This window comes from Enterococcus mundtii, from assembly GCF_002947535.1.
GTDB classification, from domain to species: Bacteria; Bacillota; Bacilli; order Lactobacillales; family Enterococcaceae; genus Enterococcus_B; species Enterococcus_B mundtii_B.
Map to the genome: position 1 here is coordinate 1 of NZ_PUAP01000027.1, position 57,671 is coordinate 57,671.

Consider the following 57,671-nt stretch of genomic DNA (forward strand, 5'->3'; position numbering starts at 1 on the left):
ATTGTGATATAAGCTGGTTTGGTTTTTACTAGCTCTGACACAATTTTATTCACTCTGTCCCTACGGATATCTGTCAACCGTTTATGAAGTTTTTGTACTTTCAAGACTTGTTTTTCAATATTTTTGCGAGTAGCTTCTCCTCTCTTTGATTGTTTTTCGTTGACACGCTTTTTTTCGCTTTCGTATTTCCTCGACAGCTTGCGTTGTTGTCGTTTTAATTGTTTTTCGATTTTACGAATTTTTCCTGATTTATTGATATTTTTATAGGTTTTCCCCGTGGAAAGAATCGCAAAATCTTTTAATCCTAAGTCGATACCCACGCCTTCGGTAGGAGTATCGTTCAGTACTTGAGCGGTACAGTCCTGTTCCACGATGACCGACAGGTAGTACCGGTTTGCTTGTTGGCTGATTGTGCCACTCTTTATGCTATGTTTGTCATCGTGTTTAGGAATATAGCCTTTTTCTTTCAGTTTTACCCAATTCAAAGAGGGAACTTTTATCCGATGACGCTCACAACGGATGATTGTCTTTTTATCGTTCTTCACGAAATACATCGATACATCTTGGTGCTTCTTCTTTTTAAATTTAGGAAAATTAGCTTTTCCTTGAAAAAAATTTCTAAAGGCTTTTTCTGTCTCCATAATCGCGTGTTTCGTTGACTTCGCATAAACAGCTTTGATCCACAGCTTGTCTGGATGGTTGGGAATGTAGTCGTTATTCAACCACTTTGAAAAATCTATACCTGAGACAAATTTCCCACCTGATTTATAGACTTCTTGGTTGTGGTAAATATAAAAGTTCTTTACAAAACGAGCAACACCAATGGTTCGATTAATGATTTTTTTTTGTTCTTCTGTTGGAAGAATTTCTGTTTTGTACGCCACTAACATCTTTATCACCTTCAATCTCTTTATTATACTTATCTATCTTTAAATGTGACATAGATGGCGTCTACATTCTTCGCCATTACTTCGTCTAACAACAGATTCCATGTTTTACACTTGTAATTAAGACCACTGCCAATATCCACGATTACATAATCTAATAATTATGCCTTTTACATTTGCATATTTTCTCAAAAACTCAACTTGATTTTTCAAGTCATCTGTTTGTCCGACATTAGACACTCGAGCGTAAGCAATGTGCTTTTTGCCACTTGTATTATCGCCTTTGATGTAAGTTAAATAGTGATCTTCCGTATAATATTTTCGATTTTTTGGTGTCCGATGTGCGTTTAACGTGCAATCGTTCGTTCTTCGCTTATAAACTATACTACAGCTATATGGAGATTTCAAACTGGACTTGGATAGAAGGAAGATGTTTCTACGACAAGGATAATAACGATTACAAGTTATTTATGTTTTTAGCATAAAACGCTTGCAATTTGTTGAGAAAAACATTATAGTGTGAGTACAAAGTAACTTGTATAAACAAGTCAAATGAAAGGGGTTTATGTTATGGGGAAATATCAAGCAGATGCCGAGAAGCTGTTAAAAGGAGTCGGCGGGAAAGAAAATATCTCTGCGGTTAGCCATTGTGCGACACGAATGCGCTTTGTTTTAAATGACCCTGCAAAAGCAAATGAAGCTGAGATCGAAGAGATTGACAGTGTAAAAGGAATGTTTACCAATGCTGGTCAATTCCAAGTGATCATCGGAAATGATGTCTCAACATTTTATAACGACTTTGTTGCGGTATCAGGAGTTGAAGGCGTTTCAAAAGAACAAAGTAAAGCGGCTGCAAAACAGAATCTTAATCCGTTGCAACGAGCAATTGCAGTTCTAGCTGAAATCTTCACACCATTGATTCCAGCGATCATTGTTGGGGGATTGATTTTAGGATTCCGTAACGTATTGGAAGGAATCCAGTTCGAGAGTTTGGGTGGAACGATTGCAGAAAGTTCGACATTCTGGAATGGTGTTAATTCATTCTTATGGCTACCTGGGGAAGCGATTTTCCATTTCCTACCTGTAGGGATCACTTGGAGTATTGCAAAGAAAATGGGAACGACACAGATTTTAGGAATTGTTTTAGGGATTACCTTGGTTTCACCGCAATTATTAAATGCCTATAGTGTCGCATCAACTGCTGCTGCAGATATCCCATTTTGGGACTTTGGCTTTGCACAAGTACAAATGATTGGTTACCAAGCGCAAGTCATTCCAGCGATGCTTGCCGGGTTCTTGCTTGCTTATTTGGAGATTTTCTTCCGTAAGTATATCCCACAATCGATCTCAATGATTTTTGTCCCACTGTTCTCACTATTACCAACAGTTATCGCTGCTAACGTAGTGTTAGGTCCAGTCGGTTGGGCAATTGGTAACTGGATTTCATCAATCGTGAACACTGGATTGACTTCATCGATCAGTTGGTTATTCAGTGCGTTATTTGGTTTCTTGTATGCGCCACTGGTTATTACGGGATTACACCATATGACAAATGCAATCGATATGCAGTTGATCGCTGACTTTGGTTCAACTAATTTGTGGCCAATGATCGCATTGTCAAATATTGCGCAAGGCTCTGCCGTACTAGCAATCATCTTCTTGCATCGTGGCAATAAAAAAGAAGAACAAGTTTCTATCCCAGCGATGATTTCTTGTTATCTAGGGGTAACGGAACCAGCAATGTTTGGGATCAACTTGAAATATGTTTATCCATTTGTAGCTGCAATGATCGGTTCTGGTGTTGCAGGAATGTTTGCAAACTTGATGGATGTTCGAGCAAATGCGATCGGTGTCGGTGGTTTGCCAGGAATCTTAGCGATCCAAGCACAAACGTGGTTACCATTCACGATCGCAATGATCATCGCCATCATCGTACCATTTGGTCTAACAGTAGTGTTTAGACGTAAAGGGATCTTGAACAAATTAGATCCAGTCAATCCAGAAGAAGTAAGTGTATTACAAACTGCAGAGGGCGTATCTATTCCTACACAAAACTTTGAAGCCGCAGGAACAGCTACTGTAGCCACTGCTAATGAAGAGTTATTCGCCGTTGCAGACGGACAAATCAAAGCAATTACAGAAGTGAATGATCCAGTTTTCTCACAAAAAATGATGGGTGAAGGCTATGCGATCGTTCCTGACAATCAAAAAATCTATTCACCAGTAAATGGTAAAGTAACTAGTGTATTTGAAACAAAACATGCAATCGGCATTTTGAGTGAAACCGGTGTGGAAGTTCTTGTTCACATGGGACTTGATACTGTCGAATTAAAGGGTGCACCGTTCAATGTTCTTGTGAAAGAAGGCGAGCAGGTCTCACCAACTACGCTATTAGCAGAGATGGATCTCGGTGCCGTTGAACAAGCTGGTAAGCAAACAGATGTCTTAGTTGTTCTAACGAATATGGACAAAGTAGCTGATTTCTCATTAAGTAAATCAGGCCAAGTACAACATGAAGAAATGATTGGACAAGCAACTATCAATCGCTAATATACAGAGAAAATATGCTACGAGTTTGGGTCTTTATCAAAGATCTAAGCTCGTAGTTCTGTTTTCGGGAACACTTTTTTTAAATCGCAAAGTATGCTACAATGGATAGAAATATGGGAACGTATGTGTGCGAAAGAAAGAGGAAATTTCAATGTATGAATATCTAAGAGGCATCGTGACTTTTATCAGTCCGTATTATATCGTTGTAGAAACGCAAGGAGTGGGCTATCAAATTGCGTTGGGCAACCCTTATCGCTACAGTAGTAAGTTAGATAAAGAAGTAAAAATCTATGTTCATCAAGTCATTCGTGAAGATGCACATTTACTATACGGGTTTGATTCGCTTGAAGAAAAGCAGTTATTTTTACGATTAGTCAGCGTTTCAGGGATCGGACCTAAAAGTGCATTAGCGATCATGGCGAGTGATGATCATTCTGGCTTGATCCAAGCGGTGGAAACTGGCGATGTCACTTACTTGACGAAGTTTCCTGGTGTAGGTAAAAAAACAGCACAACAAATGATCTTGGATCTAAAAGGCAAATTTGGCGAATTGAGTATCGACACCCCATTTTCTTTATTTGATGAAGCAACGGTACAAGATGCAAGTGCCTTGTCAGAGGCAATGGAAGCTCTATCTGCTCTTGGTTACAGTGAGCGTGAAATCAAACGTGTAGAAAAACAACTCAAAGAAATCGACAATCAAACAACCGATGAGTATTTAAGGCAAGCATTGAAATTGATGATGAAAAAGTAAGGAGGACGCTCGATGACAGATGAACATCTTCTTTCACCAGAACCCGGTGAAAATGAATTAAGTTTAGAAAAATCTTTGCGCCCTCAATTGCTTGCGCAATACATCGGTCAGCACAAAGTAAAACAAGAATTGAGTATCTATATCGAAGCGGCGCGTAATCGTGAAGAACCGTTAGACCACGTCTTGTTATACGGTCCTCCGGGATTGGGGAAAACAACGATGGCTATGGTCATCGCAAACGAGATGCAAGTCAATATCCGTACGACGAGTGGGCCAGCCATCGAGCGACCCGGAGATCTGGTGGCAATTTTGAATGAACTAGAAGCAGGAGATGTTTTATTTATCGATGAGATCCATCGTTTACCTCGTGTGGCAGAAGAGATGCTTTATTCGGCGATGGAAGATTTTTATGTAGATATCATGGTAGGTCAAGGACCGACCGCTCATCCCGTTCATTTTCCATTACCACCTTTTACTTTGATCGGTGCAACGACTCGAGCAGGAATGCTCTCTGCACCTTTACGTGACCGTTTTGGGATCATTTCTCATATGGAATACTATGAAGAAGAAGACTTAAGAGAAATCGTTTTACGATCTGCCGATATTTTTCAAACGGAGATCATCACCGAAGGGGCTTTAGAAATCGCGAGACGTTCTCGTGGTACTCCGCGGATCGCCAATCGTCTATTAAAACGAGTGCGTGACTTTGCTCAAGTACAAGGGGATGGCAAGATCGATCAGTTGATTGCTGATCGCGCATTGACGCTCTTACAAGTCGATCAAGCGGGATTAGATTATGTCGATCAAAAACTGTTACGTACAATGATCGAATTATATGGCGGTGGGCCAGTAGGGTTAAGTACATTATCCGTTAATATCGGAGAAGAACGAGAAACGGTCGAAGATATGTATGAACCTTTTTTGATCCAAAAAGGCTTTTTGAAACGGACGCCTCGTGGTCGGATCGCTACCGCCTATGCTTATGAACACTTTGGCTATGACTACCAAGTGTGATCACTCTTTTCTATTAAAAGAGCAAATAGTAGAATATTGATTGAAGAGATGGGAGGGATCATTGTGGGAGAGGCGTCACATACGAAACAAATGATCAAAAAAGTCTTGGTGTCGCTTTGCGAAACACAGCCTTTTCGTAAAATCAGTGTGCAACAGATCGCACAAGAAGCAGGCATCAACCGACAAACATTTTATTATCATTTCACCGACAAGTATGACTTATTGCGTTGGGTGTACTATGAAGATTCATTGCATTACCTAAAAACAGAATCACTTTCTCTCGACAATTGGGAAGAGCAAGCCTTGCTGATGTTGAAAGCCATTGCCGAAAATAAACAGTTTTACTCAAGTACCGTTAGTTCAGAACAGGAGATTCTGCAAAAGCAATTTTCTGCGTTGATCCAACCCTCATTTATTAAAATATTTGAGCAAATGGATGAAGAAAAACAACTAACTTCCAAAGATAAATTATTTTATGCTCGTTTTTTCTCTTATGGCTGTAGTGGAGTCTTAGTCAATTGGATCACACAAGGTTATACGGAAACACCCTTAGAAGTTGCAATGCAGTTCTTTCGTTTAGCTAAAGATACTGAATTGTATTCGTATCGGCTGTACGCATTGGAAGAAGAACAAGAAACAAAAGACGAGTGACCTTTTTCATTGATTCCAACAATAGGAATAAAAAAGGAGAGAATGCTATGACGAAAGTATTATTTGTTTGTTTGGGAAATATTTGTCGTTCACCTATGGCAGAAGGGTTATTAAAAAAGAAAGTGGCAGAAAAGGATATGACGGATTCCTTCGTCATTGATTCGGCTGCAACGAGCACCTATGAGGTAGGTAGTGCTCCTCATCCAGGGACACAAGCGATCTTGGCAAAAGAGCACGTTGATACGCGAGAAATGATTGCTCGCCAAATACGTCGAGAAGACTTCCAAAAATTTGATTGGATCATCGGTATGGATCAGTCAAATGTGGCGGATTTAAAGCAACTTGCGCCTATTGAAGCGCAAGAGAAAATCCAACTATTTCTGAGTCCAGTCATTGGCAAAAAAGCACAAAATGTACCTGATCCATATTACACGAATAACTTTGAAGAAACCTATCGATTGGTCAATGAAGGCTTAGAAAAATGGCTGGAATTATGGGTAGAGAATAGCTTAAAATAACACACGTATTGTTTGGTTGTTTTAGCTGGAAGTTGGTATAAAATAAACTATATTCTTGTTTTTTTAAGAAAAATTAGATAAAATAGGAGTAATTAAGTAACATATTCTTAGCTAGGGGAGGGGTACATTCAATGGATGAAGAAACAGTATCACCAATGAAGAAACTGACAAAGTTAGTGACTAATACTTCGTTTCAACTTTTTGATTCATTTGTGAATGACACAGAAGAAAAAGCTGAGAATGTACGGTTACAAGGGGAGTTCATTCTCGAACTCCAGAAAGCTGCAGCTCAGAATAGTTTAGTGATTCTACAAGTACGTGAGAATCCGTTAAGCAATAAGTACGAAACCTTTTCCGGTTGGGTAGCGACGAAAACAGTTGAACATGACCGAGTGATGATTCGCTTGCAAAACCAAGAGCAACAAATCCGAATCGTTCCAATTGAACAAATCGAAAAAATCACTAGTCTTTCACCTACGGGAGACCAAGAGCGATTGTCTAAATAAGAATAAAAGCTATGAAAAAGTAGATTTCTTTTTCATAGCTTTTTTTATGGTTTTATTATTAGACAGATAGGATCTAAAGATTCTCAAAGAACTTAATTTGATGGATATGTCTGAATAAAAAAAGGACCTGCTAGCCGGGGAGCTAGCAGGAAAGGAGTTAAAAATGAAAAAGTGTTGTTAGGGTTGTTTGTTGGTATACTTATATATTAAAGGTGAGTTGTGAATATTTTGTGACGAAAGTTTACCAAAGTTGTTAATTTTTTTATACAAAAAGTTAAACATCTCTTTTTTTTGTTAGCTAACAGTCAAGTCAGACTTTTTTTCATTTTTAAAGAAACTCCAGAGTAATCCGATGATAAAGCCGATCAATGCTGGTGTGATCCAACCCATTCCTAATGAGAAGAATGGGAGATAGGAATCAGCGAATGTTAAAATTTCTTTGACGAAACTTGTTTGCTTGATTGAATCAGGACAAGCATTCAGTCCATCCACGATGGAAGCTAGTAATGTGAAATATGTGGTCATTCGATAAACAGAAGTACGTTGTTTAAATAATGGCCCAATCAATACAAGTAAAATCAAGGTCATTGCCAATGGATAAATAAACATCAAAACAGGTAAAGAAATCTGGATAATATTCGTCAAGCCCACGTTCGCAACTAAACATGCCAATAAGCTTGTTCCAGTTACAAAGAATAGATAGCTTCTTTTAGGAAACAATTCAGTAAACGTTTCTGCGAATGCAGTAATCAGTCCGATACCTGTTTTCAAACAAGCAAGAATCACGATAAAGGCTAATAGGATACTTCCGTAAGTTCCTAAATAGTGATCAGCGATTTGTGCCAAGGCGATACCGCCATTCGCACTCATCGGAAATGTTCCTAAACTCATCGTTCCTGCATAAGAAAGTAGGGTATAGATGATCCCCATCAACACGATGCTGATCGCGCCTGATTTGATCGTATCTCTTGCAATATCAGAAGGCTTTGTGACACCCATACCACGAATCGTCGTGACGATGATGATCCCAAAAGCTAAGGCAGCTAACGCATCCAACGTATTGTATCCTTGTGTAAAACCAGTAAAGAATGCTTGGTTTTGATAATGAGGTTGTACAGGAGCATCTGCCACTGAGCCAAGTGGGTTGATAAAAGCAAGTAATAGCAAGATCCCTAGTAAGATTAAGAATGCTGGATTCAAAAATTTACCAACGTAATCTAAGATTTTAGTTGGGCGTTTGGATAACCACCAAGCAGTTAAAAAGAATAAGAAACTAAAAATAGCTAAAAATAATGTTTGATTTTCTGCTGGAATAAAAGGTGCTAAGCCAATTTCAAAAGAAGTAGTTGCCAAACGTGGTAAGGCAAAAAATGGACCAATGACTAAATAAAGTAAGACAGTAAAAATAAGTGCATAAGTTTTATTGATTCGTTGTGCTAATTCATAGACACCAGAGGTTTTGGAAACACCGATCGCAATGACTCCTAAGAATGGTAAACCGATCCCTGTAACTAAAAAACCAAGATTTGCCCAGAAGATATCCGCACCAGCTTCTTGTCCCATATGAACAGGGAATATAAGATTACCGGCTCCAAAAAATAGACCAAATAGCATGGAACCGATGAATAGATTTTCTTTGAATGATAATTTTTTTGACATAGAAAACTCCTTTTCTTTTTGTATTTTGTTAAAAGTAACAAATTATGCGATGAATTGCAACAATTTTCTGAAAATTATCGAATTCTTCAAAATATTGCTAGGCACTGACGAAAGTACTCTTGACCTTGTGAGAAGAATGAATGGCACGTTTTCTTTCACATGAATAAATGTTAACCAGAAGCTAATCTCAACAAGTTGATACGTGGATTTTCATGGCTTTCTCACAACCACATGTTACGTGAGGTTGCGCAAAAGTTCAACCGATAAAGCGATCGTAACAAAAACAATGAATAAAAAAGAACCGCAACTTTTTGAGTAGGATGACCTTGCTCAATCAAGTTGCGGTAGTTTGAATACTAAGGGTGATTTGCTACTTTATTAGTTATTCAAAATGCGTGACAAGAACTCTTTCGTACGTGTTTCTTTTGGATGAACGAAGATATCTTCAGGACTTCCTTCTTCCGCGATCACACCTTTATCCATGAAGATCACTCGGTCAGAAACCTCTTTCGCAAATTCCATTTCATGGGTCACGATGATCATTGTCAGTCCGGTATGGGCTAGATCTTTGATCGTATTCAATACTTCACCGACCATTTCAGGATCAAGGGCAGAAGTTGGCTCATCGAAGAGCATCACATCAGGGTCCATTGATAAAGCACGAGCGATAGCGACCCGTTGTTTTTGTCCACCAGATAGTTGAGAAGGGCGAGCTTCGACGTATTGTCTCATACCGACTTTTTCTAAGTTTTCGATTGCCACTTTACGGGCATGCTCTTTTTCTCTTTTTAAGACAGTCGTTTGACCAGACATACAATTTTCTAAAACGTTCATATTATTGAAAAGATTGAAGGACTGGAAAACCATCCCGACATTTGTCCGATACTTTGGTAAATTATATTTTGGTGCTAAGACGTTTTCGTTGTTGTAGATGATCTCGCCGCCTGATGGTTTTTCTAGTAAATTGATACAACGTAAGAATGTTGATTTACCTGAACCAGAGGAACCGATGATAGTTACGACTTCTCCTTTATTGACGGTCATGCTAATATCTTTCAGCACTTCATTTTCGCCAAATTTTTTACTTAAATGATTGATTTCGATGATATTCTCACTCATAGGACTGCCTCCTTATTCCTGTAGGTTCGCGTTGTTGACTTCTTCAATTTTTGTGTACGCAGTAGGTCCGTCGATTTTCTTCTCAATCACACGTAGGATTCTTGTGATCGTGAAGGTCATGATCAAGTAGATGATCCCAACGATCGTGAATGTTTGGAAGAATTGGAAGTTTGCACCAGAGGCAGAGTTACCTTGGAAGAATAGATCTGCCACACCGATGACACTTAAAACGGCGGTGTCTTTGATATTGATAACAAACTCATTTCCGGTAGCCGGCAAAATATTTCTCAATACTTGCGGAATCACTACTTTACGCATCGTTTGGCTATGGGTCATACCAATCGCTTGGGCTGCTTCAAATTGGCCGCCATCTACTGCGAAAATCCCGCCACGTACGATTTCAGTCATATACGCACCAGTGTTGATCGAAACGATGAATAACGCAGCGATCGTACGATCCAGAGAAATACCAAAGGCTAAAGCCAATCCATAGAAGATGACCATGGCTTGAACCATCATTGGTGTACCACGGAAGACTTCGATATACACTGATAGTAAGAAATTAGCAACTTTTTGGAAGAAGCGTGTCACTTTATTATCAGATTCTGGAATTGAGCGAAAGACGCCAATCAGTAAACCTAATGTTGTTCCTACAACTGTACCGATCAATGCGATAAATAGTGTCAAACCAGCTCCGCGTAAGAACATGTTGCCATATTGATCCCAAATCGTCTTGAAATCATGGATCAAACCAGTTTCTTCTGCATCTCCATCTGTTGACGCAGGTTGGTCTTCAATCGCTTGGTCCATAATGGCAATGCGATCATCATGAGAAATGCCGCTTAATATTTGGTTGACTTGTTGGAGATCAGGATCACCTTTGCGCATCCCTACAGCGATTTGGACGTCTTCAGGATTTGTTTGAAAGCCATTTGCTTCATCTAGTTCGAGCATTTTCAAGTCTGGGTTGACACTTGTGGCTGTTACTCCTTCAGGACGTTCGCTGACATAACCGTCGATCATGCCAGAAGCTAGTGCTGTTCGCATGGCTGAAAAGTTATCCATTGCTTGTTGCTTGTTCACTCCTGGAATCTGGTCGATCACGTTGTAGTGGAATGTATTCAATTGTGCAGTGATTTTTGCGCCAGAAAGATCTTCTAAGCTTGTTGCATTCGCAAATTTACCATCTTTTTGTACGACGATCACAAGTTCTGATTCATAGTATGGATCAGTAAAGTCGATTTCTTTTTGGCGTTCTGCTGTCGGACTCATGCCGGCAATGATGGCGTCGATCTTTCCAGATTGAAGGGCAGGAGGTAAACCGTCCCATTTTGTTTGGACAATGACTAGTTCTTTACCTAAACCTTCGGCTACTTTTTTTGCAATTTGTACATCATACCCGCCAGCAAAGCTGTTTTGTCCTTGGATTGGATAGGCGTTATTTGCATCTGTTTGTTGCGACCAGTTAAAGGGCGCATAACCAGCTTCCATTCCGACACGAAACTGATCGCTCGGTGTTTTATCATCTGCATTAACCAAAGTGGTCAAGCTAAAGATCGATAGAATAAACGTAAAAATTAGAGTGAGTGTAACTGAATTTTTTTTCATCTGTCTTCTCCTTTTTGTTTGTTCACGTACGTCGTCCTTCAGGCATATACTGATAAGACCAACGTTCGTTCAGCTTCTTTGGCTGATAACCAAAGCGCCTTGACACGAGTGGTCGAATACATGCATTGCAGTTGCTTATCAAGGAGAAATAAAAAACGACCACTTTGTAGGTACAAAAGGGCCGCTAAATTTCACAGAGTGATAAACCTCTCACAAAACATAGCGCAACTTAGCATCACTGCTAAGACAGTCCGTAAGCTGTTAACTTACGTCCCAACATACTTTTTAAGCAAAAAAAAGCACATTTCGGCGATCCTCCCTAGCCCTGCTTCCACATGTTTGCTTCACTCCACAGGTTTAATGATTCTCGCGACCTCTACCTCATTGATTGAGGCATCTCGTATTCAGTTATTTATACAAAAAATAGTCTACGATAGACTAGCCACTTTGTCAATGAGAAACTACATTTTTACAGAAAAAAGTTGATAAATAAAGAAATATACTGTTTATTTAATTTCTTTCATGAAAAAAGGAAAATAGAATGTTTTCAAAAAAAGAATAATTATACATTTTATACAAAAACTAAATGATAGTAAAATAACGAAAAACAGACCGCAAAATCATGCAGTCTGTTTCCTTTTTTATTTAAAAGTATTTTAAGCTGTAGCTTTCTTAGGTTCACGACCAAGAATGGCTTGTAAAATAACTGTTACCCCATAAATAGCTAAAACGAGATAGATCAAACTAGAGTATTGTGTGATCCCCCAGCCCCATGTGCGATAAACAACTAATGTAATTGCTAGAACAATTGCTGCCAATACATTGAAAAAGGCAAACGCCCATAGATTTCCATTTTCTTTACGTGCTAAATAGAAGATAGAGAAATAAATACTTAATGCTAACCAAGCGATACATGCTAAAATAACGCCCCAATAAATTAAGAATGCAACCATATTGATTCACCTCATTTCATACTCAAAATATACAGATCATTGGTATTGTAGCACGTTTTCATTGTTTTGTCAGTGATGTTTGTGAGTATTTTCTCAAAAAAAATCTTTGGATTTTCATTCGATTAGGGGTCTGTTTCATTATATTTCGATTATAATAGAAGAGAGGTGAGGTACAAATGTTGGAACAAACAATTGAAGAAGCAGCGGCAGCGATGATTGAAAGTCAAAAACTGACATTTCTAACAGGGGCAGGTGTGTCGACACCTTCTGGAATACCCGATTACCGTTCACTAACAGGTGTTTACCAAGGAATGGATCGTCCAGAATATTTATTGAGTCATCAAGCCATGGACGAAGAACCACAGAAATTTTATTCGTTTCTCAAACATCTTTATCATCCCGAAGCACGTCCGAATATTATCCATCGAGAAATCGTTGAGTTGGCTAAAGAAAAAGAAGTATGGGTCGTTTCGCAAAATATCGATGGTTTACATGAAAAAGCAGGAAGTAAAAAACTAGTTAATTTTCATGGGAATCTGTATCATTGTTATTGTCGAAACTGCCATCAAGCTGTTGACTGGCAAGAATATCTCAGCAGTGACAAGCACCAACTATGCGGTGGCCAGATTCGCCCAGATATTGTGTTATATGGGGAAGGATTCCAAGATGAAGTATTAGAACAAGCAGCTTTTGCCGTCAGTCAGGCCGACTTGATTGTGATCGTAGGAACAAGTTTTCAAGTCCATCCTTTTTGTGATTTGATCCAGTTTCGCTCGCCACAAGCGAAACTGTTAGTCATCAACCAGACCCCTGTCTACCTATCAGAGGCGTATCGATTTGTCCAAACAGATGGAACGAAGGTATTCAAAAAAATACAGGAGAGTGTAAAATGACAGCTAAAACAGAAAAAGAAAAAATGATTGCAGGCGAACTTTATTTTGCTGGTGATCCAGAACTATCAGCCGATAGAAAATTTGCTCGAAGCCAAAGCCAGATCATCAACCAAGCGGAGACAAGTGAACTTCGCAGTCAGTTGCTTAAAGAAACGTTTGGCGCTACGGGTGAGAAGATCTATATGGAACCGACGATCAATTTTGATTATGGTTATAATATTTATGTAGGGGAGAATTTTTACGCGAACTTCAATTGTACATTCTTAGATGTCAGTACGATCAAAATTGGCGATAACTGCATGTTTGCTCCTAATGTCCAACTATATACTGCCACACATCCACTACATCCAGTAAAACGAAACAGTGGGTTAGAATTTGCTAAACCAATCGAGATCGGCAATAATGTGTGGCTAGGTGGCGGAGTGATCATCACCCCTGGTGTGACTTTAGGGGATAATGTCGTTGTTGGGGCGGGAGCAGTCGTAACTAAATCGTTCCCAGATAATGTAGTGATCGCAGGGAATCCGGCACGGATCATCAAACGAATCGATGAACCAATGCCTGAAGAGTCATTGGAAGACTTGAGACAATCGATTGATCAAATCGACCACCAATTAGTAGAACTACTTGAAAAAAGAATGGATACAGTCACGAAGATCGGTGAAGTGAAACGTGCAACAAATCAAGCGGTTTACGATGGAAAAAGAGAACAACAAGTACTGGATAAAGTCGCAAAACGTGTGAAAAATCCAGCGTATACTGAAACGATTCAAGAAACATTTTTAGAGATCATGAAACATTCTCGAGAATATCAAAAGAAGATGAAGGAAGGAATCACCCATGATTGACGGAGAAACTCGCCGAAAAGAAATCATTGAAACGCTAGTTGATGCAGAAAAACCGGTCAGTGCCAGTAAATTTGCCAAGCGTTTTGGTGTCAGTCGCCAAATCATCGTAGGAGACATTGCGTTGCTACGGGCAGCGGGAGAAGCAATCGTGGCAACAGCCAGAGGATATCTTTTGGAAAATGAACAAGACAAAAATGGATTTATCAGTAAAATCGCGGTACAACATCAAAGGGAGCAAACAGAGGAAGAGCTACAGCTGATTGTTGCCCACGGTGGTGAGATATTAGATGTCATTGTTGAGCATCCCTTGTATGGCGAACTAACAGGAATGCTTCATATCCAGACAGCTGAAGATATTCGCTCATTCATGAAACGTTATCGGAAAAGTCAGGCTTCGTTATTGTCTGAATTAACGGACGGGATCCATCTGCATACGATCCGCTACTCAAATAAAGAGGTATTGCAACAAATCAAACAAGGGTTAGCAGAAGCAGGCATCTTGTTCGAAGGGAATCAATAATTTAGTTTATGAGATTGAGATAGGAGTGTTTTTACTTCTATTCTCAATCTCATTTTTTCTTAATTTATAAAATAATTGATTTAGGCTGTGGCAAATCTTTAACTATACTGAACAGAAATGCTATAAATATTTTTATGGAAAGAGGGGAAAATATGGTTCAAGGAGAAAAACAAAAAACAATTCTTTGCTTTGGAGCAGATGAAGGTAACTTGGAACAACGGTTGAGTGATAGAGAACTCAGAGAAAAAACAAATCCGTATGATCCATTAGTTTATACGGTAGAGTTGGCCGACCATCTGCTCCAACAACCTTTTGAGAATTTCTCTCTTCAACCCAAAGAGTTGATTGACCAAATAAAAGAAGTGAGTAAATATCCACTCTGGGAAGATATTCAAACCATCATGATCGATAATCCAAGGTTTCAGTTACATAGGATCTACTCGGAACAGTTTCTTGAGGAGTATCAACAATATAAAGAAACAAAACAATTTGCCAATCACGTAATGAAAGATACTTTGGCTTATGGGATACGAATCCAATTGTTGAAAAACACAGAATTATTAATGATTGAAGTTGCGAAAAATCGAAATGATCTTGTCATCTGGATATCTTTGGATTCTTATAATGGGGATTTTGTAGCGACGATCCAAGGAAAACAAAACAGGTATGCAGATTTTACTTTACGTAGTTTATATCATGAAAAAGACAAGCTCAAAGCTTCAATTGTCTTTTGGGAGAATGGTCAAATCGTCGCAGCTCCTTGGGAAAAAAATGCTAGATCATGGAGAAGGTGTGTAGAAAATGATTTGAGAAAATCACCGAATATTTACCCTTTAGAGAGGAGTCTGCTAATCTACGGATTACGATTAGCACGTATCCATTTTAACTATGAAGATCAGGTTTTGTTGAAGCAATTCCACTGTAAGGACATAAATGATTTCAATATCGATAAGTATAACGATATTTTATTGGAAAGTATTATTGAACATATAAAAAATTGTCCTACAGAAAAAAGTAGAGAAGAATTTTTTAGTCATTGGATTGATTACCTACCCGAAAAGGAACGCTATTTACCCTTGTGGGAAGCATATTATCGTGTCACACAAACGATTGAGAAATTTCAATTGAAAAATATCTTTAAAGAGGTTATTTCAGAAGACGATACCCAATTTGATCGTTCAGAAATCAAGCAACACTTCATAAAAAAAGGTTGCAAAATAGGGTTAGAACTTACTTTGTTGTCTCAACACGTAACAGTTATCTTTCTATTAGATGAACTTTGTGACTTAAGAGTAGTAAAAAAGGTCCCCAGTATTACTGGGAGTGAACTACGATATACGTATCGAAACTGGGAGCGATTCAAACATCGAATCGTTTTTATTGAGAAGAAGAAATTTGTTTCTCCACCTTGGGAATCTTATCCTGAGTTTTGGGCAACCTATCAGCCTAAGTCAAAGAGCATGGTACAACCAGAAGTGTGTGTGCTTAGTGATAAAAAAGAATTTAAACAGTTGAAAACCTACGCCCAGACCAATCGCCAATCGCAAAGTAAACAACGAATCAGTAGAAAGGAACATTGTCGCTGACTGAATCAAAAAATACATACTGACACACCAGTGAAACGAATAGATAAAAAATAAAACTATTTGGAGGTCAACTATGATGGATCAAACAACGAATGAATTCAGAAAAAAATTAGACATGTTAGCTTTATCTTTGTCACTACAAGGAAATGACAATCATTTTGGTTTAAATAAAGACTATCAATTATTATTCTCAACGTATATTCAAATGATTCATGATGATCCAGACGAATTTTTTATTGAAAAAGGCCAAAAAGAAAATATCATTGAATCGCTAAAACGGACCAAAGATTTTTATGATTTTGAGAAAAAAGAACAAGTTCAAATGATCTTTGAAAAATTGAGAAATAATGATCCAACAGATTTCATGTTGATTCCTTCTGCTTTTTATCCAGGAGAGTTTGGAGAAGTTTCACCTCATACATGTGGATTGACCGTTTATAAAAAAAATAATTCTTTTGTAGTGATGAAGGTGGATAAAGAGAGGGGCTTTGATGATCAAACGGTTTCTTATTTTGAAATTCCTCCAACAAATATTGCGGAACTAAGTGAAGTGTTTCTTAAAGAGCGATTTCATGAAGTTCGAAAACCATATTTTGTATTGAAAAGGTTAGCAGCTCTTTCAACCCAAAACGAATCGATCGGTATACCAGCCATCGTCATGAAAGAACAAAAGACTGGAAATTGTTCAGTTAACGAGGTTGATGCTGCTCTAAAAACAATTTTATTTCATTGTAGGAAAGATATCTTTTCTTTAGATACGAGTCAGCAAGTGACACCTAAATGGCATTCAGAACATGGTGAATCGATTTTAGAAATGCACAATAGATTTCTTAGTACTTTGAAAGGAGAGAATCCAGAGTGGAATCAGCAGCTTGATTATATCTTTATTTATTATTTATATAAAAAAGGTCAGCTTAAAAGTGAGTTTTTGAAAAACATTGATACTAAAAAGCGTCGCTGGCATCTCCAAATCCAGTTTCTTTTTAAAGAAGATCCTTATATTTCGGCATTATTCAGTAACCCTGGACAACTTCCAATCATAGATGAGCGCTTGATCCAAGAAAAAGCCAGCAAGATCATTAAGTCACTGGGCATCCATTCTACGAGTAAGCTTGCAGAGATTTCATCTGATGATTTAATAGAATATCTTGATCAACAAAAGTATATAACCGATATAATTAATGGCCGTTTACGATTTATCCAGGTTCCAATAGCTAAGGAAATGACCCAACGAATGATAGCTAGATTAGAAAAGAAAGAACAGGAAGTACAAGAAGAATTACACCAACGAAAAGTATCAAAAGAAACAAAGATGGAGCAGAAAGTGAGCGAACCTGCCTTGATTCATGCCCCACAGAAAATGAGCTCTCCAATAGAAAAAAATGTCGACAAGTTAAAACACGTATTGATTTTTGGTGACGAACAGGATAGAAAAGTCTTAATGGAAAAATTGGATCATTTAGATCCTAGACAAAAAAAGATACCCCATGATTCAAATGTTTACATAGAAATGATTTTTAACGCCTTAAGAAAACGTTCATTTAATTCCAAGGATTTAGAAAGAGCGATCCAGAAAAATCCTCTACTTAAAGAAATCATTCAAGTAATAAGAGATAGCATAGATTTGAACACAAACGCTGTTTATCCAATGCAATCACTGGGGGAGAGGCAAGAGTATACACAAACAATAGAATATAATAATCAAGTCTTTGAAGAGATTGCAGATTCGGGGAGCCAAAACCCCTTGATCCACCGTTCTGAATTGATCCTGATTGAAGCTGTTAAAAAAAGAGAAGATGTTGAGCTATGGGTACCATTAGACTCGCATCGCGATCAAATTGATCGAACGATTACAGGTTTTAAAAACGGTGTGCTTGATTATGTTTTGCGAGATTTATATCTGCAAAGAAACCAATTGAAAGGTAAACTTATTTTCTGGGAAAATGAGCGAAGAGTAGCTGCACCTTGGGAGCGTGATCCAGAACTATGGGCAAATTGTGTGCCAAAATCAGTTATCAAAAATGAACCTTTTCCTATAAAGGATTCACATATAGCAGTAACTAAAAAAGCAACTATAGAGATGCTTCCACCGTTAAATGAAGAAGCAAAGAAATTTGACCGGACATTCACTTTGCTAGATAAGATCGAACCACAAAAAGCTAAGGTAGTAGTCAATGATCACCTCAAGGATTTCAAAAGGGTCGTTACTCAATTAAGCACGGTAGTAAAAGAAGACCAAGTTGTAGTCACCTTGATGAGTTCAAATAAAAAGATAAATGAAAGGGATAGCGTCAAAAGATGTCTATCTGGAAAAGAAACCTCAAAACACAAGAAAAATTCTATAAATAAATCAATGGATGACCTTAAACGATACAAAAATGTAAGTACGCTATTTAGAAGGACGACACCTAATACCAGAGTCGAAATGAAGCTAGATCCACTACACAAACCGATAAAACGATTGATTGATCAAGCTACCAACCAGTCAATTCAAAGAAAAAGTCAATCGAATCAAATAAGAATGGCAGGAATGAATGGTCGCAGCACGAACACTAATGAGAACGCTAGAAGTAATAACAATCGCTTTAGTAATGTGGTTACTAGGTTCAATCATCTATTTGAAAAAGGGGAAAGTAATCCTGAACAAAATAGTGCGAACAAGCAAACCAATACAAAAAAAGTTAGCTTGGCTACATTGTTAACTTGTTTCCGTCCAACTAAATTTGGAAAGAAGCTTGTGGTGCACCAAACAACGAAATACCAGCATAAAACAATGTCGGAACGTTGATTAACCAAGTCTTTTATCTGTATCTAATCAAAAAATCAGAATAAATGAATGGCATCAATCAAAATTGGGAGGACAAGATGACTGAAAACAGTAATGATTTTAACGAACGAGTAGAGATGCTTGCTTTGGCTTTATCCTTGAAAGAAGATGGTAGAGTATTTGATATAAGGAGCAATCGGCTGGTGTTATCAACTTATATAAAAATGATTGAAAGGGATCAAGATAGTTTTTTTATAGAAAAAGAACAAAAACATAAGATCATTCAATCGTTAGAAAACTCGCTTGCCGTTTATGATTTCCATGAAAGTGAAAGTATCCAAAAGATGCTTGAAAAGCTAAACAATAATGATCCGACCGATTTTGTGCTACTACCGATCTTTTTCTTACCTGGAGATTATCGTAAAATGATCGGTCATGTTTGTGGGGTTACAGTATATAAAAAAAATGAAGAATTTATCGTTTTAAAAGTGGATAAACAGCGTTTATTCGATGGCTATACTGCTTCATATTTCGAAATTCCTGAAAAAAGTAGTAAGGAGTTAAGCAATCTGATGTTTCTTGAACGTGATAGTTGGCAAAAGGAACCCTATTACATATTTAACGAACTAACTAAACTTTCAAGTAGTTCTAAATCGATACCAATACCAGCCATAAAAATGAAGAAACAAACGACTAAAAATTGTGGTGTCACTGAAATTGAAGCCTCGTTAAGAACGATATTATTTAATTGTCGAAAGGATATCTTTTCTTTAGATAAAGACATCAAAGTAACCCCCAAATGGCACTCAAAACACCCAGCACCAACGCTAGAAATGCGTAAAAGATTTGTTGACGCTATGGAAGGTGAGAATATAGAACAAAATGAAAATTTGAAATATATCCTTCATCATTATCGATACCGTAAAGGTGAATTAGTTGAAAATCCTGCGTTTGGTGCTATTTTAACGAGTCATGGTTGGTATCGGACAATACGCAAACATTATTCTGAAGATCCATATATTTCAATAATGCTCGATAACAATGGCCATATACCAGATACATATGATAAATCTCAGGTAAAAGAAAAAAGTAAACTCATTGAACCGCCAGGAGTATTGTATAACATGAGTATTCAAATGGTAGATACATTTGATTTGAGATGGACCCAGTCCCAAATCACCTATGATATAAAACTATATAAAGATCGCTTACCTCACATAAATATCAAGGTAGCGAAAGAAGTAACTGAGTATCTTGTCACTCAACTGGAAGAAAAACATCAAGAAATAGAAGTAGAACTACAAAAACGTTTAGAAATCAACCGAATGAGCGATAAAGAGGAGATGAAACAGAAACTGAATGTGAAGGAAGAAGGAGGAGAAATTCATGCAGAAAAAAATATTGATACGATGACAAGTGAGAAGCAGAAAGACACGACTGATGAAAAGGGGAGTTGTTTTCAGTCACTTAAGGAGCATGCAGTGATTCAGGCAACAATGAAAAGGAAAACTTCGCCATATGAAGATATTCGCGCAGTGGAAAAAATAGACGAAATATCAAGTGGAAGATGTAGGGTCAACAAAACTGGTTGTTTCTCTTTCTTACGTGCATGGAATCCTTTGTTGCAAAAAGCGAAACGTCCTTCCTTAAAACTCGGTATGCCAGAGCAAGAAAGTGCCAAAAAAGTAAAATTTACAGCCTTGTTCCAACGTTTACGGCTAAATGAAAAGAGACCCGTATCAACAGGTCATACTACATCCAGACAGCAACCGCTAAGTGTCTCTCGTTAGTGACATGATTGAGTCAAAGGCTGTATTAGATGATAAAATTTACAAAAATATCAACGAGACAAGTGAAGCAAGAAAGATAGAGCAAGGATTGTGTCTGTTTCAGTGCAAAGTTGTACCTGTGTTTATTGCGCAGCACTTTCTTCTTCCACATAGCCCAAAGTAAAAATAGAATGGATTCAGCAAGAGAAATAACTGCTTCAAGTACAAGAAGAATTCACTTTGTAGAGAGTAGGGAATAGAAAATGTTAGATGAACAAAAGCAGCATGAGTTTGAAAAAAGAGTGGATATGCTCGCATTGTCGTTAGCTTTAAAACCAAATGATAAAAATTTTGACCAGAATGATGACTATAAATTATTGATATCCACGTACATAAAAATGCTAGAACAAGACCAAGATGATTTTTTTATTGATAGAAATTCGAAGCAAAATATCATTCGATCACTGGAGCGAACGAAGGAGTACTTTGATTTTGCTGAAGAGAACCAATTGCGAGCAAGTTTAGAGAAGCTAGTAAATGATGATCCAACCGATTTTATGCTTTTCCCCATGGTTGTTCCGCTTAGTGAGGATATCAATGTATACCAACATCTGATTGGGTTCGTCGTGTATAAAAAAGAACATGATTTCATAGTGATGACTGTCGATAAAATGACCAATTACTATGACGACAATGTTGTCTATCAAATTATCCCTAAACAGAGGATCAAAGAGCTTAGTACTTTGTTTTTTGAAGAACGATATGATTTTAAATTAGAGAAATTTTATCTTTTGGAATGTTTGACTAAGCTTTCAACTCATACGGAACCTATTGAGGAAATAATGATGAATGACCAAACTGTAGGGAATTGTGTCATTGCGTCACTTGATGCTTCGTTAAAAGTCATTTTATCCAATTGTAGAGAAAACATCTTTTCAGTAGATAGAGAAGATCTGTCAATCAGTTGGAATCCGTACCATAATAGGTCTACCTTAGAAATGAGAAAAAGATTTCTCACAGCAGTAAAGGGAGAGAATCCTGAGTGGAATCAATTATTCGATTATATTTTCGATTTTTATCTTTATCGGGTTGGCAAATTGCCGGAAAATAGAGAAGATTCTCCGATAAAATCAAAAACGTGGTATAAGGTTATTCGGAACATGTTCGCGATGGATTATTATATACAAGAGATCATAGCCAATGGTGGGAAGATCCAACCGAATCATGGGCCACACCCGAACTCAGTTTATTTGATTGAACCGAAAGGCGTGCTTTTGAAAAAAGAGATTCAGAACGTTCCATCTTCTAGACTAGATAGTCAATTCGGATGGATAGAAAAACAGATTCAACGATTCAAAGAACGTTTACTGTTCATAAAAATCGATCGCGCAAAGGCAATCACCCAACATATTATTTGCAGTCTGGAAGAAAAGAAAGAAGAAATAAATCAAGAGAATGAAAGAAGAAGAGTCATCACGGAGCCGGTGATCGATGAAGGAAAGATAAAACCATCATTGAATCAGCTCATCCAACAAACCATTCCAGTTAGTTCGAATCACTCAACAGAGCAATCAAAAAAACAAGTGAAGAATGAGTTGGAAAAGTAATTGATGATAAAAAAAGACCAGAGAAAAGCAGGTAAAGCTGCCACTCTCTGGTCTTTTTTGTGATTATCCATTACTACTCGATCACCAAGACGCCTTCTTTTAAGGCAAAAGGATTTTGATCATTGATATGGTCATAGAACATTACGCCATTGATATGGTCGATTTCATGTTGTACTACGATAGATTCATAATTTTTCAAACGGATTTTTTGTTTCTCACCGTTCTTGTCATAATATGAAAGCGTGATTTTTGCATGACGCACAACATACCCAGGGACTTCACGATCGACTGATAAACAGCCTTCACCTTCGCCTAAGCAAGCATTCTGGACGGAATGGCTCAAGATTTTTGGATTATACATGACCGTACTCAACGTCGGTTCTGTGATTTCTGGATCTGGATTTGGTACATGGACCGCAATGATCCGTTTTGAAATATCAAGCTGAGGCGCAGCTAGGCCGACACCACCACGTAAATTTAATTCTTCTGCTTTGATTGGATCTTGGCTATTTTTAAGAAATTCCAACATTTCTTCTCCTAATAAAAGATCTTCCTCACTGAGTGGAAGAGCGACTTCTTGCGCTACTTCACGTAATGTTGGATTGCCTTCTCGAATAATATCATCCATTGTGATCATGGAATATGTACCCCTTTCTTATCAAACACTCTCTTTTCGGTTAATAGTTTACCATAAATTTGAAAAAGTAGTAGCCTGATTGTTTAATCAACTAGATTTTCTTAAGGATTCTACACTTGATTTATTAGAAAGATTCAGGTAAAGTATAGCTGTATGTTTAAAGCATATGTCCTGTTACTTGGTTAAACGAATCACCAACGTTTTACTCAGTCACAGGGGAATAATTAAACGAGGTGAAAGAAATGGCAATTTCAAAAGAACGCAAAAACGAAATCATCAAAGATTACGCACGTCATGAAGGAGATACTGGTTCTCCAGAAGTACAAATCGCTGTATTAACTGAAGAAATCAACCACTTGAACGAACATGCACGTGTTCACAAAAAAGATCATCATTCATACCGTGGTTTGATGAAAAAAGTTGGTCATCGTCGTAACTTGTTAGCTTACTTACGTAAAACTGACGTTCAACGTTACCGTGAATTGATCCAACGTCTAGGCTTACGCCGTTAATTTTTAACAGAAAGTGGGGTTCGCGTGAATCTCACTTTTTTACTTTAAACTATCAAACATTTCTGTGAATCAGCTCGATGGACTCCTACTAACCAAATGAAAGGTGCAAAAGTACGCTTTCGCGGTTTTCATTTGTTTAGTAGCGTCTAGCGTTCACGAGAAGGAAAAGGAGTATTTATGTCAGAAAAACAAGTTTTTAAAACGACATGGGGCGGACGTCCCTTAGAGATCGAAGTTGGCCAATTAGCCAAACAAGCAAACGGAGCAGTATTAGTTCGTTATGGTGATACGGTCGTATTAAGTGCGGCAGTCGCTTCAAAAGAAGCAAAAGATACAGATTTCTTCCCATTGACGATCAATTATGAAGAAAAAATGTATGCAGCTGGTAAGATCCCAGGAGGATTTATCAAACGTGAAGGTCGTCCAAGTACGGAAGCAACCTTAACTGCTCGTTTGATCGATCGCCCGATTCGTCCAATGTTTGCGGAAGGTTTCCGTAATGAAGTCCAAGTCACAAATATCGTGATGAGTGTGGAAACAGATTGTTCTCCAGCAATGGCAGCAATGTTAGGTTCTTCATTAGCTTTATCGATTTCAGATATCCCATTTGATGGACCGATCGCAGGTGTTGAAGTGGGTCGTGTGAATGGCGAATACGTCTTGAATCCAACAGTTGAACAAGCAGAGACTACCGATATCGAATTAAGCGTTGCTGGTACAAAACAAGCAATCAACATGGTTGAAAGTGGCGCAAAAGAAGTTTCTGAAGAAGATATGTTGGGCGCATTGTTATTTGGATTTGACGCAATCAAAGAATTAGTCGCATTCCAAGAAGAAATCGTTCAAGCTGTCGGCAAAGAAAAAATGGAAGTTTCTTTATTACAAGTCGATGCTGACTTGAAAAAAGAAATTTTTGATGCATCGTATGGCACGATGAAAGAAGCGGTCATGACAGAAGAAAAATTAGCTCGTGAAGATAATATCGACCAAGTGAAAATCGATATTCGCGAAGCTTATGCAGAGAAATTTGCCGGTCATGAAGACGAAGCGCAATTACTAAAAGAAGTGAAACAAATTACGGAAGATCTTGAAAAAGATGTCGTTCGTGAATTGATCACGATTGACAAAATCCGTCCTGATGGTCGTAAATTAGATGAGATCCGTCCTTTAGCATCAGAAGTTGGCTTGTTGCCACGTGTTCATGGTTCTGGATTATTTACTCGTGGACAAACACAAGCACTATCATCATGTACATTGGCACCTTTAGGAGAACACCAAATCATTGATGGCTTAGGTGTAGAAGTCAGCAAACGATTCATCCACCATTACAATTTCCCACAATTTTCTGTGGGTTCAACTGGTCGCGCCGGATCACCAGGTCGTCGTGAAATCGGTCATGGTGCATTAGGTGAACGTGCATTAGCACAAGTGATCCCTTCAGAAGAAGAGTTTCCTTACACGATCCGTCTAGTGGCAGAAGTACTTGAATCAAATGGTTCATCTTCTCAAGCAAGTATTTGTGCAGGGACATTAGCATTGATGGATGCAGGTGTGCCAATCAAAGCCCCTGTTGCTGGTATTGCTATGGGATTAGTATCTGATGGTGAAAACTACACGATTTTAACAGACATCCAAGGTCTAGAAGACCATTTAGGCGACATGGACTTCAAAGTTGCCGGAACAAAAGATGGAATCACAGCGCTACAAATGGATATCAAGATCCAAGGTATCACAGAACAAATCTTAAAAGAAGCATTGGCACAAGCAAAACAAGCACGTATGGAAATCCTAGAAGAATTGACTTCAACGATTGCGACACCACGTGAAGAGCTTAGCCAATATGCACCGAAAATCGAAATGATCCAAATCGATCCTGCGAAAATCAAAGATGTCATCGGTAAAGGTGGCGATACGATCAATGGAATCATTGATGAAACAGGCGTGAAGATCGACATCGATCAAGACGGTAAAGTAAGTATTGCTTCTTCTGACAAAGAAATGATCCAAAAAGCGATCAAGATCATTGAAGACTTGACAAAAGAAGTCAAAGTTGGCGAAGTCTACCTTGGTAAAGTTGTACGTATCGAAAAATTCGGTGCATTTATCAACTTGATCAAAGGAAAAGACGGTTTAGTCCACATTTCTCAATTAGCGAATGAACGTGTGAACAATGTAGAAGACGTTGTGAAGTTAGGCGATGAAGTGTTGGTGAAAGTGACAGAGATCGACAAACAAGGTCGTGTGAATCTTTCAAGAAAAGCAATGTTGAACGAAGAGGAAAAGAAGTAATTCCACTGTTTTAAGATAAAAGTTTTTTAATAAGCGTACTACTACGAAAATAATTTTATATTTTCAAAAGTAGTACGCTTATTTTTTAAAATCGTTAAAGTAAAAGGCATAAAGGGTCAATTTATATTTTCTTAAAAAACACTTAGTTATTTAAAGTGCAAAAGGAGGAATGGAAATGATCCATTTTTTATTCTCACTGATTGTAGGTGGCGTATTAGGATTCGTTGCTGGAGCTGTTCTTAATGAAGATGTTCCAGGGGGCGTAACTGGAAATATTATCATTGGTTTCTTTGGTAGTTGGCTAGGTGAATTTGTGTTAGGTGATCTAGGTCCGTCGATCAGTGGCTTTTATCTTATCCCATCATTGATCGGGGCACTCGTTTGTTTGGCTCTTTACTCCTTTACAGCCGATTATTTAAGAAGACGTCGATGAATCGGTTATTTTTAGCTGATTTATTGACACCGACGTTGAATACTTGGATAATTAGGTGGAATTTAGGTCAATCATAGGATTGGAGAAATGAGGGGGAACAGTGACAACAAAGCATAACACAAAAAAAATCTCGATGGCTGGGTTATTAGTCGCCATGGGGGTTGTTTATGGAGATATCGGTACCAGTCCGCTTTATGTAATGAAAGCTATTGTAGAGGATAATGGCGGCTTGCGGGGGATCAACCCAGATTTTGTTATCGGAGCAGTCTCCTTGATTTTTTGGACTTTGACATTATTAACGACGATCAAATATGTCGTGATTGCATTAAATGCAGATAACCATGGAGAAGGTGGGATCTTTTCTTTATATACTTTGGTTAGAAAAGGCGGTAAATATTTGATCATACCTGCAATGATCGGTGGCGCAGCATTATTAGCAGATGGGGTACTTACTCCAGCAGTAACGGTTACGACTGCTATTGAAGGATTACGTGGGATTCCACAATTCTTTGACCGTTTCGGCAATGACCAGAATATCATTGTCATCATTACTTTAGTTATTATTTTTGTTTTGTTCATGGTCCAACGGTTCGGTACAGAAGTCGTCGGTAAAGCATTTGGACCGATTATGTTTTTATGGTTCACCTTTTTAGGTGGCATGGGCTTGTTTAATTTCAGTCAAGACTGGACAGTGATCCGTGCCTTGAATCCTTATTATGCGATCCAGTTGCTATTTAGTCCTGATAATAAGCTAGGGCTATTTATTCTAGGGAATATCTTTTTAGCTACTACTGGGGCAGAGGCGCTTTATTCTGACTTAGGACATGTCGGAAAACGAAATATCCGTTTAAGTTGGCCATATGTCAAAGTATGTTTGGTATTGAATTATTTTGGGCAGGCAGCATGGTTGTTGAATGTCTATCAAAATCCAGAAACACAAGCGATTGAAAACTTGAATCCATTTTTCAAAATGATGCCGGCTAGTTTTACCGTTATTGGGGTCATATTTGCAACGATTGCGGCCGTTATCGCTTCGCAAGCGCTAATTACTGGATCATTTACTCTAGTTTCAGAAGCAATCAAATTGAAATTATTGCCTCGGTTGAAAATCATGTATCCTGGAAGCAGTATCGGACAGATGTATATTCCGGCAGTGAATTTGATTCTATGGATTGCTTGTTCACTGGTTGTCGTTACCTTTAGAACCTCACACCATATGGAAGCTGCGTATGGGCTGTCCATTACCGTAACGATGTTGATGACGACTGCTTTACTTTATTTCTATTTGCTTCAAACTGGCTATCCGAAGTGGCTGGCTCATACAATTACCTTTTTCTTTGGGGCAATCGAAGTCGTCTTCTTTATTTCAAGTATCGTGAAGTTCTTCCATGGCGGTTTTGTCGCTGTGTTGATTGCTTTAGTTATTTTAGCGGTCATGTTTGTTTGGGAACAAGGAAATATCATTCGTGAATCGGTCGCAGAAGAAGTGGCGTTAAAAGAATATATTCCACAACTTCAAGCATTGAAAGAGGACAAGACCTTACCAATGTATCAAACGAATGTGGTTTTCTTAGTGCCGGATATGGCAGATGGGAAGGTCGGTCGTCAGTTCGTGTATTCCATTTTAGATAAACGACCAAAGCGGGCGAAGGCCTATTGGTTTGTACACGTAGAAGTAACCGATGAACCCTATACGAAAGAATATCAAGTGGATATGATGGGAACCGATTTCGTTGTTCAAGTGAACCTGTTCTTAGGATTCCGCGTACAACAAGAAATCAATGTCTACGTTCGACAAATCATCCATGATTTAATGAAACAAGGACGTCTACCAAAACAACCACAAACGTATTCATTGACTCCAGGAAGAGAAGTCGGCGATTTCCAATTCATCTTGATCGACGAAGTAGTTTCCAATGTAACAACTCTTGGAAAATGGGAACGACAAATCATGCAAGCCAAACTTGCAATCAAGAAAATCGCTACGACGCCAGAAACATGGTTTGGTTTAGAATACAGTGAAGTCAAACATGAAACAGTACCTTTGCTGATTGGTGGAACAAGAAAAACGTGGTTGAAAGAACGAAAAAATAAGTAGATAAAGAATTAGTTTATGCTATACTAAAACTGGAAAGAGGAGTTGCGATAACAACTCCCCTTTGACAGCGCTGTTTAAAGAACAGTGGTATAAATCTAAATATCTCTAAAAAGAAATAGCTAGTCTCCTGTTAAAGTGACGGCTATTTCTTTTTTCGTTAAGCAATGCTACAACCAACGTGATCAAGGCAATGGTAAACATACCAAAGCTGAGCATCAATTTAAACTGAATGCCCAACTGACAGAGGATCTTCCCTAGAACTTAATCTAGCAAGCTTGTCGATAGTATGCTATACTACATACGAAAAGAGGAGTTGCGTCAACAACTCCCCTTTGACAGCGTTGTTTAAAAAACAGCGGCATAGGTTTAGTTAATTGTTATAAAAATAACCGTCCTAGGCCGAGGACGGTTATTTCTTTTTGTCGTCGCTGAGCAATGCTACAACCAATGTGACCAGAGCGATGGTAAACATACCAAAGCTGAGCATCAATTGGACTGTATCGAGTGCCGACAAAAGGCGTCTCCTTTCGTAAGATTTAGAAAGTATGTGCATACGCACCACCTCGCTTTCGAAGGATAGCCACCGTCATTAAACTGTACTGTCACGTAATAGCATAGCACATGCGCAGATTTTAAACCTTAATTTATAAATTTTCTTGTTATTGAATAGCTGTTGAATGCTAGTGATACAAGTGAATAAATCCTCCCATTATTTAAAGTGATCTAGTGGGAGAAGCAGAAATCAAAAGCCTCCTAGTTATACTCTTTTTATGAAAAGTTGTACAATTGAAATGGAAAAGTGAGGCGAAACAAATGGTATTAAATTTTGTCATATTATTTTTGATGATAGCAATCACTGCTTTTTTTGTTGCGAGTGAATTTGCTTTGGTAAAAATCAGACGTTCCCGTTTAGAGCAATTGGAAAAAGACGACGTGAAGAACGCCAAACTAGCGTTACATGTGACCCACCATTTAGACGATTATTTATCTGCAAGTCAGTTGGGTATCACATTGACAGGCTTGATCATTGGTTGGGTTGGCGAAGGTTCTGTGGCAGCATTGTTGGAACCTTGGATCGGTCAGCTCCCAATCGGACGGGGAATAAGTGCAACGATCTCTGTCGCAATAGGGTTCATTCTGGTGACGTATGTCGACGTTGTGGTGGGGGAACTTTTGCCGAAAAGTTATAGTATCGTCAATACGGAACAAGTGGTGTTATTCGTAGTCAGACCCTTGCATTATTTTTATCTGGCGATGTTTCCTTTCATCTGGGTGTTGAATCATTCGGCAGCAAGCTTAGGTAAATTGCTAGGCGTGAAACTAGTATCAGAAGGTGAAGAAACACTCTCGCAAGAAGAATTGACTTTAGTTGCCCTCAATTCTTACCAGCAAGGTGAGTTGACAAAGGATGAATACCAGTATTTAGAAAATGTCTTCGAGTTTGATGACACGCTGGCAAAAGACATTCAAGTAGATCGGACATCGATGCAAGTATTTGATGCGTCAGATACAGTCAAACAAGCCATCAAGGAATCGATTGAACGTGGGCATACGAGATATCCTGTCATACTGGAATCCAAAGATAATGTGTTAGGATACGTTACATTACCTTCGTTGATCAAACAATCTTTAGAAGATGATCAGATAACGGTGGAGTCTCTGATTGAAGAACCAATCGTGACCGCAGAAACCATCCCCATCAAAAAACTATTGACGATCATGCGAAGAAAAGGAAAACATATAGCGATCTTAAAGGATGAGTATGGTGGGACAAGTGGACTTGTCACAATCGAAGATATTTTAGAAGAAATCGTCGGTGAGATTCGAGATGAAACAGATGTGGACCAAGCGTTGATTGCGAAACAAGCAGATGGCAGCTATATTGTTTCAGGTAAATTGACACTTGATGATTTTGAGCGCTACTTCAATGAGGATGTGCCAGAATTTGAAGAAACGAATTTCATCACTCTCGCTGGTTTTATGTCGAGCTATCAAAAAGAGATCGAACCAGGTACAGTGATCACGATTGGACAATTCCAATTTACAGTTTTGGAATATGATCATGCACATATCGACTATTTCAGCTTGGTGATTTTACCAACGAATCCATAAAAAAAAGTGTTCTTCCCATAATATAGGAGGAACACTTTTTTTGAATCTAATAACTGATTTCAGCATCTTCAATTGAAAATTGCTGTTGTTCGGCATCTAGCTGTTTCAAATGTTTCACAGCGCGGATATAAGAGTAGAGCAAGACGACTACAGAACCAGCCCAAGCAAGTGGTGAAGCGAGAGCGGCTCCTGGATAGCCCCAGATTCCAGTCAGAATAATTGCGGCAAAAGAACGCATGATCAGTTCCATCATCCCTGCAATCGTCGGCACTTTACTTTGACCAAGTCCTTGTAAAGTGTAACGTAAGATAAATAGGATGGCTAAGATCCAGTAAAGTGAGCCGTTGATGTTGAAATACGTTTGTGCCAAATCAAAAACGACAGTTTCATTTGGGCTGACAAACAAGCTCACCAATGGTCGGCCAAGGAAAATGACAATTGCTCCGGCTAAGAAACTAAAGCCGATACTCATCACTAATGTTTGACGAACGCCTTTTAAGATACGGCCATATTGTTTCGCCCCATAGTTTTGTGCCGCAAAAGTCGCCATCGCAATCCCAAAGGACATCATAGGTTGAACAGCAAATTGATCGATTCGACCAGCTGCTGCTTGGGCAGCTACGACATCTGTACCTAAGCTGTTCAATGCAGATTGCAAGACGATTGCACCAATCGCAATGATTGAAGATTGAAAAGCCATGGGTAAAGCAACATTCAAATGCATACGGATTTCTTGTTTATCGAACGAAAAATCTTTTTTACGTAATTGAAGCATCGGGATCTTTTTCTTGATATAGACGATGCATAATAGACTAGAAGCAATTTGCGCAATCACTGTTGCAATAGCTGCGCCCTCTACTCCCATACCGAAGTTGATAATAAAGATCAAATCCAAGACAACGTTGATAATTACCGCAACGATCAAAAAGAGTAAAGGTGTTCGACTATCACCAAGTGCGCGAATAACATTTGACAATAAATTGAAGCTGACGGCAGCAAAGATTCCCCATAGGATGATCACGATGAATGTTTGTGCTTCATCAATGATATCTGCAGGTGTTTGCATCAACTGGAGCATCGGACGAATAAATACTAAGCTAAGGACAGTTAAAATCACAGTAACAATTACACTAATCATGACACTTGTAGCAAAACTTTTTTTCAAACCGCGGAAGTCTTTTGCACCATATCGTTGTGCTGTAATAATGGCTAAACCAGCAGTTAGTCCTTGAGCAAAACCAATAATCAAGAAAGTTAATCCACCGGTAGCTCCTACAGCTGCTAGTGAGTTTTTCCCTAATGTCTGCCCAACGATGATCATATCTACCATGTTGTAGAACTGCTGAAAAACATTCCCTATCAATAAAGGGACAGTAAATAGCAAAATCAGTTTGGCTGGGCTTCCTTTTGTTAAATCGCGCATCTTGTAAACTCCTTATTTCTTTTAAAATTTAGTTAGTAGTATATAGTGTTTACCCTTGGAATACCAATTAGAATCTGATGATAAATAAATAGCTAAAATGCTTTATGTTTTCTGAAAGTTTTCAGAGAAGGTCATCATAAAAGTAGCCAAGAAGTGAGTCTGCGATGAAAATCAAAGAGTCAACTTACTTGGCTATCGTGCAAAACAAAGGGTTTGTTTAGTATTGTTTAATTTCACTTGGGAGAAGAATGGTTTCTCTGGTCCCATCATCATAGGCAAATACTTGCGCCGGATACTGTGGAGAATAAGGGAATGGTAAATCGATCCCCATCTCGACGGTACTGCCTGCTTGAGAAAAATGCAAGGTTACTTTCCCATGATTGTTGATTAAATCAAAAGCTAAAATATTATCTAACGGAATAACACCCTTAAGGTCTAAATCAATAACGAACCAGATACTATCGATCAGTTCATCTGGTAAACTTGATACCACACCTAGTGATGCGTATCGATTACGGCTATTATCAAAACTTTCAAACATCGGCTTAGCCTCCTTTGTCTAAAAAACCGAAATGACGAGAACAACATATTATTATCAGGATAAACGAGTTATACTTTTTTAACGTTGGTTCATTCTAATAAACATTTATACAAAATGCAACAATATTTGCATACTTTTTTTCAAAGTATAAGAATTTTTTAAGTGGTCATGCGAAAACCTTATTCCATAAGGGTTTTTAACCTTATGGAAAAATAAAAAAATACGAATCAAGGGCAACAAATAGGAATATACCATTCTTGTAAAAACCTTTTTTTAGAGAGAAATAAAAAAAACGAAGCAATGACACAAGTCACTGCTTCGTTGATCAAAAGACGTTTATTCTTCAGTTGAACCAATCACTTCTGGTTCTGCTGCTTCACCAGTTGATTCTTCTTCTTCTGTTGGTGCAACAACTGCGGCGATTTGTTCTTCTCCATCAGTAATGATCGTGTATGCGTCATTTTTCGGTAGATCCGCTACAGTGATCGAATCACCTAATGCTAAATCAGTGATATCCACTTCGATGTTTTCTGGTAATTGATCTGGCGTAGCAGAAACAATCACAGTATATAGGTTTTGAGCCAATACACCACCAGATTTCACACCAGTAGATTCGCCGACAAGGACAACTTCTGTTTCGACTTCTGTTTCTTCTGTCATATTAACAGATAGGAACTCCACGTGTTCTAACTGGTTGGTAAATGTGTTTGATTGGACTTTATGAACAAGTGTGTTGACTTTTTTTCCTTCAATATTCATTGTGATAACTGTGTTTGCGGCATTTTCACGCAATACTTTGCTAAATGTCGCACTATCAAATGAAATGGGTGTGCTTTCTACATTGTAGCCATAAACGATTGCAGGAACTTTTCCTTCATGACGCAATTTGTTTCTCAATGAACGGGGACGTACTTCTCTTTTACTTACTTCTAATGATACTGACATAACCAAAATTCCTCCTTAAAATGTGACTATCTGCTTTGGTGTCAGACAGATTTTATTTAAGTGAATGTCACATGGTCTCTTGCACATTATCAGGTAGCGCGAAAAAAACGCAAAAAGACAGATGCGCGCATCTGCCCTTAAAAAGTCAGGATTCAACTTTTCTCCACCAGGTCATTACGCTGTGTATGAGAAATCCAATTCACTTTACTCTTTAACCGTAACGCGAATTTCCAAGTAAGTCAAGGAAACAACTTAACGTTTCCATTTTGCAAGGTGTAAGTTTAAGGTTATAATGCGTATGTAGCTAGGAAAGGAAGCAGTTATGCGGTTAGATAAATTAATAGAAAAAGAATTAGATACATCACGTAAAGAGATGAAACGACTTTTTGCGATGAAACTCGTTCGTATCGATGGTAAAGTGGAACAGAAACAGAATCGTAATGTGGATAGTTTGCTCCATTGTATCGAAGTGGATGGCGTAAAGCTACATACAAATGAAGTATACTTTATGCTGAATAAACCGAAAAGAGCAGTAACAGCGGTGACAGACATTCACAAAACGACTGTTATCGATTTGTTGGCTTCAGCCGACCGCACACAGCCTTTGTATCCAGTGGGGCGATTAGATCGTGATACAACAGGGTTATCGCTAATCACTTCAAATGGACAATTAGGCTATGAAATGTTACTGCCTGAGAAGAAAGTGAAGAAAACATACGTAGCAGTTGTCAATGAACAAGTGACAGAAGCCGATCGATTCGCTTTTGAAAAAGGGATCATCTTTGATAGTGGCTATCAGTGCTTGCCAGCCCATCTAGAAGTCTTGGACATCCAACAAGGTCAAAGTATCGTACGCCTGACGATCCAAGAAGGAAAATTCCATCAAGTGAAAAAAATGTTTTTGGCTTGTGGAAAAAAAGTGACTGCGTTACACCGTATCAGCATGGGTCCATTACAGTTAGATCCACATTTAGCTGAAGGTTCATATCGTTCATTGACGTTAGATGAACTAAAAAAACTAAAAAAATATTTTAAATAATAAAAGTGAATTGAGTATTTCATTCGATGAATTTTTAATATACTCCTATTAGGAGTAAGAGGTGATATTCTATGTCTGGAATCGAAGGAAAAGACAAAATCAACGAAAATAAGAAAGTTCAAGTGAATATCAATAAGAATTTAGCTACTGATGTTGAAAGCATTTTAGATTCATTAGGAGTAAATCCATCAATCGTCATCACTGCTTTATATAAAAGGGTAGCAGCTAGAGGAGAAATTCCATTTGATTTATCTTTAACAAGCAAAGAGAAGGCTGAACTGCAGTTAATGAGAGTTGCGGAAGCGTCTGTTGAAACTAATGCGCCAGAAGATAGCGGTGATCACGAAGATTTAGTGTCATGGATGAGAGACTTAGATGAATAGTCACGACGTGTTCTTAATCTATATTCCTTTTAACGATGGCAGTGGAGGGGAGACTCGTTCTGCTATTGCTATCCGTCTCCGAAGCAGAGAAGCATTCTTGATTCTTCCTATTACAAGTAAATACGAGAATAAATCAGAGACAATCAAAAAGCGATATTACGAAATAAAAGACTTAGATTCTGCAGGATTAAAGAGGAAATCTTGGGTCGATACAGGAAACCGATTTGAACTGAAGAGTAACTTCAACCCTTACAGAGTCATTGGGCACTTCTCAGAAGAAGATATTGTTGGACTTTCTAAAATGATTTAGTGCGATCAAATAAGCAAGTGTACAGACGACGATTCTAAGCACTTGTTTCTTTGTTTTATGAATAACAACCTAACAACCCACGAAAATGCAAATAAACTAAACATTAAATATAGAAGAAATAGGAGAATCAGATGAAATATCATACATTATTATTTGACGTAGATGATACGTTGTTAGATTTTCAACAAACAGAAGCAGAAGCCTTGCACCAACTGTTTGCGGAACAAGGCATTGAACTGACACCAGAAATCAGAACAAGTTATAAAGCATTGAATCATCATTTATGGCGAGAATTTGAAAAGGGGCAGATGACAAGAGATGAAGTGACAGGCAACCGCTTTGGTCTGTTGTTCCAACAGTTCGGCAAGACTGTAGATAGCCAAGCAATGGATCAACGTTATCGACATTATTTGAATCAGGGCCATCATTGGATTCCTGGAAGTCATGAATTACTGGAAGCAGTGTCAAGTGAAGCTGAACTTTATATAGTGACGAATGGAGTTTCTCAAACCCAACATCAACGATTAACAGATGCTCGGATGATCCATTATTTTCGAGAAATTTTTGTCTCAGAAGCGATTGGCGCACAAAAGCCTATGAAGGCTTTCTTTGATCACGTATTTGCAAACATTCCTGAGTTGGATAAAGAGCGAACGGTGATTATCGGTGACTCATTGACTTCCGATATCAAAGGCGGGAATGAAGCAGGAATCGATACGATCTGGTTCAATAAAAATAGATTACCTGAAATGCCAGAGATCCAACCTACGTACCGTGTTGATTCTTTAGAAGAGCTTTACTCTATCTTGGAAATCTCACCTCATTAATTTTCAGAAAAATAGTGCATTTTCCTTTTTTTTCGCTATAATAGATTAGAATGAAAAAACGGATATGAAAGAGGTTTTAGTCAATGACAAAAAGCAAGCCAATTATCATTGGTGTGACGGGCGGATCGGGAAGCGGAAAGACAAGCGTCAGCCGAGGGATTTTTAGTCACTTTCCAGACCACTCCATCATGATGCTTGAACAAGATTCTTATTATAAAGATCAAAGTCATCTTAGCTTTGAAGAACGTTTGAATACAAACTACGATCATCCTTTTGCCTTTGATAATGAACTGCTGATCCAGCACGTTGAAAAACTACTGAACTATGAAGCCATTGAAAAACCAGTCTATGATTATGTTGCCCATACGAGAAGTCAAGCAACGATCATCCAAGAACCAAAAGAAGTGATTATTTTGGAAGGTATCTTGATTTTAGAAGACGAGCGTTTACGTGATTTGATGGATATCAAGATCTATGTAGATACAGACGATGACATTCGGATCATTCGGCGCATCAAACGTGACATGGAAGAGCGCGGCCGTACCTTGGATTCTGTGATCGAACAATATTTAACCGTCGTTAAGCCGATGTATCATCAGTTTATTGAACCAACGAAGCGTTACGCTGATATCATTGTTCCAGAAGGTGGCGAAAATCACGTAGCCATCGACTTGATCACAACAAAAGTAGCTAGTTTTTTGAATCACCAGTAAAAAGATAAGAACAGGTGATAGGACTGTAACAGAAGTGCTCAACTTCGAGAAATAAGCGTGAAACACCGAAAATTGTTCTTCAAATTTTTGGGATTTCACGCTTATTTCTGAAGGAGCTACTTCTCACCATTTATTTGGGATGGGCATAAGATGACCGATGTTCCAAGCTTACGATTTATTTCTTGGAGCTGAGTATGGCTATCTTGTACTTGCCTTTGACTGTTCTTTTATGAAACATAGAAAAATGAAAAGTGTAGGAGAAACGTATGGCTGAGAAAAAAACATGGGTACATAGAACCATCCAATTTGCACCACTCCTTGGGTTAAGTATTTTTTTCATATTGATCATGCATGGGTATCGACATGGCATCTTTCAATCGGCAGATTCTTTGCAACAATTCATGCAACAGTTTGGAAGTTATGCGGTCATTTTATTTATTCTTATCCAAATCATCCAAGTGATCATTCCGATTCTGCCAGGAGGGATTTCTTCTGTTGCGGGGATGTTGATGTTTGGAAATGTCTTTGGGTTGCTGTATAGTTGTATTGGCTTGATTATTGGTGAAGCAATCGGCTTTTTATTTGTGCGTTATTATGGCACGAGTTTTGTCCGTTTCATCCTATCACCAAAAAAATTCCAAAAATTTGAACAGCTAGTCATTGAAAAAACAAATAATATCAAAAAGGTATTGATCGTTACCTTACTTTTGCCTTTTGCGCCAGATGATTTGATTTGTCTCGTCGCTGGGTTGACGAAGCTTTCATTTAGAGAATACATGCAAATCGTTATTCTTTTAAAACCTTGGTCTGTCGCTGTATATAGTATGATCATGTTGTTTTTATTCCAACAGGCACAAGGGCATTTTTAGTTCATTGAACGGGGGAGAATAAATGTTAGAGAAAGTAACAGTAACTGAGAAAGAACTCGATGAACTCGTGGCAGTTATCCATGAAGTATGGCCTGAAGCCTTTACGCCAATCATCGGTCAAAAGCAAGTCGCTTATATGTTGGAGACATATCAATCAAAAGAACAGATCGAAAAAGAATGTGCAACAGGAGTCAACTACTTCTTGTTGAAGCTAGATGGGCGGACGGTTGGCTATACTGCTTATGAAAAGATGGGTTCTTCGATCTATTTAAGTAAACTCTATATTCTTCAGGAAGTGCGAGGAAAAGGTTTGACCTCTGAAGTGTTTCGTTGGTACGAACAATTAGCCAAAGAAACAGGAGCACAGGAAATTTTCTTGCGCGTCAATCAAGGAAATCAACAAGCTATCGCAGTCTATCAACATCAGGGATTTGTCATTGAGGAAGAATTGATCACTGACATCGGCGAAGGATTTCAAATGGTTGATTATAAAATGAAAAAAAGACTCGCATAAAATGGTTGCTTGTGTTAAAGTATACGTTATGCGACGGGTCGAGAAGATCTCTGAACGTTAGAGGTCTAATTGATTTTGGCGGCACATGATCCACGGATCACCTACCGGATGTAGGCGTGCTGGACAAGACTTTTGTGGAGAAGGACTTGTCTGTCTGAATCTTTCAGGCACCAGTGAGTGGCGAACAGAAATGTTCAACGCTCAAAAAAAGCAGGAATTCCCAAATTTGCTAGTCAAATTTTGTGGAGTTCCTGTTTTTTTGTCTTTAGATGGGTGCGTATCTAGGTGCTTCTTTCACAACCTCTATAGGGTGTTGGCTGCTTTGCTCCTATGGTATAATCAGTTTTGTACCCACAGGCATGTGTGTATGTCTATAGAGATGCTGTGTTGACATGACAAGTAACTCATGTTTAATACGTAAGGAGTTTTTATATGATTGATAAAATCAAACAATTTGGGCGGAATTTTACCCAGACGACGCCTTTTATTTTGAGTAATACGGTCATCTTGGTACCGTATCTTTTATTTTTAAGTTTGAGTGATGGGAACCAATGGTTATCGATTTTACCCTTCACGTTGTTCTATACCTTTCGGATGACCGGCCTGTTTTTAGTGAGTAGTATTCGCTTTGGTCTAGATAGTTATACCTTATTGATGATTTCTTTATTGATGGGTGGTGCAGGTTCGTTGGTGGGGATTTTTGGTGCCCTCTATTTTCCGTTGTATTATCTATCAAGTGTACTTTTAGGTCTAAGTGCGGCTTGGTTGATCCCCACAAATATCACGGTGAATTATCATGAGAAACAACAAGGATTCACGAACATATCAGCAAATAAGTTCCCGTTTGCGATTTTGTTGTTGCTTCTTTTGTTTCGGGTGATCGAGCTGCCTGAGTCGACACAAGTCGTCATGACGTTAGCTTTATATACATTGTTCTACATTATGGCATACCATACGGTCAGTCATTATCCGCGCTACGAATTAGATTTCAAAGAGATGAAATCGAACGTGGTAGTTACAAAAGAGCTGCTTTTATTTATCGGCTTTTTCGTTTTGTTATTTCTTTTGAGGAATGCTCGGTTGTTGATTGCTCCTGCGTTATTTGATGTAGCAATCTACGGTTTTATGTTGTTGTTTCTATTTGCGGCTTTTTATCTTGGGAGAGCGAGAAAGCATTGGAAATTACCTACTTGGTTGAATAGTTTTACTTTTCTGAATGGGATGTTAGGCAATTTCCTTTTTTTATTCGGGACACTCTATATCGGTCGTATCTATGGTTTCGACTATTTGGGCGTGTATATGTATTTACCTTATATTGCAGGGATGGTGTTAGCCAAAATCATTGGCAATCAAGTGATCCAGATTCCGACGATCGAACCAGTCCTCATTCAACTAGCCGGATTAGTTAGTTCATTGATGGTACTGTTGCTTCCACAAATCGGTTTTGTGGTTGGCTTATTCTTATTAAGTTTTTGGCATGCGATAGTAGGCAGTTGGTTAAATCGTACGTATTATGAGATCGACGCAGAAATACCGATGGATAATCGCGTGATCAAGAAGTTTACGACGCAAAACAAAGGAAGTGTGACCCATCAATTCTTATTGATGTCATTGATGTTGGTGATGGCACAATGGTTGGACAAACCTGTGAGTGTATTGCTCCAACTGACTGGTAGCCTGAGCGTACCAAACGCGATGATCCAATTGTTAGTTTACGTAAAATGGATAAATGTCAGTGTATTGATCCTTGGAGTCATCGCTGTCTATCTTTTATGGAGGAAAGAACATGCGAAAAATATTCATTGATGGTGACGGCTCTCCAGTGAAAAATGACGTGATCGAAATTGCGGCATCCTTTCAATTAGAGGTAATGATCGTGACGAGTGTCGATCACTATACCAATAAAGAGTATCCAAGCTATGTACAGTTTGTTTATGTCGATAAAGGGGCAGACAGTGCAGATTATAAAATCGTGGGACTGATCAAAAAAGGTGATTTTTTGATCACTCAAGATTATGGCTTAGCTTCGTTGGTCTTACCTAAAGGGGTTCGGGTATTTCATCAATCGGGGAAAGAGTTTGACACCACGAACATTGATGGATTATTGGAACAACGTTACCAGAGCAGCAAGTTGAGAAAAGCGGGTATTCGCACGAAAGGGCCAAAGCCTTTCACTCAAGAAGATCACCAACGGTTCAAAGAAGCATTGATCCGAGCGCTTAAAGAAATTTGAATAGATTATAAAATAGGTGAACATTGTTTCTAACTAAACAGAAGCGGTGTTCATCTTTTTTATTGCTAGAATAAGTACGATATCTTTGATTGATTCTATAACAAAGGATATAATTATGAAGATTATTTAATTATATAATCATATATTTTTAACCAAAAAGAAGGGAGTGCAGAAAATGAAACATGTGAAGGCGTTGGTGGTAAAAGCAATCATGATTTGGGCAATTTTGTGGATCGTTTTAACGGGACTGTATGGTGTTAGTTTTATGGATTCGACGATTGTCGGAGTGATCATTGTTGTCATGATCTATGTATTAGGTGATTTGTTGATTTTACGAAAAGTAGGAAATATCGCGGCTACAATTGCAGATGCTGGTTCAGCTGCAGCCATTCTATGGTTATATCTTTATTTTATGAACGATATGACGGATATTTGGATGAAGGTTTTAGTACCTGCGTTATTGATCGGGATCGCTGAATGGTTCTTCCATAAGTGGTTGCTCTCACAAAGAATCGTACCAGATGAACGAAAAATGAAATAATCAAACAAAAAAGCTAAAATTTTAAAATAGATAGTGAGCAAAAGGTTGCAGACTAAAAAACAGGAATAGTACGTATCCTTAACTCTAATCATCAAGCAATGAGGTTGTGTCAAAAGTACACAACTAAAAAATAAACGAGAACATCCGAAAATAGTTTCATATTTTGGGATGTTTTCGTTTATTTTCGTCTTTTTTTATAATATTTGATCAATGTATCAATAGCTAAAAAGAGAATGACCACAGCTGCGATCGTATACGTGAATATACCTAATAGTGTAATAAAATTGATTTGATCATCTGGTGCAGCTTGGACGAGCAGCGAAGAACCGACGATCAACGCAGCGAGTATCACACCAAATACTAAGCGGTTCACCATACTTTCGATCCGGCTCATCAATTGGTCTTGTTTTTTTAGCTCCAAATTGATTTTCCCTTGTCCAGAACGCCAAGTTTCTAGGAGATGATAGACTTGCTGTGGGATTTTCGGTACGGTTTTGATTCCATCTAATATGTCTAAGCCTGCTTGTTTCAATGTATCTTCGACAGAGAGATGTGCCAAGAAATAACGTTGTGCAATGGGCGTAGCGACTTCCATCAAAGAAACTTCAGGATCAAGGACACGAATCACTCCTTCTAATGTACTAAACGCTTTAAGTAATAACGTGATGTCGCGATCGATCTGTAAGTTGTTCTGGTGGCAAATCGAGACGATCTGCGCAAAGACTTCTTGCAAGTCGATTTCTTCGATCGGCAGGTCTAAATATTGCGTCAAAAAACTAGCGAGTTGTTGATGGAATTCACTTTCATCAAAAGGACCTTCTTGTTGGCATAAGTTGATGACGGCTTTTTCGATACGGTAAATATCTCGTGTGTAAATCGCTAGGACGATTTCCATCAGCTTTTGTCTTAGCGAAGCGGAGAGACTGCCCATCATACCGAAATCAATATAACTGATTGCATATGGCTGTAATGGTTCTGTGACAGTAGCAGTCGTTTTGAAAGAAAACGAGCCTAGTTGTTTTTGGTGTTCTTTTGTGTCTGTCGTTACATTTTCTGAAAGTTCTTCAACGCTTAAAGGGTGGAACAATAAATTCCCAGGATGTGGATCGGCATGAAAAAAGCCATCGTCAAAGATTTGCTTCATAAAATGTTCGATCAATCGTTTTGCCACTTGTTGCTGCAGTTGTGTATTAGTATATGCTTCAATAAGCCGTTCATCCGTTTCTTCAAGATTCATCAATTGGTTGAAGTTCTTTCCAGGCATTTCTTCCATCACAATGACTTTTTTTGTGCAAAGTGGCTCATAGATTTTAGGAGATCGAATTTCATACCAATGGTTGTTTAGATCGTAGAAACGTGCGCCATTCTGACTTTCTTTGTAGAAGTCCAATTCATTTGTCAATGAACGTTTGACTTCTTGTAACACGCCTTTCAAATCGATCACGCTTGTTTCAGGAATATATTTGATCAAAGGGATTGCCCGTTCAAATAACTGTAAGTCCATCATGATTTCCTTCGCAATATTTGGATGTTGGACTTTTACGACGACTGCATCGCCATTTTTTAGTGTTGCACGATGCGCTTGGCCCATAGAGGCAGAAGCGAAAGGTGTTTTATTAAAATGATCAAAAATCGTTTCTAAGGGTGCGTCTAATTCCTGTTCAATCGTTTTTTTCGTCGTGACAAAGGGATCACTTGGTACATTGTCTTGTAATGTTTTGAATGTCTTAGTAAACTCAGCAGAGAGTAAATCATCACGTACAGAAAGCATTTGTCCAATTTTTATAAAGGTTGAGCCAAGTTCTTCAAAAGCTTTTTTTACTTGTTCTGGATTTTTTTGTTGGATCAGATTAGGCAGAACATTTTCTTTGATAAATACTTGGATGATCTCTGTCAAGCGACTTCGAGAAGTAGTTTTAGTCATAACTATGCCTCCTTTCTCTTATCATAACGATAAAGAAAAAAAGCGACAACTATTCCGCTGTTTTACGAATAAAATGACATGTCCCTCACCTTTTTTCAAATAAGCTGTTTGCATCTTTTGTTTTTGTGCTAAAATATGAAGTAAAAATGAATGATATCGAATACAGGAGGAAAATCTTTTGAAGATTACTTTATTATATGGTGGACGCAGTGCGGAACACGAAGTTTCGATTCTTTCAGCGTTTTCCGTTTTAAATGCTATTTATTATGCTTATTATCAAGTACAGCTCGTATTTATTAGTAAAGACGGCCAATGGGTCAAAGGCCCCTTGTTGACTGAAAAACCTACAAGTGAAGAAGAATTACACCTGACGTGGGACCCAAGTGGAAAAATGACAGAAGGATTTACCGGCACTGTCATCAATCCAGGAGAGATCAAAGAAGAAGGAACCATCGTCTTCCCAGTTCTTCATGGTCCAAATGGCGAAGATGGTACGATCCAAGGATTCTTGGAAACCTTGAATATGCCTTATGTCGGTGCGGGGGTATTGACGAGTGCTTGTGCCATGGATAAGATCATGACAAAATATATTTTACAAGCAGCTGGTGTGCCGCAAGTACCCTATGTTCCAGTTTTGAAGAATCAATGGAAAGAAAATCCTAAAAAAGTGTTTGACCAATGTGAAGGCTCATTGCTTTATCCGATGTTCGTGAAGCCAGCAAACATGGGGTCAAGCGTGGGGATCACTAAGGCTGAAAATCGAGAAGAATTACAGAATGCCTTAGCAACAGCTTACCAATACGATTCACGTGCCATCGTTGAACAAGGGATCGAAGCTCGGGAAATCGAAGTGGCTGTTTTAGGAAATGAAGATGTCCGCACCACCTTACCTGGTGAAGTGGTGAAAGACGTGGCATTTTACGATTATGAAGCGAAGTACATCAATAATCGCATCGAGATGCAGATTCCAGCTGAAGTACCAGAAGAAGTCCATCAAAAAGCACAAGAGTACGCAAAATTAGCTTATACGATGTTAGGTGGAAGTGGCTTGAGCCGTTGTGATTTCTTCTTGACGAATAAAAACGAATTATTCCTTAATGAATTAAATTCAATGCCTGGCTTTACAGCATTCAGCATGTACCCATTGCTATGGGAAAATATGGGCTTGAAATACGGTGACTTGATCGAAGAATTGATCCAATTAGGCTTGAACCGTTACAATCAAAGACAAAGTTTCTTTGCATAATTGAAACGTAATCAGCACAAGTATGCATGTGTCGAAGTAGTGTGTATATCAAAATAAAGGTTGTGGATGATCATCTGGTACTGATTGAAAGCGAAAGATATTTACTGTTCGACGCTATCAGTATTGGCGATTTTCCCCACCTTTTTTGTTCCTATTCCTATAGGACTACTTGTCTAAAACGAAAGGACAGAGAATGGATGAACATAACAATACAAGAAATTGCTCAAGCAGTTGGCAGTCAGCATGAGTCAACCCAAACAATCACAGGAGTAGAATTTGATAGCCGCAAAATCAAAGAAGGCGACTTATTCGTTCCTTTAGCTGGCGCAAGAGATGGACACGAGTTTATTGAACAAGCTATCGCAAATGGGGCAGGTGCTTCTTTTTGGAGTTGGGAAGCCGAAAAGGCACCTGAAGGAATCGTGATCATACCAGTTTCTGACCCTTTAAAAGCGATGCAGGAATTGGCGCGCTATTATTTGAAAAAGGTTGGGGCGGATGTTGTGGCTGTTACCGGTAGTAATGGGAAGACGACCACAAAGGATCTAACAGCTTCTGTCTTAGCACAAGGATATAAAACCTATAAAACACAAGGGAATTACAATAATAATATTGGTATGCCTTATACGATCTTGCATATGCCTCAAGATACTGAAAAAATCGTTTTAGAAATGGGAATGGATCATGCCAATGAAATTACAGAGCTATCGTCGTTGGCACAACCAAAAGTTGCAGCGATCACGATGATCGGTGAGGCTCACATTGAGAATCTTGGGTCACGAGAAGGCATCGCCAAAGCTAAAATGGAGATTGCAGACGGGTTGCTACCAGACGGATTATTGCTCATACCGAACAATGAACCATTGTTAGAACCGCTTATTGCTCCTTTGACTCAGAAAATCAAGACGTTTGGAATCGAAGAAGGCGATATTTCGGCACAACAAATCATCGAAGAAAAGCAACAAACCACATTTGTCGTTGAAGGCGAATCATTCACGATCCCTTTACCTGGTAAGTATAATGTAACGAATGCACTGATTGCTTATGCGATCGGGCAGTTTTTCGAGTTATCTCTGTCGGAGATCCGACGAGGTCTAGCAACTGTCTCAGTGACACAAAACCGCACAGAATGGCTGACTGCTGGAAATGGAGCAGCGATCTTAAGTGATGTTTATAATGCAAATCCTACAGCCATGGGATTAGTTTTGGATACTGTAGCAAATCTTCCAGTAACAGGACGGAAACTTGCCGTTTTAGCAGATATGTTGGAACTAGGAGCAGACTCATCCAACATGCATGCTTCAATGAGTGAACATATTTCTTCAGACGTCTTCTCGATGATCTTTTTGTATGGAAAAGAAATGAAGGCATTAAAAGATACATTGTCTCAGAAATACCCTGATTTGCCGGTGTATTATAGCGAAGAAAATAAAGAACAATTGATTGAAGCAGTCATTGCTGAAATCCAGCCAGATGACACGATTATATTAAAAGGTAGTAATAGTATGGGCTTGATCGAAGTGGTAGAACGACTACAAGAAATGAAATAAGAACTGTAAACTTGCAGAAAACAATAAATTATGCTAGAATAACCTATTGCCGAAAGATGAAGAGAAATTGGACTGGCTTGATGATGAAATGCGAAAGCCAGATGTCATAACAATGATAAAGCTGAACGCGACCCGTTTGGCTTTTCTAATGCCTAAACTTCGCAAAGTGATTTTTCGGTGGTGCCACAGGGGCTAAGAATGGATGGGAAACGTGCGTGGCCACTGTCAAAAAAGCAACAGACACTTTGACCGAACAAAAGACGGGGTAGCAAACTATAGCTACATCCTCAGTTAACAACCATATAGGAGGATTCATTTGAAATTTAAAGAACTAGAATTATCACCAGAATTATTAAAATCAGTAGAACGTGCAGGATTTGAAGAAGCGACACCGATCCAATCAGAAACGATCCCACTTGCTTTACAAGGTAAAGATGTGATTGGACAAGCACAAACAGGAACAGGTAAAACTGCTGCGTTTGGCTTACCGATGTTAGAGAAAATCGATGCAAATCGTCAAGAATTACAAGGATTGGTTATTGCACCAACACGTGAATTAGCGATCCAAACACAAGAAGAACTTTATCGTTTAGGACGTGACAAACGTGTCCGTGTCCAAGCTGTCTATGGTGGCGCCGATATCGGTCGTCAAATCCGTGGATTGAAAGACCGTCCACATATCGTCGTTGGTACACCAGGTCGTATGTTAGACCATATCAACCGTCACACATTGAAACTTGGAACTGTTGAAACATTAGTATTGGATGAAGCAGACGAAATGTTGAACATGGGCTTCTTAGAAGATATCGAAAGTATTATCTCTAAAGTGCCAGATCAACGTCAAACACTATTGTTCTCAGCAACAATGCCACCAGCAATCAAAAACATCGGTGTGAAATTCATGAAAGATCCAACTCACGTGAAAATCAAAACCAAAGAAATGACTGCTGATTTGATCGATCAATACTATGTACGTGCAAAAGAATACGAAAAATTCGATGTGATGACTCGCTTGCTCGATGTACAATCACCAGAATTAACGATCGTCTTCGGCCGTACAAAACGTCGTGTAGATGAATTAGCTCGTGGCTTAGAAGCTCGTGGCTATCGTGCAGAAGGTATCCATGGCGATCTTTCCCAACAAAAACGTATGAGCGTGTTACGTTCATTCAAGAGTGGTCATTTAGATATTTTAGTTGCTACAGACGTAGCTGCACGTGGTTTAGATATCTCAGGAGTTACTCATGTATACAACTATGATATTCCACAAGACCCAGAAAGCTATGTTCACCGTATCGGTCGTACAGGCCGTGCAGGTAAAGGTGGTATGTCAGTGACTTTCGTTACACCAAACGAAATGGGTTACTTACATGTTATTGAAAACTTAACGAAAAAACGTATGACAACTTTACGTCCACCAACTGAAAAAGAAGCATTCAAAGGACAACTAGGCGCTGCTATTGAACAAATCGAAGAAAAACTTGAAGAGAATGGCTTAGATAAATATCTGCAAACTGCAGATAAATTATTGGAAGAATATTCTGCTCAAGATTTAGTCGCTTTATTATTGAAAACAACAGCCAAAGATCCATCAGATGCGACACCAGTAAAAATCACACCAGAACGTCCATTACCAATGCAGAAAAAAGGCTACAACAAAAATGGTAAACGTGGTGGCGGAAATGGTGGCGGAAGTAGCCGAAATCGTCGTGACAACGGCAACTACCGTGGCAACAAAAATTCAAAAGGTAGCGGTAGCTACAGCAAAAACCATAACAAGCAAAAAGACAATGGTGGAAAACGCACAAACGACAAAAAACGTGGTTTCGTGATCCGTACGAACAACGACTAATCACCATGTAAGGTGGTTGACTTAGAAAGACCATCCAAATAATCCCGTAAGATCCGAAAATAGCTTGCCTAATTTTTGGACCTTGCGGGATTATTTTGTATTGCTTATTTGGAATTCCCAGATAATAAAAAAACAAACATCCTCTCTTTTGATTACATCAAGAAGTAGAGATCATCGTACATAAATCTACTAGTAACAGGAAATCTAAGAGTATAAAATATAAATTGAACTTAATTGCTCACTTTAACGATCAATTTAGATAACTTCAATAAAAATGTTATTTAAAAAAATAAAATATTTGATTTTTTAAGAGGATAGCGACAAATTATTGTTTTTTTTGTTTATTAAGTAAAAATCATTTCTTTTTTTATTCGTAATTCATGGTAAATTAGAATAAATACCAATAAAATGGTTTTACAAACAATCAAGACGAAAAATGATTTATATATCAGCTGTTTTTCGAATTGCAAGACTTATTTTTTTGAAAAACGTTCGTAAAAAAAGAAGCGAAGTGACTGGAGCTGTTTTTTAAGTATCAGAGATTTTTATCAATCAATTCTCAATGGCTTTTTATTAGAGAAAATGGAGATAGGTGTTTTCACTAAGAAACAACTTTCATTTTTGTTATTTCTAGACTTATTGGTGGTAAATTGTCTAAAATTTGGTAGAATTAGAGTGTTCTAAAATTTTTTGAAAAGAGAATCGTGTATGATAAAAGGGATTGGGATTGATGCAGTTGAACTGTCGAGGATTGCTAAGATCATTAAAGAAAAGCAAAACTTTATTGATCGCGTACTGACACCAAGTGAAATCGAAATGTTTCATTTGCTGCCATTTCATCGCCAAGTTGAGTTTTTAGGCGGTCGTTATGCATGTAAAGAAGCTTTTTCAAAGGCTTGGGGAACAGGAATCGGTAAAGTTACCTTTCAAGAGATCGAAATTTTAAAAAATGAATCAGGACAACCAATTGTAACGAAATCTCCACATGAAGGAGCAGTCTGGGTCAGCATCACACATACAGATGAGTTAGCTTTTGCACAGATTATTTTAGAAGACTAGAAAGAAGGAAGAACAATGGTTATTGCTTGGCATCGTCCGACAAAAGCAATTGTACATAAACAGGCAATTACAGAAAATGTAGCCAATGAAGTTGCTCGATTAAATGGGAAAGAATTGTTTGCTGTTGTAAAAGCAGATGGTTATGGTCATGGAGCAATCGAAACAGCAGATGCTGCAAAAAAAGGTGGCGCTTCTGGTTTTTGCGTAGCTACTTTAGATGAGGGAATCGAGCTGAGAGAGGCTGGTTTCACACAACCTATTCTTGTATTGAATATGGTCCCGATCGACACATTGACACTTGCGGTCATCCACGATCTATCCATTACTGCGGGAACAAAAGAATGGTTGGAAGCTTCGGCTGCTTATATGGCAGAACGGCATTTAGACTATTTATTGAAATTGCATTTGAAAGTCGATACCGGAATGGGAAGAATCGGCTTTCTCAATAGTGCAGAAGTGAATGAGGCAGTCGCAATCATCCAAGATAGTCCGAATTTAGAATGGGAAGGGATCTACACTCATTTTTCTACAGCAGATCAAGCAGATACGACTTATTGGGAAAAACAGAACCAAAAATTCAGTGAGATCATCGAAAGCCTACCCACTTTACCAAGATATGTCCATAGCAGTAATAGTGCCACTGCATTATGGCACGAAAAAGCTATAGGCAATATGATCCGCTATGGGGTAGCAATGTATGGCTTGAATCCATCTGGTCACGCGTTAGCGGAAGTGTATCCCCTACAACCAGCACTTGAACTTGTATCTGAGTTGATCCAAGTGAAAGAGTTGTCAGCAGGAGAAGGCGTAGGATATGGAAAAACCTATACGACTTCAGCTTCAGAATGGATCGGAACTGTACCAATCGGCTACGCAGATGGTTGGTTACGAAAAATGCAAGGTTTCTCATTATTAGTAGAGGGTAATTATTGTGAGATCATTGGTCGTGTATGTATGGATCAATTAATGATCCGTCTACCCTATCAAATGCCAGTAGGAACCAAAGTTACGTTGATCGGAAAAAATCAACAGGCTAAAATCACCATGCAAGATGTAGCAGATCAATTGGGTACGATCCATTACGAAGTCGCATGTGTGCTAGGGCCCCGTATACCTAGAGAATATCAAGAGTGAGGAGAGGCGTATGGTAAAAAGAGGAGATATTTATTTTGCTGATCTTTCTCCGGTGGTAGGATCAGAACAAGGTGGGACAAGACCGGTCTTAGTGATTCAGAACAATTTAGGTAATCATTTCAGTCCAACGGTCATCGTAGCAGCAATCACTGCGAAAATGGCAAAACCTAAATTGCCCACACATATAGGAATCAAAGCGACCGGAACAGGGATCGAAAGAGACTCAGTCATTTTACTTGAACAAATCAGAACGATTGATAAATCTAGATTAAAAGAAAAAGTCTGTCATTTAGAACGATCGATCATGTTAGATGTCGATCGTGCATTGAAAATCAGTGTTGGTATCGAAGCGCTTGTCCCAGTTTCAAAATAAAAGACAAAAACAGCACGTTTATACATAAAAAAATAGCACCGTGTGTTTAGTCAATCATTGCGCGATTCAGCGCTTGGCAACAACAAAAAAGAGGAACTTCAACGTGTCTGGGACATTCGTCCTTTCGCACCATCTAAAACCGAATAAACGGCGGGAACAGAAGTAACCTCTTCGAAAAATAAGGCGCCATTCACAAAAATTTGAAAAATAATTTTCGTGGATGGTGCCTTATTTCTCGAGGTTAAGCACTTCTGTCCCAACCTCCGGCTATCCTGCCTTTTTTTGTATGGTTTTTCGGTTTTAACGTATTTTCCAGTTTTATCGGAAGATTTTGAGGATACAATAACGAGATATTCTTATTCAAAATAAGAATATCTTTTTATGAGTACCCAATTTAGACAATTTTTTTAGAAACTATGGTAAGCTTTTTATAACAATTCTATTTGAATATACATGAGAATTTTGTCAGAACGCTAAATTTGATAGTGGAATAGTGGATAAGGGAAGATTAAGTATTTGTTAAGCAAGAGATGACAATATTCGGACAGTTTGATTTAACTGTCAAAAAATCAGTTGTTGGATTGAAAATAGGATTGAAAATCGTATGGTTTTCATGATAAAGTGATGCAGCTGAAACAAAAAAAGGTGATGAATATGAAATCAATAAAAAATACAATAAACTTATATTTACTCGATTGGAAACGAATTTTTAAAAATCCTGTTGCGACTCTTTTGATCATCGCAATTATGATCATTCCTTCATTATATGCTTGGTTCAATATCAAAGCTTTATGGGACCCTTATGGCAATACAGGGGAATTGCCGATTGCTGTTTATAGTGCAGACAAGCCGGCTGAGTTTGAAGGACAAGAAGTCGCTATCGGAAAAGAAGTACTGAAATCTTTACATGAGAATAAGGATTTAGGTTGGCAATTCGTTGACTCTAAAAAAGAATTAGAAGACGGTGTACGGTCTGGGGAATACTATGCTGGTATCTATTTGCCAGAGAATTTCTCGGAGGATCTATTAAGCTTTATGAGTGGAGATATCAAAAAGCCGGAAATTGAATATACAGTCAATCAAAAAATCAATGCCATTGCACCAAAAATCACAGATAAAGGTGCATCTACGATCCAATCACAAATCTCCAGTGAATTTATACGGACGGCGAGCGAAACTTTACTAAAAGTCTTTAATGAAATTGGGTACGATATCGATACCAACCTTGTAAGTATCAATAAAGTAAAATCAATGATTCTATCAACAGATGAAAACTTGGATACGATCGATGGCTATACCCAACAAGTACTTGACCTACAAAAACAATTACCAGATATCAAAGATAAATTAGCGAAAGCAAATGAATTTGTTGATTACCTCCCAGAAGTAGATGAGATGGGACAAAAAGTCGTTGAATTAAACGATAAAATGCCAGAGTTGAAGGAACAAGCCAAAATCATTCTTGACCTTCAACAAAAAATTCCAGAGATCCAAGATGCCGGACGACAAATTGCTGAAATCGACAACGATTTTTCATCAATCGAAGAAACGATGAATCAAGGAATCGAGGAAGCAAAACAAGGATTGACCATCATCCAACAAGTCCAAGACATCTTGCCTGATGTGAAAAATTTAGAATCACAAGCGAAGAATCTTGCAGCGGATACCAAAACTGGCGCTGAACAATTAAAAGAAGCAGTACCAGGTATCACGACCAGCGTGAAGACGACGTTAGATTCGATTGGGCAAGTAGCGACAAATACAGCTAGTTTAGCTGAGGCAATCAATTCTGCCCTAAAAACAGCTGTAGAAGATAATAAGTTAACAGATGAAGAACGAGAAAACCTAGTGAAGTTAGTTGACAACATATCCTCTAGTATTAGTAGTCAGCAAACAGCAATAAATAGTCTAATAGAATTTTTAACAAATTTACAAAAAGAAAATGGCGGAGAGAATTTAACGGATATTATCAATCTATTAAACAATATCAGTGCAAATTTAAATACAATTAACTCACGTCTGCCAAATCTTAAGAGTATCATTCAATCAGCTAGTGTAGAAGAAATTGAAAAATTAGTGTCTGACGAATTAACAAGTATAACAGCAGCTGCAAAAAATGTTAATGATACTATCGGTAAAATAGACGTAAATGAAGTCAGCACCACCGTTGAATCGATCTTGACTCAAGTGATCGATACGATCAGTACGGCGCAAGGTGCATTGAGTAAAGCAGATCAAATCGACTTTGATTCGCTATTAAATTCAACCAAAGCAACCGTGACGAATGCGGTGGCGATCTTAGAGAAATATCAGAAAGAAATGCCTGCGATCGGTCAAGAAATCCACGATGCGAATACGATGCTAAATGATAATATGGAAACGATCGTGAATGGGATCAACAAGGGAGCTGACCTATACAACAACGATTTACCTGTATTAGAAGAAAAACTTGGTTTAGCTGCTGATTTTATCCAAAATGATTGGCCAACGATCAAAAATGAAATCAATAGCACAATGACCACCGTCAACGATAAAATGCCGGAAGTCGAAACAGCGGTGAATGCTGCAGCAGACTTGATCACGAACGACTGGCCAAACATCAAAGCTGGTATCCAAAAAGCCGCAGATGCGATCCGTAAAGGAGAAGAAGAGGTTGATCTAGGTGAAGTCATCAAACTCTTGAAATTAGATGCGACAAAGGAAAGTGATTTCTTTACGATGCCTGTGGAACTGCAAACTAATTCGTTGTATCCAATCCCTAATAATGGATCAGCAAGTACACCGTTCTACACTGCACTATGTTTGTGGGTAGGTGCGGTCTTACTTTCAAGTGTTGCGACAACAGATTATTATTTAGATAAAAAAGCGCGTAAAAACTATACAAAACGGGAACAGTTTGGCGCCCGCATGTTGACCTTCTTGACGATGGCGATCGCCCAAAGCTTGATCGTGACTTTAGGGAATATGTTCTTGCTAGGTGTGTACGTAGTGAATCCAGTCTATAGTGTACTATTTGCTATTTTGATTGCTTTGTCATTTATGATGATCGTCTATGTTTTAGCAGCACTGTTTGACAATGTCGGCAAAGGGATAGCCATCATTATTCTTGTCTTGTCCATATCTGGTGGTGGTGGGAACTACCCAATTCAAGTTTCAGGGAAATTTTTCCAAATGATCAATCCTTTCTTGCCATTTACTCATGCAGTCAACCTTTTACGTGAATCAGCCGGTGGTATCTACTGGCCAAATGCGACACATGCGATTTTGATTTTAGTCGGCATATTCATTGTCGTAGGGATCATTGGTACAGTATCCTATCCATTTGTTAGTGAAAAAATGAAGAAATTCAAAGAAGCTGCGCATGAAAGTCGAATCTTCCACTAGAAACTTGGCATCATCCATTCGTTTCTCGTAAAGATTTTATGACTCAGTTTTTAGACGAAGACGAGTTTAGGATAACGTTATTTTCCTAAGCTCGTCTTTCCTCTATACAAAAGAAAGTGAAGGGTTGATTTATGGAAAATGCTCAAAAAATAAATTAAAAAAAGATGGGGATTTTCTATCAATATTTTTCCCGAATTTTGTTGACATTTAAAGGTCAAGGGCGTACTATAACATCTTGTTTACTATAAAAAATGACACCTGTAATTCGTAGGGGAAAAGGTGTGTAAAGGAGCATAGAAATTGGATTACTTAAAAAGGTTGTTAGTAGGGAAGCCGTTGAAATCGGCGGAAAACGACGAGCATAAATTAACAAGGTTCGCCGCGTTAGCACTACTATCTTCCGATGCGTTGTCATCGATTGCGTACGGAACAGAACAAATCGTTGTGGTATTAGTTGCGTTGTCTGCTGCTGCGATCTGGTATTCATTGCCAATTGCTGCATTTGTTATTATTTTATTGATTTCATTAACTCTTTCTTATCGGCAGATCATTCACGCTTATCCACACGGGGGTGGGGCTTACGTTGTTAGTAGTGAGAACCTCGGTAAAAATGCTGGACTGATTTCGGGTGGGTCTTTATTGATCGATTACATGCTGACTGTTGCGGTTTCCGTTTCAGCTGGTGCAGAAGCAATCACTTCTGCTATACCCGCTCTATATGGACATCAAGTAGCGATTTCGGTGACTATCGTCCTCTTGTTGATGATGTTGAACTTGCGTGGACTGAGAGAATCAGCTTCGTTTTTACTGTTTCCAGTCTATACATTCATTCTCGTCATCACCTTATTGATCATTGTTGGTTTGTTCAATATCGTGACTGGGGCAGTACCACTACAAGCAACAGCGCTTCCTGGTGCAGTCGTTCCTGGGGTTTCTGTCGCATTGATTTTACGCGCCTTTTCTTCTGGTTCTTCTTCATTGACTGGTGTAGAGGCGATCAGTAACGCGGTACCGTTCTTCAAGAAACCACGGGCAAAAAACGCAGCCATGACCTTGACGATGATGGCAGTGATCTTAGGGTTCTTTTTTGTAGGGATCACGTTTATCAACTATTGGTATGGGATCGTTCCTGAAAAAGAAGTAACTGTTCTTTCCCAAATCGGACAAGCTGTTTTTGGACATGGGATCTTGTATTATATCTTGCAATTTGCGACAGCCTTGATTTTGGCGGTGGCAGCAAATACAGGGTTTTCTGCCTTTCCAGTATTAGCTTATAACTTAGCAAAAGATAAATTCATGCCTCATATGTACCAAGATCGTGGCGATCGGTTAGGCTACTCAAACGGCATCATCACGCTTGCGCTAGGTTCGATTGTTCTATTATTTATTTTCCAAGGTTCGACAGAACGATTGATTCCTTTGTATTCGATCGGTGTATTCATTCCATTTGCATTATCGCAAACAGGAATGGTCATCAAATGGAAAAAAGAAGGCAAAAAGTGGTGGACGAAATCAATTGCGAATATTACGGGTGCATTTATCTCTTATGCCATCATCGCAATCTTATTTGTTTACCGCTTAGGAGATATTTGGCCGTTCTTCATCATCATGCCAATCGTTATGTTCGTCTTCTATAAAATTCATGATCATTATAAAAAAGTAGCAGAACAACTTCGCTTAGAAGATGAAGTGAATTTACACGAGTATGAAGGAAATACGGTTTTGGTACTTGTAGGGAACGTCACGCGGGTAAATACCGGAGCGTTGAATTATGCGCGTTCGATCGGTGATTATGTTGTCGCTATGCACGTTTCATTAGATGAGGATATCGAAAAGGAAAAAGAGATCCAAGCAGAATTTAAAAAGCATTTTCCAGATGTTCGTCTTTCAATCGTCCATTCTTCTTATCGGTCGATCCAAAATCCGATTTTGCGTTATGTGGACATTGTCAGCAAAAATGCTGCAAAACAAAATTATACGACGACCGTATTGATTCCACAATTTGTCCCAAACCGCAGATGGCAGAATATTTTGCATAATCAGACGAGTCTGAGATTGCGTTTACGCCTTTCTTGGCGTGAAAATATCGTTGTAAGTACGTATAGTTATCATTTGAAAAAATAAGCACATGATAGTGAGTAACAACTTTTAACCTTAGAACAGCACTTTGGTGTTCTAAGGTTTTTTTATAGTTATGTGAAATGGGTTGGGTATTCAATTTTACAATGACTATCTATCTGAATCTCAAATAAAAAAACACCACCAAATCGAGAGTTTATCTCTTGAACTGGCGGTGTTTTCAACTATTTAAAAATAGAAATCCATTGGGTTCAATATGAATTCTCTATGTTCGTCATCTTGAATGCTTTGCTGCAGGGTCTAAACGGCGTTCGATGATCCCTAAGACCCAGTCGGTGATGATTGCCATAAAGGCTGTTGGTAAGGCTCCGGCTAAGATGATCGACGTACCATCTGTGGCATTGGTCCCACGAATGATGATATCTCCTAACCCGCCAGCTCCGACGAAAGCACCGATGGCGGTGATCCCGATGGCAACGACCAAAGCATTTCTGATACCTGCCATAATGACTGACACAGAAAGTGGTAGTTCCACCATGAAGAGTCGTTGGCTGGCTGTCATCCCCATCCCTTTACCGACATCAAGGATATTTTTGTCGACTTGGATCATCCCAGTGTACGTGTTCTTGATGATCGGCAATAGCGAATACAAGAACACCGTGACGATCACGACATTGACCCCTAAACCTAAACCAATCATCAAAATCGAAATCATCGCTAAAGAAGGAATCGTTTGGATGATGTTTGCAAAGCGGATCACCCAATTGGCTAACTTACGTTTTCGTGAAATGAGAATACCAACGGGGATACCGACGATTGCTGCAAAAAGTACACCATAGATCGAAATGAGAAAGTGACGTAGGAACTGTGAAAAGACATACGTACCATTCTCTTGAAAATAATAAATAAATTGTTCAAGCCAATTCATGTTTTCCATTATCGTCACTCCCCTCCAAAGTATTGGTTTTCTTTTAAAAAGCGCTCTGCGACGACAGAAGGCTCAACCAAATTATTGTCTGCTTCATAGTTCAATTGTTGCATTTTTTCAGTGCTGATCGTATTGCTTAATTTTGTTAATGCTTCTGCTAAACCGGGCGTATCCTTTAATAATTGATTATCTACAACTGGTGCAGCGTCATAAGGTGGGAAAAAACTCAAGTCATCTTCTAGCATGACTAGATCATAACTAGCAATACGACCGTCTGTCGAATACCCTAAAACGATATCCATTCTCCCGGCTTCTACAGCGTCATAAACTAGACCGATCTGCATAGGTAAGATGGAATCAAATGAAAAGCCATACGTTTCTTTGAAGCCGTCATAGCCATCTCCTTTACGATTGATCCAGGAAGTATCCACACCAGCAACAAGTTCGTCGGCGACATTTTTCAAGTCACTGACTTTCTTTAAATTGTATTTTTCCGCAGTATCTTTACGGACAAGAAAAACGTAGGTATTCTCAAACCCATAAGAAGGGAACCATGTTTGATCATACCGTTTTTCAAACTCACGTTTTACGATGTCAAATGCTTTTTCAGGATCTTTCTCAGGCGGTAAATTAAGGGTAGTAGTCAAATCTGTCCCTGTATAGCGAGCGGCAGAAATAGACGCATCGCCGTTCATCATCGCTTGATGATTGATCGTGGTCGTTGCTAAGTTATTGATGATCGTCGTATTTTTTTCTGTATAATGTTCGATCATCCCAGCCACGATACTGGCGATGATCTGAGCTTCAGAAGTGATCCCACCGGTGATAGAAATCGTATCTTCATCGGTATTACTTGCCAATCCTGGGAAGGAGCAACTTGCAAGTAATAAGACGGTCAATACGAGAACGACACTATTTCTGATTCGTTTCATTCGTCATTCTCCTCCCTCAATGCGATCGGAGTTAACCGATTCTCTAATAGTCCTAATAAGAAATCTGCAAGCAATGCTAAGATCGTTACAGGGATCGTTCCAGCGAAAATCAAATCGGGTTGATAATTATTCAAACCGCTAAAAATCAAATCGCCTAACCCGCCAGCACCGATATAAGAGGCAAGGGTTGCCCATGCGATCACATAGACTGCTGCTAACCGGATCCCAGCCATGATCGTCGGCATAGCGATCGGCAACTCGACAGAAAAAATCGATTGGATATTTGTCATACCCATGCCTTTTGCGACATCGCGGTAATTCCAATCCACATTTTTCATCCCAATATAGGTGTTTCTTAAAATAGGCAAAAGGGAATAGATGAATAGGGCAATGATTGCAGGAAGTTTACCAACTCCGAATAAAGGAATCATAAGTGCTAATAGGGCAAGAGAAGGCACCGTTTGTAACGCACTGGTCAGACCAATAACAATCGTTGCGACTTTAGGAAAACGCGTCAAAAGAACACCTAAAGGAACAGCAAAGGCAATCCCGATGACCAATGCAATTGCTGAAATATAGAGA

Annotated in this window: 51 protein-coding genes, 1 pseudogene and 1 riboswitch (1 of these 53 running past the window's edge); of the genes and pseudogenes, 36 read left to right on the forward strand and 16 right to left on the reverse strand. The window is 38.6% G+C overall.

All coding sequences use genetic code 11. The annotated features are described in order from the left end of the window. Nucleotides 1–890 (reverse strand): RNA-guided endonuclease InsQ/TnpB family protein (locus CUS89_RS08620; RefSeq protein WP_104871804.1); only part of this gene is annotated, 890 nt, incomplete at its 3' end. Nucleotides 891–922: 32 nt separating this feature from the next. Continuing rightward, a pseudogene (locus CUS89_RS16620) lies at nucleotides 923–1,235 on the reverse strand (recombinase family protein); the annotation flags it as partial. Between the two features lie 222 nt (nucleotides 1,236–1,457). Between CUS89_RS16620 and treP the strand changes: the two are divergent. The 6 genes from treP (at nucleotide 1,458) to CUS89_RS08650 (ending at nucleotide 6,880) form a co-directional block, all read left to right on the forward strand. Beyond that, nucleotides 1,458–3,437, forward strand: a complete 1,980-nt coding sequence (gene treP, locus CUS89_RS08625) for a PTS system trehalose-specific EIIBC component (RefSeq protein ID WP_104871805.1) — start codon at nucleotides 1,458–1,460, stop codon at nucleotides 3,435–3,437. Nucleotides 3,438–3,588: 151 nt separating this feature from the next. After that, nucleotides 3,589–4,191, forward strand: a complete 603-nt coding sequence (gene ruvA, locus CUS89_RS08630) for a Holliday junction branch migration protein RuvA (protein WP_104871806.1) — start codon at nucleotides 3,589–3,591, stop codon at nucleotides 4,189–4,191. 12 nt (nucleotides 4,192–4,203) lie between these two features. Next, nucleotides 4,204–5,205, forward strand: a complete 1,002-nt coding sequence (gene ruvB, locus CUS89_RS08635; protein ID WP_104871807.1) for a Holliday junction branch migration DNA helicase RuvB — start codon at nucleotides 4,204–4,206, stop codon at nucleotides 5,203–5,205. A 48-nt stretch (nucleotides 5,206–5,253) separates the two neighbouring features. Then, complete coding sequence (locus CUS89_RS08640) at nucleotides 5,254–5,856, forward strand: TetR/AcrR family transcriptional regulator (protein ID WP_374955051.1); 603 nt, start codon at nucleotides 5,254–5,256, stop codon at nucleotides 5,854–5,856. A 47-nt stretch (nucleotides 5,857–5,903) separates the two neighbouring features. Beyond that, entirely contained in the window at nucleotides 5,904–6,374 is a 471-nt protein-coding gene (locus tag CUS89_RS08645; protein ID WP_104871808.1) for a low molecular weight protein-tyrosine-phosphatase, read from the forward strand. Nucleotides 6,375–6,505: 131 nt separating this feature from the next. Next, on the forward strand, nucleotides 6,506–6,880 hold the full coding sequence (locus tag CUS89_RS08650) for a hypothetical protein (RefSeq protein WP_019724219.1): 375 nt from the start codon (nucleotides 6,506–6,508) through the stop codon (nucleotides 6,878–6,880). A 294-nt stretch (nucleotides 6,881–7,174) separates the two neighbouring features. Here CUS89_RS08650 and brnQ read toward each other — a convergent pair whose 3' ends face one another. The 4 genes from brnQ to CUS89_RS08670 form a co-directional block, all read right to left on the reverse strand. Beyond that, nucleotides 7,175–8,539, reverse strand: coding sequence for a branched-chain amino acid transport system II carrier protein (gene brnQ / locus CUS89_RS08655; protein ID WP_104871809.1), 1,365 nt, complete (start codon nucleotides 8,537–8,539; stop codon nucleotides 7,175–7,177). Nucleotides 8,540–8,917: 378 nt separating this feature from the next. Further along, nucleotides 8,918–9,658 (reverse strand): amino acid ABC transporter ATP-binding protein, encoded by a 741-nt coding sequence (locus tag CUS89_RS08660; protein ID WP_104871810.1) that lies wholly within the window; start codon nucleotides 9,656–9,658, stop codon nucleotides 8,918–8,920. A 12-nt stretch (nucleotides 9,659–9,670) separates the two neighbouring features. Further along, the gene (locus CUS89_RS08665; protein ID WP_104871811.1) at nucleotides 9,671–11,266 is read right to left on the reverse strand and encodes an ABC transporter permease subunit; all 1,596 of its coding nucleotides are present in this window, start codon (nucleotides 11,264–11,266) and stop codon (nucleotides 9,671–9,673) included. Nucleotides 11,267–11,478: 212 nt separating this feature from the next. Then, a riboswitch (Lysine riboswitch) is annotated at nucleotides 11,479–11,653 on the reverse strand. Nucleotides 11,654–11,922: 269 nt separating this feature from the next. Beyond that, nucleotides 11,923–12,219: a hypothetical protein gene (locus CUS89_RS08670; RefSeq protein WP_071866101.1), complete on the reverse strand. Its 297-nt coding sequence runs from the start codon at nucleotides 12,217–12,219 to the stop codon at nucleotides 11,923–11,925. A gap of 176 nt (nucleotides 12,220–12,395) precedes the next feature. Between CUS89_RS08670 and CUS89_RS08675 the strand changes: the two genes are divergently transcribed. From CUS89_RS08675 to CUS89_RS08705, 7 genes are all read left to right on the forward strand, one after another. Further along, entirely contained in the window at nucleotides 12,396–13,112 is a 717-nt protein-coding gene (locus CUS89_RS08675) for an NAD-dependent protein deacylase (protein WP_104871812.1), read from the forward strand. After that, nucleotides 13,109–13,960 (forward strand): chorismate mutase, encoded by an 852-nt coding sequence (locus CUS89_RS08680; RefSeq protein ID WP_104871813.1) that lies wholly within the window; start codon nucleotides 13,109–13,111, stop codon nucleotides 13,958–13,960. The genes CUS89_RS08675 and CUS89_RS08680 overlap by 4 nt, the downstream gene beginning before the upstream one ends. Beyond that, a complete protein-coding gene (locus CUS89_RS08685; protein ID WP_104871814.1) occupies nucleotides 13,953–14,480 on the forward strand; it encodes a transcription repressor NadR in 528 nt (175 codons plus the stop codon). Before CUS89_RS08680 ends, CUS89_RS08685 begins: the two co-directional genes overlap by 8 nt. Nucleotides 14,481–14,632: 152 nt before the next feature. Beyond that, entirely contained in the window at nucleotides 14,633–16,066 is a 1,434-nt protein-coding gene (locus CUS89_RS08690) for a hypothetical protein (protein ID WP_104871815.1), read from the forward strand. Between the two features lie 322 nt (nucleotides 16,067–16,388). Beyond that, nucleotides 16,389–18,854: a hypothetical protein gene (locus tag CUS89_RS08695; RefSeq protein WP_146103411.1), complete on the forward strand. Its 2,466-nt coding sequence runs from the start codon at nucleotides 16,389–16,391 to the stop codon at nucleotides 18,852–18,854. A gap of 77 nt (nucleotides 18,855–18,931) precedes the next feature. Then, entirely contained in the window at nucleotides 18,932–20,623 is a 1,692-nt protein-coding gene (locus CUS89_RS08700; protein WP_104871817.1) for a hypothetical protein, read from the forward strand. 242 nt (nucleotides 20,624–20,865) lie between these two features. Continuing rightward, nucleotides 20,866–22,209 carry a hypothetical protein gene (locus CUS89_RS08705; RefSeq protein ID WP_104871818.1) on the forward strand — a complete coding sequence of 448 codons (1,344 nt, stop codon included), beginning with the start codon at nucleotides 20,866–20,868 and terminating at the stop codon, nucleotides 22,207–22,209. A gap of 73 nt (nucleotides 22,210–22,282) precedes the next feature. On the opposite strand, the gene def is transcribed toward CUS89_RS08705, so the two are convergent. Next, nucleotides 22,283–22,846, reverse strand: a complete 564-nt coding sequence (gene def / locus CUS89_RS08710) for a peptide deformylase (RefSeq protein ID WP_010734376.1) — start codon at nucleotides 22,844–22,846, stop codon at nucleotides 22,283–22,285. A 242-nt stretch (nucleotides 22,847–23,088) separates the two neighbouring features. Here def and rpsO point away from each other — a divergent pair, with 242 nt between their 5' ends. From rpsO to CUS89_RS08730, 4 genes are all read left to right on the forward strand, one after another. Then, entirely contained in the window at nucleotides 23,089–23,358 is a 270-nt protein-coding gene (gene rpsO / locus CUS89_RS08715; RefSeq protein ID WP_010734375.1) for a 30S ribosomal protein S15, read from the forward strand. A 177-nt stretch (nucleotides 23,359–23,535) separates the two neighbouring features. After that, nucleotides 23,536–25,647, forward strand: a complete 2,112-nt coding sequence (pnp, locus tag CUS89_RS08720) for a polyribonucleotide nucleotidyltransferase (RefSeq protein WP_104871819.1) — start codon at nucleotides 23,536–23,538, stop codon at nucleotides 25,645–25,647. A 175-nt stretch (nucleotides 25,648–25,822) separates the two neighbouring features. Then, nucleotides 25,823–26,080, forward strand: a complete 258-nt coding sequence (locus tag CUS89_RS08725) for a GlsB/YeaQ/YmgE family stress response membrane protein (protein WP_065096493.1) — start codon at nucleotides 25,823–25,825, stop codon at nucleotides 26,078–26,080. 100 nt (nucleotides 26,081–26,180) lie between these two features. Continuing rightward, nucleotides 26,181–28,178: a KUP/HAK/KT family potassium transporter gene (locus CUS89_RS08730; RefSeq protein WP_104871820.1), complete on the forward strand. Its 1,998-nt coding sequence runs from the start codon at nucleotides 26,181–26,183 to the stop codon at nucleotides 28,176–28,178. Nucleotides 28,179–28,283: 105 nt separating this feature from the next. Here the strand turns inward: CUS89_RS08730 and CUS89_RS16585 are convergent, their stop codons facing one another. Together CUS89_RS16585 and pepG1 are read right to left on the reverse strand one after the other, a co-directional pair. Beyond that, on the reverse strand, nucleotides 28,284–28,394 hold the full coding sequence (locus CUS89_RS16585; RefSeq protein ID WP_374955052.1) for a putative holin-like toxin: 111 nt from the start codon (nucleotides 28,392–28,394) through the stop codon (nucleotides 28,284–28,286). A gap of 193 nt (nucleotides 28,395–28,587) precedes the next feature. Continuing rightward, a complete protein-coding gene (pepG1, locus tag CUS89_RS08740; RefSeq protein ID WP_080674301.1) occupies nucleotides 28,588–28,731 on the reverse strand; it encodes a type I toxin-antitoxin system toxin PepG1 in 144 nt (47 codons plus the stop codon). A 260-nt stretch (nucleotides 28,732–28,991) separates the two neighbouring features. Here pepG1 and CUS89_RS08745 point away from each other — a divergent pair, with 260 nt between their 5' ends. Then, a complete protein-coding gene (locus CUS89_RS08745; protein ID WP_104871822.1) occupies nucleotides 28,992–30,290 on the forward strand; it encodes a hemolysin family protein in 1,299 nt (432 codons plus the stop codon). 46 nt (nucleotides 30,291–30,336) lie between these two features. Here CUS89_RS08745 and CUS89_RS08750 read toward each other — a convergent pair whose 3' ends face one another. The 3 genes from CUS89_RS08750 to CUS89_RS08760 all read right to left on the reverse strand — a co-directional run bounded on the left by CUS89_RS08750 (nucleotide 30,337) and on the right by CUS89_RS08760 (nucleotide 33,199). Continuing rightward, nucleotides 30,337–31,713 carry an MATE family efflux transporter gene (locus tag CUS89_RS08750; RefSeq protein WP_104871823.1) on the reverse strand — a complete coding sequence of 459 codons (1,377 nt, stop codon included), beginning with the start codon at nucleotides 31,711–31,713 and terminating at the stop codon, nucleotides 30,337–30,339. 217 nt (nucleotides 31,714–31,930) lie between these two features. Further along, nucleotides 31,931–32,254 carry a DUF960 domain-containing protein gene (locus CUS89_RS08755; protein ID WP_071866112.1) on the reverse strand — a complete coding sequence of 108 codons (324 nt, stop codon included), beginning with the start codon at nucleotides 32,252–32,254 and terminating at the stop codon, nucleotides 31,931–31,933. 336 nt (nucleotides 32,255–32,590) lie between these two features. After that, entirely contained in the window at nucleotides 32,591–33,199 is a 609-nt protein-coding gene (locus CUS89_RS08760) for a 50S ribosomal protein L25/general stress protein Ctc (RefSeq protein ID WP_019722688.1), read from the reverse strand. 322 nt (nucleotides 33,200–33,521) lie between these two features. On the opposite strand from CUS89_RS08760, the gene CUS89_RS08765 reads away from it, so the two are divergent. From CUS89_RS08765 to CUS89_RS08810, 10 genes are all read left to right on the forward strand, one after another. Continuing rightward, entirely contained in the window at nucleotides 33,522–34,238 is a 717-nt protein-coding gene (locus CUS89_RS08765; RefSeq protein ID WP_104871824.1) for a 16S rRNA pseudouridine(516) synthase, read from the forward strand. Between the two features lie 71 nt (nucleotides 34,239–34,309). Beyond that, the gene (locus tag CUS89_RS08770) at nucleotides 34,310–34,621 is read left to right on the forward strand and encodes a type II toxin-antitoxin system RelB/DinJ family antitoxin (RefSeq protein WP_104871825.1); all 312 of its coding nucleotides are present in this window, start codon (nucleotides 34,310–34,312) and stop codon (nucleotides 34,619–34,621) included. Then, the gene (locus CUS89_RS08775; protein WP_104871826.1) at nucleotides 34,614–34,931 is read left to right on the forward strand and encodes a hypothetical protein; all 318 of its coding nucleotides are present in this window, start codon (nucleotides 34,614–34,616) and stop codon (nucleotides 34,929–34,931) included. Before CUS89_RS08770 ends, CUS89_RS08775 begins: the two co-directional genes overlap by 8 nt. Before the next feature lie 131 nt (nucleotides 34,932–35,062). Beyond that, nucleotides 35,063–35,758 (forward strand): YjjG family noncanonical pyrimidine nucleotidase, encoded by a 696-nt coding sequence (locus CUS89_RS08780; protein ID WP_104871827.1) that lies wholly within the window; start codon nucleotides 35,063–35,065, stop codon nucleotides 35,756–35,758. Between the two features lie 83 nt (nucleotides 35,759–35,841). Next, the gene (gene udk / locus CUS89_RS08785) at nucleotides 35,842–36,471 is read left to right on the forward strand and encodes a uridine kinase (protein ID WP_010734363.1); all 630 of its coding nucleotides are present in this window, start codon (nucleotides 35,842–35,844) and stop codon (nucleotides 36,469–36,471) included. 266 nt (nucleotides 36,472–36,737) lie between these two features. Beyond that, nucleotides 36,738–37,340, forward strand: a complete 603-nt coding sequence (locus tag CUS89_RS08790; protein WP_104871828.1) for a TVP38/TMEM64 family protein — start codon at nucleotides 36,738–36,740, stop codon at nucleotides 37,338–37,340. A gap of 22 nt (nucleotides 37,341–37,362) precedes the next feature. Continuing rightward, nucleotides 37,363–37,854 (forward strand): GNAT family N-acetyltransferase, encoded by a 492-nt coding sequence (locus CUS89_RS08795; protein ID WP_104871829.1) that lies wholly within the window; start codon nucleotides 37,363–37,365, stop codon nucleotides 37,852–37,854. Between the two features lie 432 nt (nucleotides 37,855–38,286). Further along, nucleotides 38,287–39,660, forward strand: a complete 1,374-nt coding sequence (locus tag CUS89_RS08800) for a hypothetical protein (RefSeq protein WP_104871830.1) — start codon at nucleotides 38,287–38,289, stop codon at nucleotides 39,658–39,660. Continuing rightward, complete coding sequence (locus CUS89_RS08805) at nucleotides 39,641–40,087, forward strand: YaiI/YqxD family protein (protein WP_104871831.1); 447 nt, start codon at nucleotides 39,641–39,643, stop codon at nucleotides 40,085–40,087. The genes CUS89_RS08800 and CUS89_RS08805 overlap by 20 nt, the downstream gene beginning before the upstream one ends. 175 nt (nucleotides 40,088–40,262) lie before the next feature. Beyond that, the gene (locus CUS89_RS08810) at nucleotides 40,263–40,628 is read left to right on the forward strand and encodes a DUF2512 family protein (RefSeq protein ID WP_104871832.1); all 366 of its coding nucleotides are present in this window, start codon (nucleotides 40,263–40,265) and stop codon (nucleotides 40,626–40,628) included. 178 nt (nucleotides 40,629–40,806) lie between these two features. On the opposite strand, the gene CUS89_RS08815 is transcribed toward CUS89_RS08810, so the two are convergent. After that, nucleotides 40,807–42,552 (reverse strand): ABC1 kinase family protein, encoded by a 1,746-nt coding sequence (locus CUS89_RS08815; RefSeq protein ID WP_104871833.1) that lies wholly within the window; start codon nucleotides 42,550–42,552, stop codon nucleotides 40,807–40,809. Between the two features lie 178 nt (nucleotides 42,553–42,730). On the opposite strand from CUS89_RS08815, the gene CUS89_RS08820 reads away from it, so the two are divergent. The 8 genes from CUS89_RS08820 to CUS89_RS08855 all read left to right on the forward strand — a co-directional run bounded on the left by CUS89_RS08820 (nucleotide 42,731) and on the right by CUS89_RS08855 (nucleotide 55,274). Next, on the forward strand, nucleotides 42,731–43,798 hold the full coding sequence (locus CUS89_RS08820) for a D-alanine--D-alanine ligase (RefSeq protein ID WP_104871834.1): 1,068 nt from the start codon (nucleotides 42,731–42,733) through the stop codon (nucleotides 43,796–43,798). 197 nt (nucleotides 43,799–43,995) lie between these two features. Next, complete coding sequence (locus CUS89_RS08825; RefSeq protein ID WP_104871835.1) at nucleotides 43,996–45,348, forward strand: UDP-N-acetylmuramoyl-tripeptide--D-alanyl-D-alanine ligase; 1,353 nt, start codon at nucleotides 43,996–43,998, stop codon at nucleotides 45,346–45,348. 316 nt (nucleotides 45,349–45,664) lie between these two features. Then, the gene (gene cshA, locus CUS89_RS08830; protein WP_181055342.1) at nucleotides 45,665–47,200 is read left to right on the forward strand and encodes a degradosome RNA helicase CshA; all 1,536 of its coding nucleotides are present in this window, start codon (nucleotides 45,665–45,667) and stop codon (nucleotides 47,198–47,200) included. A gap of 708 nt (nucleotides 47,201–47,908) precedes the next feature. Beyond that, entirely contained in the window at nucleotides 47,909–48,259 is a 351-nt protein-coding gene (gene acpS / locus CUS89_RS08835; RefSeq protein WP_104871837.1) for a holo-ACP synthase, read from the forward strand. A 15-nt stretch (nucleotides 48,260–48,274) separates the two neighbouring features. Further along, nucleotides 48,275–49,393 (forward strand): alanine racemase, encoded by a 1,119-nt coding sequence (gene alr, locus CUS89_RS08840; protein WP_104871838.1) that lies wholly within the window; start codon nucleotides 48,275–48,277, stop codon nucleotides 49,391–49,393. 10 nt (nucleotides 49,394–49,403) lie between these two features. Continuing rightward, nucleotides 49,404–49,766: a type II toxin-antitoxin system PemK/MazF family toxin gene (locus CUS89_RS08845; RefSeq protein ID WP_019722700.1), complete on the forward strand. Its 363-nt coding sequence runs from the start codon at nucleotides 49,404–49,406 to the stop codon at nucleotides 49,764–49,766. Nucleotides 49,767–50,420: 654 nt separating this feature from the next. Beyond that, nucleotides 50,421–53,150 carry a YhgE/Pip domain-containing protein gene (locus CUS89_RS08850; RefSeq protein WP_104871839.1) on the forward strand — a complete coding sequence of 910 codons (2,730 nt, stop codon included), beginning with the start codon at nucleotides 50,421–50,423 and terminating at the stop codon, nucleotides 53,148–53,150. A gap of 300 nt (nucleotides 53,151–53,450) precedes the next feature. Then, complete coding sequence (locus tag CUS89_RS08855; protein ID WP_104871840.1) at nucleotides 53,451–55,274, forward strand: APC family permease; 1,824 nt, start codon at nucleotides 53,451–53,453, stop codon at nucleotides 55,272–55,274. Between the two features lie 229 nt (nucleotides 55,275–55,503). Here CUS89_RS08855 and CUS89_RS08860 read toward each other — a convergent pair whose 3' ends face one another. The 3 genes in view from CUS89_RS08860 to CUS89_RS08870 are tightly spaced (at most 5 nt apart) and all read right to left on the reverse strand, a layout consistent with a single transcriptional unit that may run on beyond the window. Then, nucleotides 55,504–56,166, reverse strand: coding sequence for an ABC transporter permease (locus CUS89_RS08860; protein ID WP_019722425.1), 663 nt, complete (start codon nucleotides 56,164–56,166; stop codon nucleotides 55,504–55,506). Nucleotides 56,167–56,171: 5 nt separating this feature from the next. After that, entirely contained in the window at nucleotides 56,172–57,089 is a 918-nt protein-coding gene (locus tag CUS89_RS08865) for an osmoprotectant ABC transporter substrate-binding protein (RefSeq protein ID WP_034689204.1), read from the reverse strand. Further along, nucleotides 57,086–57,671: the 3' portion of an ABC transporter permease gene (locus CUS89_RS08870; protein ID WP_104871841.1), read on the reverse strand. 56 nt of this gene lie beyond the right edge of the window; only the last 586 of its 642 coding nucleotides appear in the window; its start codon lies beyond the right edge, outside the window; the stop codon is at nucleotides 57,086–57,088. The genes CUS89_RS08865 and CUS89_RS08870 overlap by 4 nt, the downstream gene beginning before the upstream one ends.

Excerpts from the sequence above, each read along its gene's own strand:
- treP (WP_104871805.1), top strand. The coding sequence starts at position 1,458 with ATGGGGAAATATCAAGCAGATGCCGAGAAGCTGTTAAAAGGAGTCGGC.
- ruvA (WP_104871806.1), top strand. The coding sequence starts at position 3,589 with ATGTATGAATATCTAAGAGGCATCGTGACTTTTATCAGTCCGTATTAT.
- ruvB (WP_104871807.1), top strand. The coding sequence starts at position 4,204 with ATGACAGATGAACATCTTCTTTCACCAGAACCCGGTGAAAATGAATTA.
- CUS89_RS08640 (WP_374955051.1), top strand. The coding sequence starts at position 5,254 with ATGGGAGGGATCATTGTGGGAGAGGCGTCACATACGAAACAAATGATC.
- CUS89_RS08645 (WP_104871808.1), top strand. The coding sequence starts at position 5,904 with ATGACGAAAGTATTATTTGTTTGTTTGGGAAATATTTGTCGTTCACCT.
- CUS89_RS08650 (WP_019724219.1), top strand. The coding sequence starts at position 6,506 with ATGGATGAAGAAACAGTATCACCAATGAAGAAACTGACAAAGTTAGTG.
- brnQ (WP_104871809.1), bottom strand. The coding sequence starts at position 8,539 with ATGTCAAAAAAATTATCATTCAAAGAAAATCTATTCATCGGTTCCATG.
- CUS89_RS08660 (WP_104871810.1), bottom strand. The coding sequence starts at position 9,658 with ATGAGTGAGAATATCATCGAAATCAATCATTTAAGTAAAAAATTTGGC.
- CUS89_RS08665 (WP_104871811.1), bottom strand. The coding sequence starts at position 11,266 with ATGAAAAAAAATTCAGTTACACTCACTCTAATTTTTACGTTTATTCTA.
- CUS89_RS08670 (WP_071866101.1), bottom strand. The coding sequence starts at position 12,219 with ATGGTTGCATTCTTAATTTATTGGGGCGTTATTTTAGCATGTATCGCT.
- CUS89_RS08675 (WP_104871812.1), top strand. The coding sequence starts at position 12,396 with ATGTTGGAACAAACAATTGAAGAAGCAGCGGCAGCGATGATTGAAAGT.
- CUS89_RS08680 (WP_104871813.1), top strand. The coding sequence starts at position 13,109 with ATGACAGCTAAAACAGAAAAAGAAAAAATGATTGCAGGCGAACTTTAT.
- CUS89_RS08685 (WP_104871814.1), top strand. The coding sequence starts at position 13,953 with ATGATTGACGGAGAAACTCGCCGAAAAGAAATCATTGAAACGCTAGTT.
- CUS89_RS08690 (WP_104871815.1), top strand. The coding sequence starts at position 14,633 with ATGGTTCAAGGAGAAAAACAAAAAACAATTCTTTGCTTTGGAGCAGAT.
- CUS89_RS08695 (WP_146103411.1), top strand. The coding sequence starts at position 16,389 with ATGATCTTTGAAAAATTGAGAAATAATGATCCAACAGATTTCATGTTG.
- CUS89_RS08700 (WP_104871817.1), top strand. The coding sequence starts at position 18,932 with ATGACTGAAAACAGTAATGATTTTAACGAACGAGTAGAGATGCTTGCT.
- CUS89_RS08705 (WP_104871818.1), top strand. The coding sequence starts at position 20,866 with ATGTTAGATGAACAAAAGCAGCATGAGTTTGAAAAAAGAGTGGATATG.
- def (WP_010734376.1), bottom strand. The coding sequence starts at position 22,846 with ATGATCACAATGGATGATATTATTCGAGAAGGCAATCCAACATTACGT.
- rpsO (WP_010734375.1), top strand. The coding sequence starts at position 23,089 with ATGGCAATTTCAAAAGAACGCAAAAACGAAATCATCAAAGATTACGCA.
- pnp (WP_104871819.1), top strand. The coding sequence starts at position 23,536 with ATGTCAGAAAAACAAGTTTTTAAAACGACATGGGGCGGACGTCCCTTA.
- CUS89_RS08725 (WP_065096493.1), top strand. The coding sequence starts at position 25,823 with ATGATCCATTTTTTATTCTCACTGATTGTAGGTGGCGTATTAGGATTC.
- CUS89_RS16585 (WP_374955052.1), bottom strand. The coding sequence starts at position 28,394 with ATGCTCAGCTTTGGTATGTTTACCATTGCCTTGATCACGTTGGTTGTA.
- pepG1 (WP_080674301.1), bottom strand. The coding sequence starts at position 28,731 with ATGCACATACTTTCTAAATCTTACGAAAGGAGACGCCTTTTGTCGGCA.
- CUS89_RS08745 (WP_104871822.1), top strand. The coding sequence starts at position 28,992 with ATGGTATTAAATTTTGTCATATTATTTTTGATGATAGCAATCACTGCT.
- CUS89_RS08750 (WP_104871823.1), bottom strand. The coding sequence starts at position 31,713 with ATGCGCGATTTAACAAAAGGAAGCCCAGCCAAACTGATTTTGCTATTT.
- CUS89_RS08755 (WP_071866112.1), bottom strand. The coding sequence starts at position 32,254 with ATGTTTGAAAGTTTTGATAATAGCCGTAATCGATACGCATCACTAGGT.
- CUS89_RS08760 (WP_019722688.1), bottom strand. The coding sequence starts at position 33,199 with ATGTCAGTATCATTAGAAGTAAGTAAAAGAGAAGTACGTCCCCGTTCA.
- CUS89_RS08765 (WP_104871824.1), top strand. The coding sequence starts at position 33,522 with ATGCGGTTAGATAAATTAATAGAAAAAGAATTAGATACATCACGTAAA.
- CUS89_RS08770 (WP_104871825.1), top strand. The coding sequence starts at position 34,310 with ATGTCTGGAATCGAAGGAAAAGACAAAATCAACGAAAATAAGAAAGTT.
- CUS89_RS08775 (WP_104871826.1), top strand. The coding sequence starts at position 34,614 with ATGAATAGTCACGACGTGTTCTTAATCTATATTCCTTTTAACGATGGC.
- CUS89_RS08780 (WP_104871827.1), top strand. The coding sequence starts at position 35,063 with ATGAAATATCATACATTATTATTTGACGTAGATGATACGTTGTTAGAT.
- udk (WP_010734363.1), top strand. The coding sequence starts at position 35,842 with ATGACAAAAAGCAAGCCAATTATCATTGGTGTGACGGGCGGATCGGGA.
- CUS89_RS08790 (WP_104871828.1), top strand. The coding sequence starts at position 36,738 with ATGGCTGAGAAAAAAACATGGGTACATAGAACCATCCAATTTGCACCA.
- CUS89_RS08795 (WP_104871829.1), top strand. The coding sequence starts at position 37,363 with ATGTTAGAGAAAGTAACAGTAACTGAGAAAGAACTCGATGAACTCGTG.
- CUS89_RS08800 (WP_104871830.1), top strand. The coding sequence starts at position 38,287 with ATGATTGATAAAATCAAACAATTTGGGCGGAATTTTACCCAGACGACG.
- CUS89_RS08805 (WP_104871831.1), top strand. The coding sequence starts at position 39,641 with ATGCGAAAAATATTCATTGATGGTGACGGCTCTCCAGTGAAAAATGAC.
- CUS89_RS08810 (WP_104871832.1), top strand. The coding sequence starts at position 40,263 with ATGAAACATGTGAAGGCGTTGGTGGTAAAAGCAATCATGATTTGGGCA.
- CUS89_RS08815 (WP_104871833.1), bottom strand. The coding sequence starts at position 42,552 with ATGACTAAAACTACTTCTCGAAGTCGCTTGACAGAGATCATCCAAGTA.
- CUS89_RS08825 (WP_104871835.1), top strand. The coding sequence starts at position 43,996 with ATGAACATAACAATACAAGAAATTGCTCAAGCAGTTGGCAGTCAGCAT.
- acpS (WP_104871837.1), top strand. The coding sequence starts at position 47,909 with ATGATAAAAGGGATTGGGATTGATGCAGTTGAACTGTCGAGGATTGCT.
- alr (WP_104871838.1), top strand. The coding sequence starts at position 48,275 with ATGGTTATTGCTTGGCATCGTCCGACAAAAGCAATTGTACATAAACAG.
- CUS89_RS08845 (WP_019722700.1), top strand. The coding sequence starts at position 49,404 with ATGGTAAAAAGAGGAGATATTTATTTTGCTGATCTTTCTCCGGTGGTA.
- CUS89_RS08850 (WP_104871839.1), top strand. The coding sequence starts at position 50,421 with ATGAAATCAATAAAAAATACAATAAACTTATATTTACTCGATTGGAAA.
- CUS89_RS08860 (WP_019722425.1), bottom strand. The coding sequence starts at position 56,166 with ATGGAAAACATGAATTGGCTTGAACAATTTATTTATTATTTTCAAGAG.
- CUS89_RS08865 (WP_034689204.1), bottom strand. The coding sequence starts at position 57,089 with ATGAAACGAATCAGAAATAGTGTCGTTCTCGTATTGACCGTCTTATTA.